Source organism: Aquidulcibacter sp. (assembly GCF_044346625.1).
Lineage (GTDB): Bacteria > Pseudomonadota > Alphaproteobacteria > Caulobacterales > Aquidulcibacteraceae > Aquidulcibacter.
In genome coordinates, this window is sequence record NZ_JBIIYV010000014.1 from 1 (window position 1) to 56,796 (window position 56,796).

Annotated in this window: 48 protein-coding genes; 22 read left to right on the forward strand and 26 right to left on the reverse strand. The window is 56.9% G+C overall.

The features are described 5' to 3' along the window. The 4 genes from ACIQ20_RS05595 to ogt all read right to left on the reverse strand — a co-directional run. On the reverse strand, positions 1-1,251 hold a 1,251-nt coding region (locus ACIQ20_RS05595; protein ID WP_395778208.1), incomplete at its 3' end, for a UvrD-helicase domain-containing protein. After that, positions 1,248-4,301 carry a double-strand break repair protein AddB gene (gene addB / locus ACIQ20_RS05600; protein ID WP_395778210.1) on the reverse strand — a complete coding sequence of 1,018 codons (3,054 nt, stop codon included), beginning with the start codon at positions 4,299-4,301 and terminating at the stop codon, positions 1,248-1,250. The genes addB and ACIQ20_RS05595, both read right to left, overlap by 4 nt. Positions 4,302-4,344: 43 nt before the next feature. Continuing rightward, positions 4,345-5,247 carry an orotidine-5'-phosphate decarboxylase gene (pyrF, locus tag ACIQ20_RS05605; RefSeq protein ID WP_395778212.1) on the reverse strand — a complete coding sequence of 301 codons (903 nt, stop codon included), beginning with the start codon at positions 5,245-5,247 and terminating at the stop codon, positions 4,345-4,347. Between the two features lie 50 nt (positions 5,248-5,297). After that, entirely contained in the window at positions 5,298-5,819 is a 522-nt protein-coding gene (gene ogt, locus ACIQ20_RS05610; protein ID WP_395778214.1) for a methylated-DNA--[protein]-cysteine S-methyltransferase, read from the reverse strand. 161 nt (positions 5,820-5,980) lie between these two features. Here ogt and ACIQ20_RS05615 point away from each other — a divergent pair, with 161 nt between their 5' ends. Further along, positions 5,981-7,441: a DNA-3-methyladenine glycosylase 2 family protein gene (locus ACIQ20_RS05615; RefSeq protein WP_395778217.1), complete on the forward strand. Its 1,461-nt coding sequence runs from the start codon at positions 5,981-5,983 to the stop codon at positions 7,439-7,441. Positions 7,442-7,450: 9 nt separating this feature from the next. Here ACIQ20_RS05615 and cpdR read toward each other — a convergent pair whose 3' ends face one another. Beyond that, the gene (gene cpdR / locus ACIQ20_RS05620; RefSeq protein WP_395778218.1) at positions 7,451-7,810 is read right to left on the reverse strand and encodes a cell cycle two-component system response regulator CpdR; all 360 of its coding nucleotides are present in this window, start codon (positions 7,808-7,810) and stop codon (positions 7,451-7,453) included. 174 nt (positions 7,811-7,984) lie between these two features. Here cpdR and ACIQ20_RS05625 point away from each other — a divergent pair, with 174 nt between their 5' ends. The 3 genes from ACIQ20_RS05625 to ACIQ20_RS05635 all read left to right on the forward strand — a co-directional run bounded on the left by ACIQ20_RS05625 (position 7,985) and on the right by ACIQ20_RS05635 (position 10,630). Then, a complete protein-coding gene (locus ACIQ20_RS05625) occupies positions 7,985-8,896 on the forward strand; it encodes an N-formylglutamate amidohydrolase (protein WP_395778219.1) in 912 nt (303 codons plus the stop codon). 356 nt (positions 8,897-9,252) lie between these two features. Beyond that, on the forward strand, positions 9,253-9,972 hold the full coding sequence (gpmA, locus tag ACIQ20_RS05630; RefSeq protein ID WP_395778221.1) for a 2,3-diphosphoglycerate-dependent phosphoglycerate mutase: 720 nt from the start codon (positions 9,253-9,255) through the stop codon (positions 9,970-9,972). Between the two features lie 49 nt (positions 9,973-10,021). After that, positions 10,022-10,630 carry a bifunctional diaminohydroxyphosphoribosylaminopyrimidine deaminase/5-amino-6-(5-phosphoribosylamino)uracil reductase RibD gene (locus ACIQ20_RS05635; protein WP_395778223.1) on the forward strand — a complete coding sequence of 203 codons (609 nt, stop codon included), beginning with the start codon at positions 10,022-10,024 and terminating at the stop codon, positions 10,628-10,630. A gap of 3 nt (positions 10,631-10,633) precedes the next feature. Here ACIQ20_RS05635 and ACIQ20_RS05640 read toward each other — a convergent pair whose 3' ends face one another. From ACIQ20_RS05640 to ACIQ20_RS05665, 6 genes are all read right to left on the reverse strand, one after another. Beyond that, complete coding sequence (locus ACIQ20_RS05640; protein WP_395778225.1) at positions 10,634-11,563, reverse strand: ParB/RepB/Spo0J family partition protein; 930 nt, start codon at positions 11,561-11,563, stop codon at positions 10,634-10,636. Then, on the reverse strand, positions 11,560-12,369 hold the full coding sequence (locus tag ACIQ20_RS05645) for a ParA family protein (protein WP_395778227.1): 810 nt from the start codon (positions 12,367-12,369) through the stop codon (positions 11,560-11,562). The genes ACIQ20_RS05640 and ACIQ20_RS05645 overlap by 4 nt, the downstream gene beginning before the upstream one ends. After that, positions 12,366-13,040: a 16S rRNA (guanine(527)-N(7))-methyltransferase RsmG gene (gene rsmG, locus ACIQ20_RS05650; RefSeq protein ID WP_395778229.1), complete on the reverse strand. Its 675-nt coding sequence runs from the start codon at positions 13,038-13,040 to the stop codon at positions 12,366-12,368. The genes ACIQ20_RS05645 and rsmG overlap by 4 nt, the downstream gene beginning before the upstream one ends. Further along, positions 13,027-14,898, reverse strand: coding sequence for a tRNA uridine-5-carboxymethylaminomethyl(34) synthesis enzyme MnmG (gene mnmG, locus ACIQ20_RS05655; protein ID WP_395778231.1), 1,872 nt, complete (start codon positions 14,896-14,898; stop codon positions 13,027-13,029). The genes rsmG and mnmG overlap by 14 nt, the downstream gene beginning before the upstream one ends. A gap of 103 nt (positions 14,899-15,001) precedes the next feature. Continuing rightward, positions 15,002-16,315, reverse strand: coding sequence for a tRNA uridine-5-carboxymethylaminomethyl(34) synthesis GTPase MnmE (mnmE, locus tag ACIQ20_RS05660; protein WP_395778233.1), 1,314 nt, complete (start codon positions 16,313-16,315; stop codon positions 15,002-15,004). Next, positions 16,312-16,605, reverse strand: coding sequence for a DUF6489 family protein (locus ACIQ20_RS05665; RefSeq protein ID WP_395778235.1), 294 nt, complete (start codon positions 16,603-16,605; stop codon positions 16,312-16,314). The genes mnmE and ACIQ20_RS05665 overlap by 4 nt, the downstream gene beginning before the upstream one ends. Before the next feature lie 201 nt (positions 16,606-16,806). On the opposite strand from ACIQ20_RS05665, the gene ACIQ20_RS05670 reads away from it, so the two are divergent. After that, positions 16,807-17,493, forward strand: coding sequence for a dienelactone hydrolase family protein (locus ACIQ20_RS05670; RefSeq protein ID WP_395778237.1), 687 nt, complete (start codon positions 16,807-16,809; stop codon positions 17,491-17,493). Next, entirely contained in the window at positions 17,493-18,470 is a 978-nt protein-coding gene (locus ACIQ20_RS05675) for a quinone oxidoreductase family protein (protein ID WP_395778303.1), read from the forward strand. The genes ACIQ20_RS05670 and ACIQ20_RS05675 overlap by 1 nt, the downstream gene beginning before the upstream one ends. A 20-nt stretch (positions 18,471-18,490) precedes the next feature. Here the strand turns inward: ACIQ20_RS05675 and ACIQ20_RS05680 are convergent, their stop codons facing one another. From ACIQ20_RS05680 to ACIQ20_RS05690, 3 genes are all read right to left on the reverse strand, one after another. Then, complete coding sequence (locus ACIQ20_RS05680) at positions 18,491-19,039, reverse strand: hypothetical protein (RefSeq protein WP_395778239.1); 549 nt, start codon at positions 19,037-19,039, stop codon at positions 18,491-18,493. A 106-nt stretch (positions 19,040-19,145) separates the two neighbouring features. Beyond that, on the reverse strand, positions 19,146-19,568 hold the full coding sequence (locus ACIQ20_RS05685; protein WP_395778241.1) for a helix-turn-helix domain-containing protein: 423 nt from the start codon (positions 19,566-19,568) through the stop codon (positions 19,146-19,148). 24 nt (positions 19,569-19,592) lie between these two features. Next, complete coding sequence (locus ACIQ20_RS05690; protein ID WP_395778243.1) at positions 19,593-20,642, reverse strand: LysR family transcriptional regulator; 1,050 nt, start codon at positions 20,640-20,642, stop codon at positions 19,593-19,595. A gap of 187 nt (positions 20,643-20,829) precedes the next feature. Here ACIQ20_RS05690 and ACIQ20_RS05695 point away from each other — a divergent pair, with 187 nt between their 5' ends. Genes ACIQ20_RS05695 through ACIQ20_RS05710 form a run of 4 tightly spaced genes read left to right on the forward strand, consistent with a single transcriptional unit; the run spans position 20,830 to position 22,970 of the window. Next, positions 20,830-21,486 carry a hypothetical protein gene (locus tag ACIQ20_RS05695; RefSeq protein WP_395778245.1) on the forward strand — a complete coding sequence of 219 codons (657 nt, stop codon included), beginning with the start codon at positions 20,830-20,832 and terminating at the stop codon, positions 21,484-21,486. After that, entirely contained in the window at positions 21,483-22,106 is a 624-nt protein-coding gene (locus ACIQ20_RS05700) for a GNAT family N-acetyltransferase (RefSeq protein WP_395778247.1), read from the forward strand. The genes ACIQ20_RS05695 and ACIQ20_RS05700 overlap by 4 nt, the downstream gene beginning before the upstream one ends. A 2-nt stretch (positions 22,107-22,108) precedes the next feature. Further along, positions 22,109-22,675: an isochorismatase family protein gene (locus tag ACIQ20_RS05705; protein ID WP_395778249.1), complete on the forward strand. Its 567-nt coding sequence runs from the start codon at positions 22,109-22,111 to the stop codon at positions 22,673-22,675. Between the two features lies 1 nt (position 22,676). Next, a complete protein-coding gene (locus ACIQ20_RS05710; RefSeq protein ID WP_395778251.1) occupies positions 22,677-22,970 on the forward strand; it encodes a hypothetical protein in 294 nt (97 codons plus the stop codon). 10 nt (positions 22,971-22,980) lie between these two features. On the opposite strand, the gene ggt is transcribed toward ACIQ20_RS05710, so the two are convergent. Then, positions 22,981-24,681 (reverse strand): gamma-glutamyltransferase, encoded by a 1,701-nt coding sequence (gene ggt / locus ACIQ20_RS05715; protein WP_395778253.1) that lies wholly within the window; start codon positions 24,679-24,681, stop codon positions 22,981-22,983. Between the two features lie 140 nt (positions 24,682-24,821). On the opposite strand from ggt, the gene phbB reads away from it, so the two are divergent. After that, positions 24,822-25,544, forward strand: coding sequence for an acetoacetyl-CoA reductase (gene phbB / locus ACIQ20_RS05720; protein ID WP_395778255.1), 723 nt, complete (start codon positions 24,822-24,824; stop codon positions 25,542-25,544). Positions 25,545-25,616: 72 nt separating this feature from the next. On the opposite strand, the gene metK is transcribed toward phbB, so the two are convergent. Beyond that, entirely contained in the window at positions 25,617-26,813 is a 1,197-nt protein-coding gene (metK, locus tag ACIQ20_RS05725) for a methionine adenosyltransferase (RefSeq protein ID WP_395778257.1), read from the reverse strand. Positions 26,814-26,926: 113 nt separating this feature from the next. Here metK and argE point away from each other — a divergent pair, with 113 nt between their 5' ends. Further along, positions 26,927-28,096 (forward strand): acetylornithine deacetylase, encoded by a 1,170-nt coding sequence (gene argE / locus ACIQ20_RS05730; RefSeq protein ID WP_395778259.1) that lies wholly within the window; start codon positions 26,927-26,929, stop codon positions 28,094-28,096. An 8-nt stretch (positions 28,097-28,104) separates the two neighbouring features. Here the strand turns inward: argE and ACIQ20_RS05735 are convergent, their stop codons facing one another. After that, a complete protein-coding gene (locus tag ACIQ20_RS05735; protein WP_395778261.1) occupies positions 28,105-29,562 on the reverse strand; it encodes an efflux transporter outer membrane subunit in 1,458 nt (485 codons plus the stop codon). A gap of 123 nt (positions 29,563-29,685) precedes the next feature. Between ACIQ20_RS05735 and ACIQ20_RS05740 the strand changes: the two genes are divergently transcribed. The 3 genes from ACIQ20_RS05740 to ACIQ20_RS05750 are packed head-to-tail and all read left to right on the forward strand — an operon-like array spanning position 29,686 to position 34,986. Then, positions 29,686-30,357, forward strand: coding sequence for a TetR/AcrR family transcriptional regulator (locus tag ACIQ20_RS05740; protein ID WP_395778263.1), 672 nt, complete (start codon positions 29,686-29,688; stop codon positions 30,355-30,357). Further along, entirely contained in the window at positions 30,347-31,723 is a 1,377-nt protein-coding gene (locus ACIQ20_RS05745; protein WP_395778265.1) for an efflux RND transporter periplasmic adaptor subunit, read from the forward strand. The genes ACIQ20_RS05740 and ACIQ20_RS05745 overlap by 11 nt, the downstream gene beginning before the upstream one ends. Positions 31,724-31,734: 11 nt before the next feature. Next, entirely contained in the window at positions 31,735-34,986 is a 3,252-nt protein-coding gene (locus ACIQ20_RS05750) for an efflux RND transporter permease subunit (protein WP_395778267.1), read from the forward strand. A 69-nt stretch (positions 34,987-35,055) separates the two neighbouring features. Here the strand turns inward: ACIQ20_RS05750 and ACIQ20_RS05755 are convergent, their stop codons facing one another. Then, on the reverse strand, positions 35,056-36,507 hold the full coding sequence (locus ACIQ20_RS05755) for an AMP nucleosidase (protein ID WP_395778269.1): 1,452 nt from the start codon (positions 36,505-36,507) through the stop codon (positions 35,056-35,058). A gap of 97 nt (positions 36,508-36,604) precedes the next feature. Further along, entirely contained in the window at positions 36,605-37,579 is a 975-nt protein-coding gene (gene cysK, locus ACIQ20_RS05760; protein WP_395778272.1) for a cysteine synthase A, read from the reverse strand. A 154-nt stretch (positions 37,580-37,733) separates the two neighbouring features. Here cysK and ACIQ20_RS05765 point away from each other — a divergent pair, with 154 nt between their 5' ends. Further along, positions 37,734-39,239, forward strand: coding sequence for an ATP-dependent RecD-like DNA helicase (locus ACIQ20_RS05765; RefSeq protein ID WP_395778274.1), 1,506 nt, complete (start codon positions 37,734-37,736; stop codon positions 39,237-39,239). A 1-nt stretch (position 39,240) separates the two neighbouring features. Here the strand turns inward: ACIQ20_RS05765 and ppc are convergent, their stop codons facing one another. Continuing rightward, on the reverse strand, positions 39,241-41,922 hold the full coding sequence (gene ppc / locus ACIQ20_RS05770) for a phosphoenolpyruvate carboxylase (protein ID WP_395778276.1): 2,682 nt from the start codon (positions 41,920-41,922) through the stop codon (positions 39,241-39,243). Positions 41,923-42,038: 116 nt separating this feature from the next. Beyond that, a complete protein-coding gene (locus tag ACIQ20_RS05775; protein WP_395778278.1) occupies positions 42,039-43,088 on the reverse strand; it encodes an HpcH/HpaI aldolase/citrate lyase family protein in 1,050 nt (349 codons plus the stop codon). A gap of 109 nt (positions 43,089-43,197) precedes the next feature. On the opposite strand from ACIQ20_RS05775, the gene truA reads away from it, so the two are divergent. Then, positions 43,198-43,968, forward strand: coding sequence for a tRNA pseudouridine(38-40) synthase TruA (truA, locus tag ACIQ20_RS05780; RefSeq protein ID WP_395778280.1), 771 nt, complete (start codon positions 43,198-43,200; stop codon positions 43,966-43,968). On the opposite strand, the gene ACIQ20_RS05785 is transcribed toward truA, so the two are convergent. Then, positions 43,960-44,709 (reverse strand): chorismate mutase, encoded by a 750-nt coding sequence (locus tag ACIQ20_RS05785; RefSeq protein ID WP_395778282.1) that lies wholly within the window; start codon positions 44,707-44,709, stop codon positions 43,960-43,962. The genes truA and ACIQ20_RS05785 overlap by 9 nt on opposite strands. A 128-nt stretch (positions 44,710-44,837) precedes the next feature. On the opposite strand from ACIQ20_RS05785, the gene murJ reads away from it, so the two are divergent. Next, positions 44,838-46,442, forward strand: coding sequence for a murein biosynthesis integral membrane protein MurJ (murJ, locus tag ACIQ20_RS05790; RefSeq protein ID WP_395778284.1), 1,605 nt, complete (start codon positions 44,838-44,840; stop codon positions 46,440-46,442). Positions 46,443-46,457: 15 nt separating this feature from the next. Continuing rightward, positions 46,458-47,477, forward strand: a complete 1,020-nt coding sequence (gene trpS / locus ACIQ20_RS05795) for a tryptophan--tRNA ligase (protein ID WP_395778286.1) — start codon at positions 46,458-46,460, stop codon at positions 47,475-47,477. On the opposite strand, the gene ACIQ20_RS05800 is transcribed toward trpS, so the two are convergent. From ACIQ20_RS05800 to ACIQ20_RS05815, 4 genes are all read right to left on the reverse strand, one after another. Beyond that, positions 47,474-49,033, reverse strand: a complete 1,560-nt coding sequence (locus tag ACIQ20_RS05800; protein WP_395778288.1) for a sodium:solute symporter — start codon at positions 49,031-49,033, stop codon at positions 47,474-47,476. The genes trpS and ACIQ20_RS05800 overlap by 4 nt on opposite strands. Positions 49,034-49,103: 70 nt before the next feature. Then, positions 49,104-50,930: a magnesium chelatase subunit D gene (locus ACIQ20_RS05805; protein ID WP_395778290.1), complete on the reverse strand. Its 1,827-nt coding sequence runs from the start codon at positions 50,928-50,930 to the stop codon at positions 49,104-49,106. Beyond that, a complete protein-coding gene (gene bchI, locus ACIQ20_RS05810; RefSeq protein WP_395778293.1) occupies positions 50,927-51,955 on the reverse strand; it encodes a magnesium chelatase ATPase subunit I in 1,029 nt (342 codons plus the stop codon). The genes ACIQ20_RS05805 and bchI overlap by 4 nt, the downstream gene beginning before the upstream one ends. Before the next feature lie 30 nt (positions 51,956-51,985). Then, a complete protein-coding gene (locus tag ACIQ20_RS05815; protein WP_395778295.1) occupies positions 51,986-53,287 on the reverse strand; it encodes a Coenzyme F420 hydrogenase/dehydrogenase, beta subunit C-terminal domain in 1,302 nt (433 codons plus the stop codon). A 395-nt stretch (positions 53,288-53,682) separates the two neighbouring features. On the opposite strand from ACIQ20_RS05815, the gene ACIQ20_RS05820 reads away from it, so the two are divergent. From ACIQ20_RS05820 to ACIQ20_RS05830, 3 genes are all read left to right on the forward strand, one after another. After that, positions 53,683-54,963, forward strand: a complete 1,281-nt coding sequence (locus ACIQ20_RS05820) for a ferredoxin:protochlorophyllide reductase (ATP-dependent) subunit N (protein WP_395778297.1) — start codon at positions 53,683-53,685, stop codon at positions 54,961-54,963. A 4-nt stretch (positions 54,964-54,967) separates the two neighbouring features. Further along, a complete protein-coding gene (gene bchB, locus ACIQ20_RS05825) occupies positions 54,968-56,542 on the forward strand; it encodes a ferredoxin:protochlorophyllide reductase (ATP-dependent) subunit B (RefSeq protein ID WP_395778299.1) in 1,575 nt (524 codons plus the stop codon). Then, a partial coding sequence (locus ACIQ20_RS05830) for a DUF3479 domain-containing protein (RefSeq protein WP_395778301.1) occupies positions 56,517-56,796 on the forward strand: 280 nt, incomplete at its 3' end. The genes bchB and ACIQ20_RS05830, both read left to right, overlap by 26 nt.

Consider the following 56,796-nt stretch of genomic DNA (forward strand, 5'->3'; position numbering starts at 1 on the left):
TAGCACCGTGAAGAGCGGCTCCAAAAGGTCCCATTGCTGCGGATTGGTGTCTTGGGCTTCGTCGATCAGAATATGCGCAAGGCCTGTGTCGAGCTTATAGAGCACCCAGGCCGCTGCCCCCTCCCCTGCCCGCAACAAGGTTGAGGTCCGTACTAAGAGGTCATCAAAGTCCAGCGCACCGATGTCTCGTTTGGCCTTAGTCCAAGTTTTCTTGAAGGTATAAACGGCTTGGGTAAGGGCTATAGAGCGGTGGTAGGTTTGGGCGGCGCGTGTTTTCTCTAGCGCCGCCGTTAGGCCGCCGATCAGCGGGCCGTCCTCTTCAAATAAGCAGGTGATTGCATAATCTGTCTCAAATTTCTTGGTATAAAGGCGTTTACGTTTTTGTCCGGTATTCGTGAGTACGAGGTCTAACCAAGCAGTCCAAGCGTCCTCGAGATCTGCCACATTGGCTAAACGCATGAGCTTTTCCGCCACTTCGACGTCTGACTTCTTTCCCTGCGAAAGGGTTGCGGCGGCGGACTTAAGTTCTTTCGGGTCAAGTGCCTGCAAGGCTGCCACGCGATAAGAATCTTCGCTGCGGTTCGGATCGATGGCGAGGGTATAAGCCAGTGCTTGGGCCACCGCCTTAAAGTCGGGGTCGGCCGCAAGGTCTGGACCTGCTGCAGCCATAGCATCCAAAATCAGTTTCTGATGATCATCTTGGCTCGTGAGGCGCGCCACTTGTAGGAAGGCATCAGGGGCTTTGGCATAGGCTTCTTGAAAAACCCTGGCTTGCAAGGCTTTGGCTGCCGCGTCCTCCAGAACGGTAAAGCCCGGCGGTACCCCGGCTTCGAGCGGGAAGCGCTGGAGAATGGTTTGGCAGAAGCCGTGAATGGTCTGAATTTTTAGGCCGCCGGGCGTCTCCAGTGCTTTTGCAAACAGAGCGCGCGCATTAGCTAGGAAGCTGGCTTCAATCTCGCCCAAATCGGGGTCGAGTTTTTGCAGCGCGCTTGTTAGGTCCTGATCCGGCGAAATCGTCCAAGACCCCAAGAGTTCATAGAGTCTGGTTTGCATTTCTGCCGCGGCGGCCTTGGTATAGGTGACGGCCAGAATCTTGGCGGGATCAGAGCCGCGCAGCAACAGGCGGGCAATGCGGTCGATCAAGACCTTTGTTTTCCCGGCCCCTGCATTTGCACTGGCCCAGACAGAAAGTTCAGGCGTCGCGGCAATCGCTTGGTTTTGGCTGGTGCGTGTAACGATGTCGCGGGTCATTCGCTGTCCTCGGCATTGGCCCACTCGGCCCGTCGCGCCAGCCGGTCGATGGGGTCATCATAGGTCGCCTTCTTGATCAGGCTGACGCGCGGCTTGGGCAAATAGGCGCGCATTGGATCATGATAGAGGGTCGAGAGTTTTCTCAGCGTATTCTCAGCCCGTTCGACAAGCTCTTCGACACTGGTTTTGGCATGAACCGCCGGTTCGACTTTTGGGTTCCGACCGCCAACATGGATGTGGCGTAAATCATGGGGCAAACCGATGGCGGGGTCGTCAAAGCCACCCCTTGCTGCAATGAGCGCGATGATGGGTAATTGTGCGCCGAACATGGCATAGACTTCATTCGGGGAGGGGGGCTTACCGCTTTTGAAGTCGAGGATTTCGGTGCCTTCAGGTCCAACATCGACCCGGTCCGCCCGCGCGGTCACGGCAAAATCCCCTTGGAGTGTGTCGAGCGTGAGGGTCCCGGACTTTTCCACCATCGGGCACCAGCCTGCGCGCAGGCGTTCGATCTCGAGAGTGGCAGCAAAAGCAATCGTTGGCTCTAAGCGTGCCATCTCCACGGCAAGACTTGTAGCATCATAGCCAGCTTCGCACAGGGCTGTTTCAAACGCCTGATGAAGGGCTTTGCGCGCGTCTAAAGGTGGGTGATTGTACCAGTCAGCGATGACTTCAAAGCCTTTGTGGATCGCACTACCGCGCACACCAGCGCTGATCGGCCCACCTAGAGGGTCAAGGGCGCGTAGATTGAGGATTTTTTCAACATAGGTTCGATAGGGGTCCCGGATCCAAACCTCGACTTGCGTCGCGTGAAAGCTGCGCGGGCGGGCGTCCACAGGTGGTCGTGGGCTTGGAATGGCTCTGGTCGGTTCGAAGACGCGGTTAGGCGCGTGCGCCCGCAAGAGCGACTGCCAAGGCGAGCCCTCCGTCAGAACCCTAAGTGCGTTTGTTTGTCCTAAGGCCCCTGCTGCAAGGGTCTTCAACCGCCAGAGCCACCGGGAGGGAACAGCAGGCGCATCTTTTCGCCGGGCAGAGCGCGTCAAAACGACATTAGGCGCGGCGGCAAATTGGGCGAAGTCATGCGCAGATAGGCCGATCCGTGTGTCAGGGGAAGGCAGACCTAAATGCCGGCGCATAGGGCGAGACAAGAATGGGTCCGGCGCTGCAGGTTGTGGCCAGACGCCTTCATCAAGGCCTGCCAAGACCACTTTATTGAACTGTAGAAGCCGTGCTTCGAGGGGCCCCAAAATGGCGATGCGGGGATGCGTCCCCCGCGGGCGAACGACCAAGTCTACCATTAAGTGATCGAGGGTGCGGCCGATTGCTTGGGGCTGGATTGGCGGAAAGAGATGGCCATGTTCCATCAAAGCGGCAAGGAATCGCGCGGCGGATTCCCCGGCCTCCCCGCGCCAAACAATGTCGGCGCCTTTTTGGGTTGGTGTGGCGGCGAGCACTTCGGCTAACGCAGCGATACTCTGGGCGCACTCCGGCAAGGCTCCGCTGAGTGGTCCTGCTTGGGTAAGGTGCTGATCAAGTTTCTTGAGTAAGTTGATGCCATCGTGCTTCTGCACAGACTGGCCATCGGCCTTTATGGTGCGCCAGTAGTCGGGTTTGAGGGCTTCAAGTTGCCCAATCAATTGGGGAAGGGTTCTGGCCTTTCGTGGCCCCCGCAAGATGCCAATCTCGATAGCCGCTGCACAGGCAACAACATGATCGCGCGCATGACCAACTGACGTCAGAGGATGTCCGAGCAATGCGCACAAGACCACAGGGTCGCTAGGGTCTTGGCTCCACTGCATCACATGACGTAGGAAGCTGCCTACGCTGGTATCGCTGATCGGGCGACCAGATGAGACATCTACCTGAATGTCCCAGCGCTGCATTTTTGCGGCAACCCGGCGGGCGATCTCTGCGCTGGGTGTAACGAGGGCAACGGTTTGATCTGGCGTTTCAAGTGTTTCGCGCAACTCATGGGCGATCAAACTTGCTTCTTCTTCTTCGCTGGCCGCCTCAATTAGGGTTAAGCCTTCAAGGCCAGCGATGATATTTTCCTGTCCAAGTTCCTCGATCCGCGATGGCCAGTCAGCGGTCGATGCTTGCGGCGTCAAAGCTTCATTGATCACAAGGCGTCGCTGCGCCAGTCCAAACGGCTCTGCAACACCGGGCAAAACTTGGACGTCATGGCGCTCGATCCCGATGGCTTCAATGGCTTCCGACAGGGCACGCTGGGGATGTTGATCATCGTGCCGTGCGGCCATCCACGCGTCGCTTGAAATGTGCGTATCGAGACCTGGCAGGACGACCATGCCCTTTGGGAGGCGTGCGATCAGATGCATCAATTTGCGTGTTACCGGCATGGAGCCGGTGGAACCTGCCAGTACGATTGTCTGTTCAGGTGGGGCGGCGCGCCATTTATCCACCATCGCCTCGATATTGCGCCGCTGCTGCACGCCGGGATCAACTTTGTTAACGCTGGCCAGATAGGCAGGCCAAGCTTCGGTGACAATGGATAGGAAAGTGGTCGATTGTTCCCAATGTTTGGCTAACTCATGCTCGCTGACCATGGTCGACAATTTGGACCAATCAAACATGTCTGCACCGCTGGCCATCATCGCGGCGGAGTCCAGCAAATCCGCGAGTGCGTCGGCAGCAAGGAGGGCAGAGACCGGATCGTTTGACCAGTCAGACTCGAGGCCGCGTGCTTGGATGAGGCGGGCGAGAATCAGGCGCCGCGCGAGTGGGTCTATCGCTGGGGTCTGGTCTAAATCGTCGCCAAACTCACCAAGGCCTGCGTCGTCAGGGGCAAGGTCGCCCAAAGTGCGGATGCGCGGCAAAAGCGTAGCGGCCTGTGGGCTACAGTTTAAAAAGGCTTGAGCAAGCCCACGTGCCGCCCGGCGGGTTGGAAGCACAATGACAGCATCAGACAGCGCAAACGGGGTCTCATCGTGCGACAGGGCGTCGACTAAAGTACGAGCGAGTAGGTCAAGAAACGATACTGCTGGCGGAATGGTGAAGACCCGGGGCGTTGGCGTCTCGAATAAGTCGCACATTGTGGTCATTCCATCCTGAAATCGGTGCTCTGATTGATTTAATCTATCGTGCCCCTGCGACATCTACGGACGCAGCCCTGAGTTCGCTAATTGAGGCTTGCAAGTTTTGCTGAAAGGCGGTTCGCCAAGCTGACAGCGATTGGGCTTCTGCGGCAGCTTTACTATACAGAATTGCGCGGGAAGACGAGACTACGCCGCCTTCATGGCCGCTTGGTCCAGGTAAAAGTCCCGCAAGCGCATCCTTGGCCGCCCCGCCTTGTGCGCCATAGCCTGGCACCAGAAAGAGGGTTCCTGGAAGAATAGCGCGCAATCTTACAGCTTCTTCGGGCCAAGTGGCACCGCACACCACCATGAGCGATGAAAAGCCAGATTGTCCCATCAAGTCATCTTGGAGGCCGACAAGTTGTTCTCCGATCCGGACCCAAAGAGGGGCGCCAGAGCAATCGATATCTTGAAAGTCCTTCGCGCCGGGATTGGAGGTTCGGACAAGAACCGCGATACCTTTGTCATTTGTTCTCGCGGCATCGGCAAAGGGCTGGAGCGAGTCGAGGCCCAGATAGGGGTTGACCGTCAAGCAGTCGCAGGGGGTTGGGGCGTTTGCGCCGAGAAAGGCGCGCGCATAACCTTCCGCAGTGGATCCGATGTCGCCGCGTTTGGCATCGATCAGGACCAAAAGGTTTTTGTCTCGGGCGAAACGAGAAAGCTTTCCAGTCAGTGCGACGCCATCGGCGCCCCAAGGTTCAAACAAGCCAATTTGGGGCTTTACGATGGGCACTTGGCCGGCGAGTTCTTCGATGACAGCGCTAAAGAAGCGCTCGAGTGTTTCGAGCTCGCCCTTCGGGCCAAAAATTGACGGGATCAAGTCGGGGAAGGGGTCAAAGCCAACGCAGAGCGGGGTGGCGCGCAAGCGGGTTTGTTCGGTTAGGCGGTCGCCGAAAGTGGTCATGGAATTTGTTTAAGCGATCTCATCTGCTTTGCCCAGCGGGCAGAAGAGCCCTATAAGAGATTTTGTGGCAGCGACCCTTCATGGCGCAAGAGCCAATGTTTTCGCTCCATGCCGCCTCCGTAACCTGTCAGCGTGCCGTTCGCGCCAATGACGCGGTGACAGGGCACAATGAGTGCGATTGGATTGGCACCATTAGCAAGGCCCACCGCCCGCATCCCTTTTGGATTGCCGATCCGGGCGGCCAGCTGGCCATAACTAAGGGTCCGGCCAGCGGGGATGGTCTGTAGCGCTTGCCAAACTGTTCGCTGGAAGACTGTGCCGCCAAAGGCAATCGGCAGGGCATCGAGCGCATTGATCTCGCCTGCAAAATAGGCATGTATGGCCTGGTCATAGCGCTCTGGTGGCGTCTCTTCAGAGACTGAGAAGCTGGTCTTGGGATAGTGGCGCGCAAGTAGGCGATCCATACGAGCCTGATGGTCGACCCATTCAAGCAGGCGTACACGCTTTTCGTCATCCAATAACATCATCATTGGGCCGGTAGGGGTGTCAATGTGGCTGAGCGTGAGCTTCATGAGAGGGGTCCTATGACAAGGGAATAGCACTGGCTTTGGTCTGAAACATTGCTTTGGACTTGGCTAGCGGTTTTCGGACGCACTGATTGGCCGCCGCGTTTGTGTCTAGTCATGTCCGAATTCCGCTAGACCCTAAGCTGGTGTGGTGGCAAGAGGGGCCCATGACCCTCGATCAAGACGCCTGCTATGCGATTATTTCAGCGCGCGATAGCCGCTATGATGGCCGCTTCTTTACCGCCGTTAAAACGACGGGAATCTATTGTCGGCCAATCTGTCCCGCTCGGCTGCCGAAGCGTGAGAATGTCTTTTTTTATCCCTCGGCCGCTGTGGCGCAAGATGAGGGGTTTCGACCTTGTTTACGCTGCCGTCCCGAGACCGCGCCGGATACCCCAGCTTGGCGAGGTACATCAAGTTCGGTAGGGCGGGCTCTACGCTTGATTGAGGAAGGGGCGCTGGATAGCGGAAGTGTGGACCAAATGGCTGCCCGGCTTGGCTTAGGCGAGCGACAAGTGCGTCGGCTGTTTTTGAAGCATGTTGGGGCAAGCCCGGTCAGCGTTGCCCTAACCCGCCGCTTGTTACTCGCGAAACAATTGCTGCATGAAACGGATTTGAGTATCACCCAAATCGCCATGGCTTCGGGATTTGGTTCGATCCGTCGTTTCAATGAGTCGTTCCATCAGGTGTTTAAGACTGCGCCCTCTTTTTTGCTTCGTGAGATTGGCGTTGCAGGGCCTGGTATTCCTGCCGCAGATATTCACCTAAAGCTTCGTTACCGTCCACCTTATGACTGGGGCGCTATGGCAGAGTTTATGAGGGCGCGGCTCTATCCGGGGGTGGAGACTTTTGAAGCGGGCATTTATCGCCGGAGCCTCTGTTTAGACGGCCAGATTGGCTTGGTTGCTGCGGCGCAGGGTAAGGGCGATTGGCTGGATGTGCAGGTGAGGCTGCAGGATCTGACTCTGTTGCCCAAAGTGATAGCACGGTTTCGCGAAGCCTTTGATTTGGCTGCTGATCCCGATGTGATTGGTGCACATTTGGGTCAAGATCTAGCGCTGCAGGCTTTGGTTCTGCGCAGGCCAGGTTTGCGGGTCCCTGGCGCGTTCGACCCTTTTGAGATCGGTGTTCGGGCCATTCTTGGTCAGCAGATCACAGTCAGTGCTGCCATTAAGCTGGGTGCGAGTTTAGTATCTCAATTGGGGGCGGCTTTGCCCAATGAATGGGCGCAAGGATCGGGTGTGTCGCGCCTATTCCCATCGGCAGAATCCATTCTGGCATCATCGTTGGATTTTCTGGGCATGCCACAGGCGCGGGTGTGTTGTCTAAAGGCATATTGCGAGGCGTATCTCGCGGAAGAGGACTTCTTCGGCGGGGATACGCCGGTCGTAGTGGCGCGACTGCTGGGCGTTAAAGGGATCGGCCCATGGACCGCCAGCTATATTGCGCTACGCGCGCTGCGGGACCCAGATGCCTTTCCGGCTGAGGATGTCGCTTTGGCGCGAGGTTTGGTGCAGCCGGGAGGAGAGCGACCGACACGCGACGCGCTTGAGCAGCGGTCACAGGCGTGGCGACCGTGGCGCGCCTACGCGGCGCAGCACATTTGGACGGAGTTGGCGTCGGGTTGAGGGTTTAGCTTAAGCCGCCATGACCTTTTCCACTTCAGCGACCAGTTCTCGCAAATGGAAAGGTTTGGAAAGGACTTTCGCCTTTGAGGGGGCTTGGTTGGCAGGATTGAGTGCTACTGCTGCGAAGCCTGTGATGAAGACGATCTTCATGGCCGGGTCTACTTCGGCTGCCCGTCGCGCAAGTTCGACGCCGTCTACACCTGGCATCACGATGTCTGTCAGAAGCAAATCGAAGCCCATTGCGTTCAGGGCCTCAAGCGCCTGATCCCCATCTGGGAAATCTGCAACAATATGGCCTGCTTTATTAAGCGCAGCAGCAAGGAACGTCCGCAAGGAATCGTCATCTTCCGCTAAGAGAATTTTCGCCATTTTGGCCGTGCTCCGTTTGTTGTTAGGCGTGTTAATCGCTCAATATGGTGAAGGGGAGGTTGACAAGTCTTGTCCTGAAGCAATTTTTGCACAGGTTGCGGTATGTATTTTTTGGCGGTCGAGTTGCTTCGCGACCTTCTTTTATTTTCAACGCCCCGGGGCTAAAGGTTTGCTATGCAGGAATGTAGTACGGCGACAGAGTTTCGGCGGGTTGATCATGGCGGCGCGTCGGAGATGCGGCCGCCTGCTTATCGTTTGCTACGTCCATTGGCTGGTCGTTCTGGCGTGCTTGTTTGTTGCCCACATTCCGGCCGCTTCTATCCTGGTGACCTGTTGCACAGCTCAAAATTAGACAGGCTTGCGTTGAGGCGCTCGGAAGACGCATTTGTAGACGAACTTATGGCGGCTAGCCCGGTCCTAGGCGCATCTTTGCTGGTGGCGGATTTTGCCCGCGCCTATGTGGATTTAAATCGTAGTCCGGATGAACTTGATCCGGACCTTATTCACGATCTTCCATCCGGCGACCGGCGCGTGCCGTCGCCGCGGGTCTTGGCGGGGCTGGGCGTTATTCCCCGCACCGTTGGGGATGGCGTCGAGATTTATGCGAGTCGTTTGTCCTTTGCTGCCGCCCAGGCCCGATTGAATGAGGTTTATGTGCCGTGGCACGCTGCAATTGAGGGTTTGATCGAGGCCGAGAAGCAGGCTGTTGGCCAGTCTTTTGTGTTGGATTGTCATTCTATGCCTGCCTCGGCATCTGGCCTGCCCGAGAATGACATTGTGTTAGGGGATCGTTTTGGTGCCGCCTGCGCGCCTATTTATATGGCTGAGGCTTTTTCATTTCTCAGGTCCAAGGGCCTGCGTGTGGCACGCAATAATCCTTATGCTGGTGGTTATGCGACTGAGCGTTATGGAAAACCTGCTCAAAACCAACATAGTTTGCAGATTGAGATTAATCGGTCTCTTTACATGGTTGAGGGGGCCATGAGCAAACGAAACTCGTTTGCGGACGTGGCGGAAATATTGTCTGGACTTGTTGCGCGCCTCGTTGAGGTGGCTGAAGCAAGAGTGCCGCGCCGCTCTGGTTGAGATAGAGCAGAAAAAAGGGCCGGGCACGAGGCCCGGCCTTAAAGGTGTTTGGGAGGAAACGCCCAAAAAGGGCAGGGACGCCACGGCATCCATAGGCCTGTTTATCTCGCATCTGCAAAATTTTCAACGTTTTTTGCACTGGGCAATTCGGAATTTGAATGATTTCGTGTGAATCCTTGCAGGAACTTTTTGAAATAATTGGCTTTTATAGATATTGCACTGCAGCATTGCAAAATTGAGTAGCTAGGTGATTCGCTTCTGATTTCGCTCTCTTGGCTTGATTAAGCTTCAAGATATCTCTTATGTGGCCCGATCTGAGGCCAAGGTGCCGATTTTCGCGTTTTGAAGGATTAGCAATGCCGTATTTAGCGTTAGTTCGCCATGGACAGTCACAATGGAATCTTGAGAATCGGTTCACTGGGTGGATGGACGTGAACTTAACTGCTGAAGGGGAGGCGCAAGCCCGCAAGGCCGGGCAGCTTTTGAAATCATCCGGTATTGGTTTCTCGCGGGCGTTTACGTCGCTGCAGACCCGTGCGATCCGGACTCTGTGGCTGGCGCTGGAGGAAATGGATTGCTGTTGGCTGCCTGAAGAAAAGAGCTGGTGTCTGAACGAGCGTCACTATGGCGCGCTCACCGGCCTGGATAAAACTGAAACGATGGCCAAGCACGGCGAAGAACAAGTGCGCATTTGGCGGCGCTCCTATGACGTGCCGCCACCGCCGCAACCAAAGTCTGATCCGTTCCATCCTGTCCATGACTTGCGTTATCAGCATGTACCAGCTGGCGCTTTGCCGGACGGTGAGAGTTTGGCGATGACTTTGGCGCGCGTATTGCCTTATTGGTCGGCAAGCATTGCGCCGCATTTGAAGCACGAGAGCCTCGTGATTTCGGCGCATGGAAACTCACTGCGTGCCATAATCAAGCATATATTCGCGCTTGATGAAGACCAGATCATGGAAGTCGAAGTTCCAACAGGCAATCCGTTGTTGATTGAATTGGACAGCACCTTGAAGCCTATTTCGGCCAAATATCTCGATGCCAGCCGGGCACAGCCTTTGCCCGTTATCGGATAAATCCATGCCAGAGCCGGTGATACAGTGGTCGCTGGCTGACATAGGTTTCATGTCCCGTGCGCTGGAGCTTGCACGATTAGGCCTTGGTCATACCGCGCCCAATCCCAGCGTTGGCTGTGTCTTGGTACACGATGGGATCATTGTCGGGGAAGGTCGAACCCAAGCCGGCGGCAGGCCGCATGGTGAAGCCATGGCGTTAGCTATGGCGGGTCCGAAGGCGGCGGGCTCTCATGCCTATGTAACGTTGGAGCCTTGTGCGCATGACAGCAGTCGCGGCCCTGCTTGCAGCAACACTTTGGTGGAAGCCGGCATTGGTGGAGTGACCATCAGTGTGTTGGACCCTGACCTGCGCACGCGGGGTCTAGGGGTGGCGCGGTTGGAATCGGCTGGCGTAGTGGTTCGCCTGGGACTTCTTGCCGAACAAGGACTTCAACAGATCGCAGGCTTTGAGAAGCGTCTGCGTACGGGTTTGCCCTGGGTGCATGTCGGGAGGGATGACGGTACTTTTGATGCAGTTGTAGACAGCCTTCAGGCAGTGGATTTGGCGGCTTGTTTGGCAGAAGCAGCTTCTAAAGGGGTGATGCGTTTATGTTTGTTGTCAGGATCGGCGGCGGCGGACCAAGCAGTGGCGCTGAATTTGGTTGATTCGTCTGATTGATTATTATCGCGCCATAGCGGTGAGTTTCCGGCACAAGTCGTCCAATTGCTCTAGGCTGCGATAATGAATTGTAAGGGCACCACCTTTTTCGCCCTTGTGGGCTAAGCTGACATCCAAACCGAGTGTCGCGGACAAGTCGTGGGCGAGCGCTTTTGAATCTGCGTCACCTGGATCGTCGCGTTTGCCGCCAGAGCCAATCTTAAAACCTTCAGACTTGGTCAAAAGCTTTTCAGCATCGCGGACACTTAAACCCCGATCGATAATCGCGCGAGCTGCGGCGAGTGGGTCGGGCGCACTAATGATTGCGCGCGCGTGACCTGCACTGAGGTCTCCGGACCTGACAAGATCTTTTACCGATTCCGGCAAGGACAGGAGTCGCAAGGTATTTGCGATATGGGCTCGGCTTTTGCCGACAGTGTCTGCAATGGCTTGTTGGGTGCGCCCGAAACGCTCGGCCAATTGTTGAAAGGCAAGGGCTTCTTCGATCGGGTTCAAGTCGGCGCGTTGCACGTTCTCAACAATGGAGACTTCCAACGTGGCGAGGTCATCAAAGCTACGTACCAAGGCAGGCACAACATGCAGGCCTGCTAATTGCGCAGCGCGCCAACGTCGCTCACCAGCCACAATCTCATAACGGCCGGACGCATCAGGAAGCACGCGCAGTAGCAACGGCTGCAAGATGCCATGCTGTCGGATGGAATCGGCCAAGGTCTGCAGGTCATGTTCGTCAAATTGACGACGTGGCTGTTGGGGGTTGCGGACAATGAGGTCGAGACCAATCTCACGTGTCCCGCCGTCTGCGCCGCGCTCTTCGGTGGGGCGCGTTGTTTCGGTGTCGCCCAGCAGCGCAGAAAGTCCGCGTCCTAAGCCGCGTGCGGGGCGGTTGTCGCTCTTGCTTGGGGCTTTTATGCCCAGTTCTGTTTCGTCGCTCATGCTACTAACCTTGTGCGTTCGCGTTGCAGGACTTCGCTCGCCAAGCGCATATAGGCTTGGCTGCCAGAGCATTTGTAGTCGTAGAGGAGGGCGGGCTTGCCAAAGGAAGGGGCTTCAGAAACCCGGACATTGCGGGGTATAACGGTCGCATAGACCTTGTCACCCAAATGGGTGCGAACATCTAGCGCAACCTGGTCGGACAGATTGTTGCGCTGGTCATACATCGTCAGCACGATCCCTTGGATTTCCAGCGCTGGATTGAGCGAGCCTTTGACGAGATCGACGGTGCGCATCAATTGCGTGAGGCCTTCCAGCGCAAAAAACTCGCATTGGAGCGGAACCAGCACTGCATCAGCCGCCGTCATCGCATTGATGGTGACGACATTAAGGGAAGGCGGGCAGTCGATCAGAATAAAATCATAATGCACCCCATCGCCACGGCTGATGTCAACTCGGTGGCGGGCGAGGGCATCGCGCAGGCGGAATGCCCGGTTGGGTGCTTGCGCCAATTCCATCTCGACTCCGGCTAGATCGACGCTGGCCGGTATGACCGCAAGATTGGGAATGCGAGTCGGGATGGCTGCCTCTGCAAACGAGGCCTCCCCCATAATGACATCGTAGGAGGTAAGCTTACGTGCTGCCGCTGAGACACCCAAACCTGTTGAGGCATTACCCTGCGCATCAATGTCTAAGATCAGAACTGCTTCCCCGACGGCGGCAAGCGCTGTTGCAAGGTTGATTGCGGTTGTGGTTTTGCCAACGCCACCCTTTTGGTTTGCCACGGCAATGACGCGTGTCTTCTTCATGTTTGCGTGGACCCTGTTCTGACTTGGCATTCGGTGATCTCAACGATGCAGCCCCGGGCATCGCTGACCGAGGGATGGATTGTCGACTTAAACAGCCAGTTTGTCGAGGCCTGTGCAAGCTCGGCCGACACTTCTTCCCCCTTTGGAAACAGTGCTTGCGTCCTGGGCCCTTGCCAAGGTTCCGCATAGGCGAGGAGGCGATCTAGGGCCGTAAAGGCCCGCGCGGTAATGATGTCGACCGGGCGGGGCATGACGTTTTCGAGTTTGTCGTTGATGATATCGACTTGCACCTGCATGGCACGGGCTGCCTCCCTTAAAAAGCCGCAGCGCTTGGTGCTGGCTTCAATGAGCGTAACCCGTGCTCCGTCGACTGGCTGTACAAGTGCTGCAATGACCAATCCCGGGAAGCCAGCGCCTGAACCGAAGTCGACCCAGCTCTTGGCCTCGGGACGCGCGAGTGGCAGAATTTGTGCAGAATCGAGGATGTGGCGATCCCAGAAGGAGCCGAGGGTCGATGCGCCAACGAGATTGATCCGTGGTGCCCATTTGGCAAGTATGGCTTGATAGGCCAGAAATTGTTCGATGGTTTCACGTGAAACACCATAGTCCGACATAAGTAGTGCTTGCACGGCCTCGGGTGTCCGGCCCCCGTTTAAGTCAGGCGGACGCACGCGCGCTTACCCCTCGGCGAACAAAAGCCAGCAGGGCAGTAAGTGCCCCGGCCGTCATGCCCTCAATACGTGAGGCCTGACCCAATGTTGTCGGGCGCACCGCCAAAAGCTTCTCTCGGGCCTCATTAGAAAGACCGCCGATCGCGCTATAGTCGAGATCTTGTGGCAGTACCAAGTCCTCATCTCGACGGAAGGCGACGATATCGGCTTGCTGGCGATCCAAATAGCCTGAGTAAACCGCTTCGGTCTCAAGCTGTGTCAGGGCCCGCTGGCTCATCTCTGTTAGGCCCGGGAAAAAGTCCATCAAACGCGGCAAGCCGATTTGGGGGTGGGCAATCAGCTCCAACACGCTGCGTTTCCGGCCATCTTGGTTGACGGGCAGGCCTAGCTTTGCGGCCTCGGTCGGTGTGATCGTGGTCTCAGTCGCATAGGAACGCGCCGACGAAATTTCACTCAGCTTTTGTGCGAATGCTTGTGTCCGATGCGCGCCGACCAAACCGAGCGAGATCCCGATTGGCGTGAGGCGCTGGTCTGCATTGTCGGCACGGAGCGTCAAGCGGTACTCAGCACGCGATGTAAACATCCGATAGGGCTCTGAAACCCCGCGCGTGATCAGATCGTCAATCAGCACGCCAATATAGGCCTCGTCGCGACGGAAACTAAAGGGCGGGAGCCCGCTCACCCGTCGCGCGGCATTTAGGCCGGCCATGAGACCCTGTGCTGCAGCTTCCTCATAGCCAGTCGTCCCGTTAATCTGCCCGGCCAGATACAGCCCTGGGACGGATTGAACGGACAGGTCTGAACCCAATGCACGAGGGTCTACATAATCATACTCAATCGCATAGGCGTAACGCAGGATCTCCACCTGCTCCAGACCCGGGATCGTGCGCATGAAGGCCGCTTGGACTTCTTCCGGGAAGGACGTCGAAATACCATTGGGGTAAATGGTTGGATCATCCAGACCTTCCGGCTCTAAGAATATCTGGTGGCGATCCTTATCTGAGAACCGCACAATCTTGTCCTCGATCGAAGGGCAATAGCGTGGGCCGCGGCCTTCAATCGCACCACCATAAACAGCCGATAGATGGAGATTGTCGCGAATGATTTGATGGGTTGCCTCGTTCGTCCACGTGATCCAGCATGGCACCTGAGGTGTGGTGATCTGTTCGTTCAGGAAAGAAAAGGGGGTTGGGGGCTCATCCCCCGGCTGCATTTCACAGACACTATAGTCAATGGTGCGACCATCCAGTCGTGCCGGTGTGCCAGTCTTAAGTCGTCCCATCGGCAAGCCGAGCCGATAAAGGGTTTGGGCCAGCCCAATAGCCGGGGCTTCATCAATACGCCCGGCCGGCCAAGTCTTTTGGCCCAAATGGATCATCCCATTCAAAAAGGTGCCAGTTGTGAGCACAACCGCGCCTGCATCAATCCGGTCGCCATTCCCCAGCACAATGCCGCGACAACTCCCGTCCTCGAGGATCAAGTCTTCAACTGCGGCACTGAGGATGTCTAGATTGTCCTGCCCGGCCAGAAGTGACTGGATGGCTTCCCGATAAAGTTTGCGATCCGCCTGCGCCCGTGGTCCGCGAACGGCAGGTCCCTTGGAGCGGTTAAGCATTCGGAACTGGATGCCTGCAGCATCAGCGGCTTTGCCCATGAACCCGTCTAAAGCGTCGATCTCTCGGACCAAGTGGCCCTTGCCAAGGCCGCCAATCGCAGGGTTGCACGACATCTCGCCGATCGTGGCGGCGTTATGGGTGACAAGGAGTGTCTTGGCACCAACGCGCGCACTAGCAGCCGCTGCCTCACAGCCAGCGTGACCGCCGCCAATGATGATAATGTCGTAAACGCTCTGTGCCAAAGTCTTGCCTCTTAATGGGGCGGTCTCCATAGCCAAATTTCGAGCCTAGGTCGACTCATCGGTTCAGGGCTGTTTCACGTGAAACCAGATGTGTTCTAAAGCCCTACTTGCCGATGCAAAACTGGGAGAAAAGCCGGTCAAGCACATCTTCCATGTCTACGCGCCCCGTTACACGACCTAAAGCCCGCGCAGCCAAGCGCAAGTCTTCTGCAACCAGTTCCGGCGCATGGACCGAAGCTGTCAGCGCCCGATCCAGTGCCGCGACACCTTCGCGAACCGCTTCCTGATGGCGCAGCCTCGTTAAAGGCGCGGCCTCAAACTTACCAAGGTCTGCTTGCGCCCGTTGTGTAAGAAGGGCTTCCAGTTCGTCCAGCCCAAGTCGGGTCACGCTTGAAACACAGAGCTCCCCGGCGCGCGCGTCCGCCCACGTTACACGATCCGCCTGACCAAGAAGCCAAAGATCTCCATCGTTCATCAAATCTTCGAATTCTGATTTATCGTCATGGCTTGTCACAAGGGCCAGACGCAAATCAGCCTCCTTGGCGCGTTGACGGGCCCGACGCACCCCCTCTGCCTCAATCAAGTCCTCAGAATCCCGCAGGCCCGCCGTGTCAGAAATCAGGATCACCATCCCGCCCAAGATCAGACGTACCTCAACAATATCGCGAGTTGTGCCTGGAATCGGGGACACGATCGCCGCATCTCGACGCGCTAATTGATTGATTAAACTAGATTTACCAGCATTTGGCTTGCCAATAATTGCAACCTGAAAGCCAGTGCGAACCCGCTCCGCACGCTGGGACTCGCTCAAGAAGCCTTCTAAGCGTTCTTTAAGGGCGTGAATGCGGCTACGCGCCCGATCACTCAAGCCTGGAGGCAAATCCTCATCCGGGAAATCGATGTCGCCCTCGGCGTCGGCAAGGCAATCAATCACCGCGTCGCGCCAGCGACCCATTTCATCTGCCAGCTCTCCGTCCATCTGCCGGAGCGCTTGGCGACGTTGCGCGGCTGTTTCGGCCTCGACCAAATCGGCTAAGCCTTCGGCCGCGGTCAGATCCATCTTCCCATTCATAAATGCGCGGCGACTAAACTCGCCCGCTTCGGCAAGCCGCACATCCGAAACGCCCAGACAAGCCTCAATGGTATCGCGCACGACGGCACGTCCGCCGTGGACCTGCAGTTCTAAGACGTCTTCGCCCGTAAAGCTGTTCGGCTTTGGAAAGAACAAAACCAAAGCATGATCAATAGGTTCGCTGTTCAGATCGACCACGCGTACCAGTTTTGCGCGGCGCGGCTGGGGTATGACACCGGTCAAGCGCTGCGCGACCGTCGTACAAGCGGGCCCAGACAAACGGATGATGCTGACCCCGGCCGGCCCCGGCCCTGAGGCCAGAGCTACAATTGTAGAAAGTGTCACGAGGTCGTGTCACTCGTGCCTTTGTCCGTTGTCGGTGCGGGCTTTGAAGGCATATCACTGGTCGCTACCTTTAAGGCCGCGCCGACAAGCGCGCCGAAGGCTTCCGTGGCCGCGCCACCAAGCCCTGTCCAGGTTCGTAGCATGGGCTCAACATCGACCATATTGCCGGTCTTCTCGATTTTGTCTTTCGCGATCCCAACAAACGCTTCTTGAATGGATGTCAGGTTAGGCATGCCCAAAAGCTCGCGCGCCTCGGTCGGTGTCAAATCCACTTCAATGCTGACTTTCATGCTACCTATCTCCAGATTTGCGGACAAACAATCTTGGCCGCGCGCCTCACCCATCGTGGTCTTTCCGAAAGACAACAAAACCGATTGTCATCCTGTGGTCTTGCGACTAGGTCATAGCCGTTACACCCCCTCACTTGGGGCGCGACTTTCGTCAGGTCAAGCAAGGCGACGATCAATTTTGATTTTGCGGAGGATACACATATGGGCGAGCATGTCACGATCAACGGACCAGATGGCGCATTCACAGCTTATATTGCCAAGCCAGCGCAGGCCAACGGCCGAGCTTTGGTGGTGATTCAAGAAATCTTTGGCGTCAACAAGGTCATGCGCGACTTGGCCGATACCTATGCAGCCCAAGGCTATTTTGCCGTGGTTCCAGATCTTTTCTGGCGTATCCAGCCCGGTATCGATATCACCGACCAAACGCCCGAAGAATGGCAGCAAGCATTTGACTATTTTGGGAAGTTTGACGTGGACAAAGGCGTCGTCGATATTCAGGCCACCATTGATTATGTCCGGCAAACTCACGCGACAATCGGCGCAGTTGGTTATTGCCTGGGTGGATTGTTGGCCTATCTGACGGCAACCCGCACCACCATCAATGCCAGCGTCAGCTATTATGGTGTTGGTATTCAGGATCGTTTGGCCGAAGCCACTGCAGAGACCAAACCATTGCTTCTACACGTTGCTTCTGAAGACTCATTTGTAAACAAGGATGCACAGGCCGCCATGAAAGCTGGGCTCTCTGGCCATCCCCAAATCCAGATGCATACCTATGAGGGTCTCGACCACGCCTTTGCTCGGGTTGGTGGCGAGCATTATGATGCGAAGGGGGCCATGCTGGCGAATGAGCGGACGATGGCCTTCTTCGCGGAAGCCTTGTCATGATGCGTCAAGTCGGCCTTTCTCGGCTTGGCGGACCAGAAGTCCTCGAATTGCGCGAGGTCCCAATCCCCACGCCAAAGCCTGATGAAATTTTGATTGAGATGGCCGCGTGTGGTCTCAATTTCATCGATACCTATCAACGTACAGGCCTTTACCCGATTCCCTTGCCCTCAGGGCTTGGCCTTGAAGGTGCGGGTCTCGTGACGGCTCTTGGCGAAAAAGTAACTCGCTTTGCAATTGGCGACCGTGTGGCTTTTTCATCGGGTCCGTTGGGTGCCTATGCCGACTATGCTGCTGTGCCAGAAGGCAGGGCGGTAAGAGTTCCAGACAGTATCGGGCTCGATGTTGCCGCGGGCATCCTCTTGAAGGGCTTGACCGCCGAATTCCTGATCCAGCGCTTGCGACCCATAAAAGCTGGTGACACCGTTCTTTTTCATGCCGCAGCTGGCGGAGTTGGCCTAATTGCCTGCTCCTGGCTCGCATATTTAGGCGTTCGTGTGATCGGAACGGTCGGGAGCGAAGCCAAAGCAGAGCTGGCACGTGAGCATGGCTGCTCAGAAATTATCCTGTATCGCTCAGAGCCGATTGCCGAACGGGTGAAGGCGCTTACACATGGTAAGGGCTGTGACATCGTCTACGACTCCGTTGGCGCCGATACCCTGGTGGCTTCGCTCGACAGCGCCGCACGACGGGGATTGGTCGTCAGTTTTGGCAATGCATCCGGTCCGCCCGCACCGGTTGCTCCGCTCGACTTGTCCCGTCGTGGCTCCCTCTTTCTAACTCGGCCAACCTTGTTTGATTATGTGGCAACCACTGAAGAATTGGATCAAGCCGCCAAAGACCTGTTCGCCTTAGTCGAAAAAGGCGTAATCCGACCCGTCATTGGTGCGCGATACTCACTGGAGCAGGCGGCCGACGCGCATCGCGCCTTGGAGGGGCGACAAACAACGGGTGCGACCATTCTTATTCCACGCGGCTAGTCCCAACAGGGAAGGCCGCTTCATTCGAATGCGGCTTCCAGCTCCTCACGCAGCACATATCCAACGCCCTTTTCTTTATAGCGCGTGATTTCGGCCCAGTTCCCCGACGGTGTCGCGGTATAACCCCAGACTTGCACCATGGTTTTCGCAGGGATCTGATCGACTTGCGCTGTCACGGGATTGGGCTCCTCCCGCAGCGAGATAGCTTTCTGGAGTGCTTTGGCTTTGTAGGCCCCGGTAAGAACGGGCCGGCGGTCCGTGTCAATCTCAGACAAGGGAAGGAAACCGCCGCTTGACGGCTGAATCGTGACCATTGCCCAGCCATCTAGCTCCTTAGCCAACATGACGTTGACCTTTGCGCCGCGATCTAATTTCGTCACCACTTTGGAACCCGGCTGCGCCTGATCCAGTATTGTGGTTGCAACCCGCGCATAGCGAACGTCAGGCTTCGGTTTCACAAACCAGAAAGTAAGACCACCTACCGCAATGACCGCGGCGACAACGGGAAGAACACGTCCTATCGAAAATGGCTTCTTGGAAGATACCGACTCTGGAAACGCACTCATCATAATTGCTCCCTATACAATAGGGTTCAATATGATGTCACGCCAAGGTTGTGTCTAGCCCCGCCGTTGGCGCTAGGACACCTGCGTCCTAAACGCCACGGCTACGCACTCAGTCTGCCAGCAACTTTACCAAGTCGATCGCCTTCTGGCGTTGCTTGGAAGATTTGATCGCGGCGAACGCGATGACCAGATCTGTAGCATCTGGGTTCTGTGCGATCAGGCTGAGGATGGAAGACTGTGGACCCTCAGCACGCTCGGACTTAGGAGCTGCGCCATATTGAGAAGAGTCAACGCCTTCGTAAAAATACTCAGGTCCGACACCCAGAACACACGAAATCTGGAACAAACGCGACGCGGAAATCCGGTTGACGCCACGCTCGTACTTCTGAAGCTGCTGGAACGAAATGCCCAGTGCTTGGGCAAGTTGGTCTTGAGTCATATCGACGGCATCACGTTGCCGGCGAACCCGCTGCGCAACAAAATGATCGAGGTCATCGGCCTTACGGGGGTTTACGTTCTCTTTTCCGGACACTTCACATACTCCATTACTACAAACTTAAGCACCAGATGTGGCGATACGACGTTTTGGCACCTGGGTTTGTGCAGGTGCCCTCTCGGTAACTTTACCTGCCCCGAGCGGCAGACTAGGCGCTTGCCCCCCCAGAAACGGTGCAAACTCGTTGGGCGGTACAAATTCCCTGCGGTACCAAGGCTTGGTTTTCTGGTCGAAAACCGCCTCCAACCACTTCAGAACAACCTTGATCCGAGGAATTCGTTCAATGTCGCGATGATAAACGAGGCTTAACTCTACCGGTTCTATGGCCTCACCCACCATGACCAATTCCGGGTAGATAGAAGCCAGAACGCTTGGCATGCCAGCTAGCCCGATACCTGCTAAAACGCCCTCAACAACGGCGGCGCTGGAATTGGTTTCGACCCGTCTGCGCGCCAAATCCTGAAACGCAGGAATCTTCCGCGGCATGTTTGCTGTCAGGTTCTGTGCCGTATGGTGCAAAAAAGGATGCCGAAGCGCATCCTCAAGGCTGTCGGGTGTGCCATATAGTTCAAAGAAAGCCTGCGTTCCAAATAGGGCATAGTGGAAATAGGCCACTGGCTTTGATACATAGCCTGGTACGGGCTCAGCATTGAAAACAAGGGCAATTTCTGCGTCCGCTTCCATTGGGTTATTGGGCCAAAGTCCACAATCCAACCGCACGTCCAACTTTGGATTTTCCCGCAATAAGTGGGTCAGCGCCGGCGTCAAAAGATAGGCACCGACCCCGTCTGAGCAAGACAATGTCACCGCGCCAACGGGAGATGTTGCTTCGGAATCATAGACTTCCCGCTCCATCTCCTCAATCTGGTTCTCGATGGTACGCACCCGGGCTAAAGCCGTTTCCCCCGCCTTAGTCAGCACGACACCTTGCGCGGTACGCCGTACCAATCGGGTATTCAGCCGGGCCTCCAATTGATCGAGCGCGCGAGACACAGTTGAAGGGTCGACCCGAAGGCTGCGAGCGGCCGCGTTTAGTCCGCCGCAGACAGCGACCGCATAAAAGACGTGAAGATCAGATAGGTCTGATCGGTGGCGGACAACTTCTTTCAAGTAGGGTCCCCTCAAGTAAGCAGTCACTCTATTGCAATTATTCTGGCTCCCCAAGCTATTTTTGCTGAGTAAGTCTATTTTTGCGACCAATAGGTAGCCAAAGTCGTTGATCGGGGCTGAAAATGGCCATTTACGAGGCGATGGGGTTGGCAAAAGGCTCGCTAGAAGGGCCGTTAGTAAAGATTCTATGTCGCAGCGCTTCACTCGCACCAATCTCGAAGTTCGAAGTCCGATGCAGGGCCGCACGACACTTGAGCGTATCGCGCGCGCGGCCGCCGACTTCAACGTCCATGCCCTTTCCGGTTCGCGTTTAATTGAGGCACGTTCGTTGGCTGTGGGCTTGGTTGGAGAGCCGCTGGCTAGCCTTGGAACCATGGCTTTGGTCTATGATCGCACGAAACTTGGCCTTCTGGGTGTGACCTATGCCGGGCTTAACGGTGAGCCCGATGTTGAGGATTCAAGTCCACTTTGCGGCCTTTTGGGTGTGGTGCCGCTCACGATTGCTGGCAATCAAGCCGTCCTGGATGATGCTTTCAATGCAATAAGCCCCAACCCAGCCCATATTTGTTCCTACGAAGAAGAGCCGGCCGGGATATTTGGTTGGGGGATTGCCGTCTCGCGGCACGAGGCGGCCCGCCTACTGGTGAACCTCGGCATGTTCATTTCCGAACATATCATCCCGACAGCAGACTGGTACATGCGCGCTGTCACCGATGATGGCGCAAGACTTCTTAAGGGGCGCATGAACTTGACCGTGGTGGAGGGGAGCAAAATTGGCACTCTCAGGATGCCCTCCCATCAGGAAGCTGAAGCTTTCTTCTTGCAAAACAGAGGTGCCGCATGATTCCGACAACACGTGTGCCAGAGCGGCTTGTGCCGAGTAATGGGCCCAAATGGGAAATTCGGGTTGCCCATCGCCTCGATGAAATCATGCAAGTGATTTCGTTGCGAGCGATTGCCTATATGCATGAACAATCTTGCCCGTATCACGAAGAGATAGACGGAAATGATTTTGCAGGCGCTACGCACCTGATTGCTCGACTAAATGGAGAGCCTGTTGGCTGTGTCCGGCTGCGCTGGTTTGCGCAATTCTTCAAAGTTGAGCGGGTGGCCGTGCTTCCACGCTATCGCAAGTCAGGCTTAGGTGCTGCTCTCTTAGATGCGTCGTTCGAACTGGGTGCCCAAAAGGGATATAGCCACGCCCTTGGCCATGTTGAGCCGTCAATCGCTGGTCTGTGGCAGCGCGCTTGCGGTGTGACCCCAAGACCTGAACGCGCGACCCTGGCCTTTTCAGACCATGAATATGTTGAAGTCGAAAAATTCATTCCGAAACATGAAGCGGCCATCCATGTGGATACCGACCCTATGATCCTTTTGCGGCCAGAAGGCGAATGGGACCAGCCCGGTATCCTGGACCATTCCAACAACAGATTGATTCCATTACGAACAGCAAGGCAAGCCTAAAAATGTATTCCCACAGTTTCGCGTATCCGGGCCCCAAAAACCAAGCACCACCGCTTCTAATCTGTAGCGATCTCGTTGTTGACGGACATTTGTCGGAGGAGCCGGCCTCTTGGCGTACCTGCATTCACAACAGCGTCCTGATCCTGAACGCTGCTCGCAAGCAGGGCTGGCAAATTGTCCACGTGTATCGCCAAGATCGCGCCCCAAATCCAATTGCCAGTCTGCGGCCCGAGCCTGACGAGCCGGTCTTTCAATGCCGGGGCCCCTCCGCACTCTCTTCCTCTGCGCTGCGCGATTATCTGGTCATGAGTGAGACAGAGGACATAATTTTGATTGGCCGCTCGCTGGTGCCGTGTTGTCTGTCAACCGCGGTCGCGGCAGCCGACTTGGGTGTCGCTGTAACTTTGGTTGCAGATGCCGTGTCGCACGCCACCGTCGAACCTCATGACACATCGCTCTCGGTGGCACATGCGGCTATGCGCCTCGTCCCTCAATTTGCAACCATGACCACCACGGCGAAGCTCTTGCAGCTTCACTCTAGCCTTAGTCTTTTTGTTTCTGGAACTTGATATGACCATCTTTTCGCTTGTTACCACGGTCAATGATAACCACCGCACGAAGTCCAGCTCTGGCCCAGGCGCGCCAGATGGCACCGCGCCGCAACTTCCAAGTGAGCCAGTCTTGCGCGTCATGCGCATCGCCCTGCAATTCTTGGGCCCGCTCGCCCCCGGCGATGCGATGGTATTGTCGCGGATGCTAAGACGTCTGTTTGAAATTGAAACTGATGATGGGGTCGTCGTTGCAATCGACCATGCCAAAGAACTGGCCGAGCTGCTCCAACTTCAAAAGCGTGCGGCCCGATAGGCCAATTATTCTAGCTTCGCGTGATCCGTGCGGCACCACGTGCACGTGGATCAGGCGCAACAAGGGGTTGACCATTCATGACCTGAATGGCCGCAATGTCCCCATTATAGCTTTGCGCCTCAATCCGATAATTACGGCGCTCAAGCTCTTGCTTCAGGTCTAAGGGTGCTGGCGCGTAGGGTTCGGTGTAAATGGTGTTTTCTGGCAGAAGCTGGTGGTGATAACGCGGGGCATCCACGGCAGCTTTCAAGGGCATCTTATAGTCCAGCGCATTCAGCAGAACTTGGAAAACGGTCGTAATGATGCGCGACCCTCCAGGCGAGCCCAATACCATCGCAGGCACGCCATTCTTCATTAGGATGGTTGGCGTCATCGATGAAAGAGGTCGTTTGAAAGGCTGGATCGCATTGGCATCACCTCCCACCACGCCAAACTGATTGGCAATTCCGGGCTTTGCTGAAAAGTCATCCATCTCATTATTGAGCAGGAAGCCCGCACCTTCGACCACGACGCCTGAGCCATACCAACCATTGATCGTGTAGGTGTTGGAAACCGCATTGCCGTCTGCATCAACGACCGAGTAATGCGTGGTCTGTGGTTTCTCGAGGCCCGGGCGAACTTGCTCAGTTGGCGATGGAAACTCTGCCTGCACACCCTTTGCCCGCGTCTTGATATAGTCTGCCGCCAACAATCGCGCGACGGGCACCTCGACAAAGTCAGGGTCACCCAGATAAACGGCGCGATCGGCGAACACGCGCTTTTCCAATTCCGCCAGTAAATGGATGTATTGAGCGGAATTGTGCGCAACGCCTGCAAACAAATCCGATCGTGCCTCCTTCATGCCCAGTAGCTGCAGGAGAGCAATGCCACCTGAGCTGGGCGGCGGCGCACTAACAACGTCATAGCCACGCCATTTGGAGGTTAGCGCGGTACGCCAAGCCGGACGATAGGCTTCAAGGTCTGAAAGGCTGATCAGCCCTTTCTCGACGCCCCGGCTCATTTGTGCCACGATTTGGCTGGCGACGCGGCCTTGATAGAAGGCAGCAGGGCCGCGTTGGGCAATCGCTTCAAGCGTGTTGGCAAGGTCTGGTTGGGTAAAGATCTTACCCTCTGCCATAGTACCAAAATAGCTGCCCAGGTTCGTATCGCGCCCCAGTTCCGCGAAGGCTTCTTGATAGATACGGATCATTTGAGCTTGCGGGGTGAACCCCTCCCGCGCCAAGCCAATGGCGGGCCCAACAACGCGAGCCCAGGGCAGTCTTCCAAACCGGCGATGGGCGGCAAAAAGGCCGGCTACCGTCCCGGGCGTTCCCGCTGCCAAATTGCCAATCACCGTGCTGCCGGGCCGAACATCGCCTTCTGCGTTCAAATACATATCGGCCCTGGCTTTGGCAGGTGCTGTCTCGCGATAGTCGAGGAAATAGGGCTTGCCTTGGATGACGAGGGTCATGAAGCCGCCGCCGCCAATATTACCCGCTTCGGGATAGCTGACGGCAAGTGCAAAGCCGATGGCGACGGCGGCATCGACCGCATTGCCGCCGGCCTCAAGAATTTGAATGCCAATTTCTGCCGAAGGGGTATCTGCCGTTGCCACGGCCCCAGCCTTCAAGACACGTCCGCCCTTGGCCTTGCTCGCTTCGGGTAGGCACAGCGTACCTGTCAGACCAAGGCCCAAGCCCCATAAAGTTTCACGACGGGAGGTCTTGAGCATGGCTTCTACTTTCTCGCAAAAATCCGAAAGGTGGTGGCCCGTCACATTAGACTGCAGTGCGACATAAAAACAACTTCCAAGCGGATGGAGTTTGGTTAGGGTGCCAGCAAAACAAACACATCAAGGTGGGTGAGGAAGACATGACTAAAGTTGCAGTTGTTACAGGCGGATCGCGCGGCATTGGCGCGGCAATTTCAATCGCTTTACGCGATGCAGGATATGCAGTGGCTGCCAATTATGGCGGCAATGATGAGGCCGCCGCAGCATTTTCAGCGGAAACAGGAATTGCTACCTATAAATTTGATGTTGGTGATTATGAAGCCTGTGCAGCTGCCATGGCAAAAGTTGAAGCCGATCTCGGCCCGGTCGACGTGCTCGTTAACAACGCCGGTATCACCAAAGACGGCTTCTTCCACAAAATGTCACCCGAGCAATGGCGCGGTGTGATCAATGTCGACCTCGACAGCTTGTTCAATTGCACCCGTCCAGTAATCAATGGCATGCGGGAGCGTGGCTATGGCCGTATCATCAATATCTCTTCCATCAACGGCCAGAAGGGCCAAGTTGGTCAGGTCAATTACTCCGCTGCCAAGGCTGGCGTGATCGGCTTCACCAAGGCCTTGGCGCAGGAAGGTGCCGCCAAGGGCGTGACCGTCAATTGCGTCGCACCGGGCTATATTGCGACGGAAATGGTTTCCGCCATGCACCCAGATGCACTGGCCAAAGTGAAGGCAGGCATTCCTTGCGGCCGCTTGGGCGAAAGCGAGGAGATTGCGCGCGCTGTTTTGTTCCTGGTAGAAGATCCTGGCTTCATCAATGGCTCAACGCTGACCATCAATGGCGCGCAATATATCGCGGGCTAAAGCGACACATCGAACATAAAAAAGGCTGTCAGGTTCGTCCTGACAGCCTTTTTTCATTTATGGAAGTGTGACTTACGAGAGCAAGTCTTTCAAGCCGTCGATCAGATCGGTTTTCTCCCACGAGAAACCGCCATCGGCTTCAGGTGCACGGCCGAAATGTCCATAGGCAGACGTGCGGGCATAGATTGGTTTGTTTAGGTCCAAGTGGCCGCGAATGCCGCGCGGTGTCAGCTTCATCAGCTGCGGCAAACGGGCTTCCAGCTTGTCGAGATCGCAACGTTCCGTCCCATCGCAATTGGCGTAAATCGACAAAGGCTCTGCCACGCCAATGGCATAGGAAAGCTGCAGCGTGCAGCGGTCAGCCAGACCGGCTGCGACGATGTTCTTTGCCAAATAGCGAGCTGCATAGGCGGCAGAACGGTCCACTTTCGTCGGGTCTTTGCCCGAGAACGCGCCACCACCATGGGGAGCCGCGCCACCATAAGTGTCGACGATGATCTTACGACCGGTCAGGCCGCAATCGCCATCAGGTCCGCCAACGACGAACTTGCCAGTTGGGTTGATATGCCAGACGCAATCGCGGTCGATTGGCAGAATATCGCCCAATGCATTGCGGATGTATGGTTCCACAATTGCGCGAATATCTTCGCTAGTCAGGCTTTCGTCGAGGTGCTGGGTCGATAGAACGATCGAGGTTGCAGCCACTGGCTTGCCATTCTCATAGCGCGCAGTGACTTGGCTTTTCGCATCGGGGCCCAGCATGGCCAGCACGCCACTTTTGCGCGCATCGGCCAGGTCTTTCAGAATCTTATGGCTGAATTGAATAGGGGCTGGCATGAGTTCTGGGGTTTCATTGGTGGCATAGCCAAACATGATGCCCTGATCGCCTGCGCCTTCTTCCTTATTGCCGCTGGCGTCTACGCCCATTGCAATATGTTCGGACTGGCCATGCAACAGCACTTCAATGTCGGCATATTGCCAATGGAAGCCGTCTTGGGCGTAGCCAATGTCCTTGATCGCCATACGCGCTGTATGCGCAATCAAGTCTTCGGTAACGGTGTCGGTGCCACGGAACTCGCCCGCGATAACCACCCGATTGGTGGTCGCCAAGGTCTCTGCCGCGCAGCGCAAGGCCCAAGGGTCTAGCCCTTCGGCGATGGTGTGACGGAAATACAGGTCAACAACTTCGTCTGAAATCCTGTCACAGACTTTGTCCGGATGGCCTTCAGAAACGCTTTCAGATGTAAAAAGATATGACGCTCGGGCCAATGGTCTACTCCAGGATGCGATTTCGGGGATATAAATACATGTTTATATCTTGAAATCAACTTAATGAGCGAAAGAATTGGCCTAAACGCTGCGACCGTGGCACACTGTTGCCCATGACCCGAACTGAAAACCTGACGAACACGATCGAGATTTTGACCAGACTGGTTGCTTTTGACACCACTTCGCGGAACTCAAATCTGCAGCTAATTGAATGGGTTGAGGCCCATGTTGCACCTTTAAAGCCGCATCTGCGACGGGTTCCTAATGCCGATGGCACCAAGACGAATCTGATCATCAGCTTTGGGCCGCTTGATGCACAGGGCGGGGTTGTTTTGTCAGGGCATACCGATGTTGTCCCCGTAGACGGGCAGGATTGGAGCACCGATCCATGGGTTCTGACCGAGCGCGACGGTCGATTATATGGCCGCGGGACTTGCGACATGAAGGGATTTGCCGCCTGTGCACTCGCATTTGCCCCTGCTATGGCCCGGGCAAGCCTAACCGCTCCCATTCATATTGCCCTGTCCTATGATGAGGAAATTGGCTGTCTGGGTGCACCCTCCTTGGTTGAAGTACTCAATCAGCATTATGCCAAGCCTGAAGCCGTAATCATTGGCGAACCTAGTGATATGGGTGTGGTGTCTGGCCAAAAAGGCCTGTCGACCTTTCAGATTGAAATAACCGGACGCGCTGCCCACTCAAGCCAAGTTCAGCAAGGCGTCTCGGCCATAATGGAGGCGGTGCCCTTGTTGGCAAATCTTCGCGCATTAGCTGAGGAAGTCCGTGCCAATGCACCGAAAGATAGTCCGTTTGAGCCGCCGGGGACCACCCTCACGATCGGTCTGATTGACGGCGGCACCGCTTCCAACATCCTCGCCCAGTCGTGCAATATAACATGGGACATGCGCTTTGAAGTGGGCGATGATCCCTATATCCATGAAGCCCGGGTGGCAGCATGGGTGGCAGAAATTGATACCTCTATTAAGGCACGCGCCCCTGAAGGCGGGGCACGCATGATGCGCCGATCCCTTTCTCCGGCTATGGCCCCAGAGACACAAGGCGCAGCGGAAGCTTTGGCGCGGGCCTTGACCGGCGATAATACGACCCGCGCCGTCGCCTATGCGACCGAAGGCGGCATTTTCCAGGGCGGCGGCCTGTCGACCGTCATCTGTGGTCCAGGCTCCATCCTACAAGCCCATCAACCCGATGAATTCATCGAAATTTCACAGCTGGCAGACAGTTGTGCGTTCATGGAGCGACTGGTGAAGCGGCTGTCCGCCTAGCAGCCAGCCTAAATGCCGGGAGAGCCTGCAAATGTGCGATAAAGGCCAATTGCCGCATCACTCAATTGGGCCTGATTGGCGAGGCGTGCCTGTCGCGCACTGGCTAGGGCACTTTCGGCTTCTAAGCGGTCCTTAAACGAAGCAAGCCCGACGTTGAAACTTGCCTGTGTCGCATCAAACCGGACCTGAGCCGCACGCTCCCCATCGACCCCAGCTTTCGCCCGAGCTTGCGCCTGCCCATAGGCAGACAGGGCATTTTGCCCTTCCGCGATCGCGTTCAACGTGGTGGAGCGATAAGACAATAAAGCTTGCTGGAAGCGTGCGTCGGCGGTTTTAAGGCTGGCGCGTCTTTGTCCGAAGTCGAACAAGGGGATTGAAATCGCAGGGCTTGTGTTGCCGCGCTGAATGGTTTGCGCCAGCGGGTTACCGGCCAAGGAGGAGAGACTGGTGATAGTCCCCACGATGGAAAGGCTGGGATAAAGATCGGCACGCGCAATCCCAACGCCAGCAGCTTGCAACACGGCATCTTGCTCGGCACGGGCCACATCCAGCCTGCGGCGCACGAAATTGGCCGGGACAGCATCGACTAAGGGTGCCTCAGAGCGGAAGGCAAAATTCTGTACTGGAGCCAATGTCTGATCAAGGGAGCCCGGTACCACGCCGCGCAAAATCGCAATCCGGTCCAGCGCACCACGAACCCGCAATTGCGCATCAGGCACGCGTTGACGAATCTGGGCTGCTTGGCCTTGGGAAAGACCCTTATCAGCCAAGGAAATCAGGCCAGCGGATTCCCGGGCGTCCGCAATTGCTGCCAATGAGTCGGCGCGGGCCAAATCTTCTTGCAAGTAGGCCAAGCTTTGTTGGGCGTTGCGCAGATCAATATAGGCCGCCGCCAGATCGGCAATAATCGCAATCTTGGCGGCTTCTAGTGAGGCCCTTGCCCCGGCTTCATTTGCCTTTGCGCCAGAAACGGCCGACCCAAAGCGCCCAAACAGGGGGACCTCCCACGTTGCACGCAAGGCAGCGGTGCCAGTTGTCTGCTGATCCACAGCCGCGCCGGTTGCTGAGGTCAGCTTGGTATCACCCATCGCATAATCGGTGTCGGCCACACCAGAAGCTGTCAGGCGTGGGGCAAAGCCTGCGATGGTGGCGCGTCCATTATTGCGGGCTTCAATTAAGCGTTGGTTGGCCAATTGGACCGAGATGCCTTCGCTAAGCGCCTCGCGCACCAGCTTATCCAGAACCGGGTCTGCAAACTGCGACCACCAAGCCGCACTTTCGCCCGCAGGGGCAGGAGGCATATCGCGAAATGCATCCGGTAGAGCGGTGACGGGATTCTTAACCTTGGGCGCGCCCATGCCTGGAAACCCGACTGATCCGCCAGTTGCGCAACCGCCTAGCAGAATCAGGACTGACAAGCTGCTGCTCAAGCCAAGTCTGCGAAGAATCTTCTTGCGAGATGACATCTGAAATCCAAGTGCCGACGTAGACATGCTGTCTCCACATAATGATGTTTTTTCGCTCGACCGCTTGACCTCGGGAGCAAGGCCGCATAATGCGAACGAACGTTCGCTATCGGAATAGGACTTATGTCGCGCACCGTCAACCCGTTGAAAGCTGAGATTAGACGTCGGGAGATCTTGGATGCAGCTCAAGCATGCTTTGAGCGCCGAGGGTTTCATGCGACGTCGATGGATCAGATTTGTACGGAAGCCAACATCAGCCCCGGCGGCCTCTATCGCTATTTTCCTTCTAAAGAGGCGATCATTGCCGCGATGGCCGACGATGAACGGCGCACGGCAACCTTGGCTTTTGATGAAGTGCGTGCGTCTGACAATTTCCTCATTGCCTTGTCCGAGCTGTGCGAGAAATTCACCGAAGCTTATTCCGAACCCAATCGGGCCGCGTTTGCTGCCGAACTGATGGCCGAGGCGGTCCGTAATCCCAAGTTTGCCGCGGTTGCGCGCGAAGCCGAAAGCAAAATCCGCACGGAAATCACGGCTTTGCTGCGGGCGGGCCAGGAATTGGGTCATGTGGAGCCGACCTTGGACCCCGCAGAGGCGTCAGCGGTTCTGATGGCCGCAGCTGATGGTCTGGGATTGCGCATGACCTTTATGAATGACTTTACCGCCGAAGAAGCCGGCCAAGCGCTGAAGAACTTAGTTCTGCGCTACCTCAATCCCGCTTCGACCCCAATCCAGATTCCCTCCCCTACCAAAAACTCGGCGAAAAAGCCGATTGGAGCTTCTAATGACGCGTAAAATCCAAGCCATATCCTTGGCGCTTATCCTTGCCACCACGCTGGGCCTGTCTGCGTGCGGTAATTCAGGTGACGCAAAAAAGGCCGAAGAAGTTAAAAAGACAGGCCCTGATGGGAAGGCGAAAGAGGGCGGTCGCATGCCACAAGCGGTTTCGGTCGCGCCGGTGGAAGTCAAAAACTTCACTGGCCGTCTGGTGGTCGCAGGTCAGGTTCAGGCCGTCCAAGAAGCCCGCGTCTTCCCAACCTCTTCTGGCGCGCGCGTCATTCAAATTATGGCCGACGCTGGCGACCGTGTGGTCGCAGGCCAGGCTTTGGCCCGCCTCGATGGGCGCCAAGTCAATGCGGATAGCGAGCTTCTGGCCGCGCAAGTCCGACGCGCCCGCACCTCGTTGGCGGAAGCCGAAGTTGGCCTGACCGCAGCCCGGCAGAATCTGACCCGGGCCGAGATTGGCCCTCGTGAAAGTGCGCTCGACACCGCGTCCGCGCAAATTGCCTTTGATCAAGCCGAGGCTGAATATCAGCGCGCTCTGTCGATCAAGGGCGAAGGCGCTTTATCGGTTGAGCAATTGGAAGGACGCCGCGCGGCCGCGCGTGCTGCTGAAGCCCGGCTGCGCACGCAAAAAGGCGACATCAATGCGCTTCTGGATGGCCGCCGTCAGGCCGTTGCCCAAGCCGCAGCCCGTGTTGGCGCCGCCCGCGCCGATCTTGATGTGGCAATCGCCCAGCAATCGCAATCCAATTCACGGCAGAATAATGGTGTGATTAGTGCGCCAGTCGGCGGTCAAGTCATCTCGCGCTCGGTCAATGTCGGCGAAATCGCCGGATCCACCGGCCAGCCCATGTTCGTCATTGTTGCCAATGATGCTTTGGAAGTCGCGGCTGAAGTACCAGAGTCCGAGATCAGCCGTTTAAGCCTTGGCATGGCCGCGGAATTCACCGCGCCAGATGGCTCGATGGTGACGGGTTCCTTGCGTCGCTTGCCAGCCCAAATCGACCCTCAACGCCGCACAGGTCTGGCGCGCTTTACGCTTGCACCCAATCCGGCTGTGAAGTCCGGTGTCTTTTTGACTGGCAACGCTTCGTCGCAGCCGCGCGCTGTTGCCGCCGTACCAGCTGCCGCGCTGGTTTATGGACGTGAAGGGGCTTCGGTCTTCGTGCTTCGCAATGACAATTCGGTCACGAAAGTCAAAGTCACGCTCGGTGCCCGCGAAGGTTCGTCGGTTGAATTGGTCAGCGGCCCACCTGCTGGCTCGATGGTGGTCACCGCTGGTTCTGCCTTCTTGGCAGAAGGCGAGAAGATCAATCCAATCAAGCCTAATGCTAAAGCTGCCGCTCCCGCCCAACCTGCAACTCCACCCAAGAAGTGAGGTAAGTCGTCATGCGCAATATTTCCTCTTGGGCCATCAAAAACCCGATCGCGCCCATCCTCTTGTTCTTCATGCTCACGATCATGGGCATTGGGGCGTTCTTTAAGCTGCCGATCAACTCAAACCCGGATATTGAATTCCCGGCCTTTACGGTTTCGGTTGGTCTTCAGGGCGCTGCACCAAGCGAGCTGGAAAATCAGATTGCGACCAAGGTCGAAGGGGCTTTGGCCTCAATCGAGGGCGTCAAGAGAATGACGACCACCTTGGTCACAGGCGGTTCGACAACTTTCGTCGAGCTACAAATCGGCACCGATATCTCCAAAGCAGTTGATGATGCACGTGCAGCCGTATCGCAAATCCGCTCAGACCTTCCCGATGGCATTAATGAGCCGCAAGTCGCTCGGATCGACTTTAACGATCAGGAGCCCTTGGCAATTTATTCTGTGCGCGGCCCCGATATGCCCGCCGAAGACATTTCCTGGCTGATTGACCGCGAATTTAACCGTCAATTGCTGGGTGTAAAAGGTGTTGGCCGCGTTGAGCGTTGGGGCGGTGCTAGCCGTCAAATCACCGTCGATTTGGACCCCGCACGCTTGACTGCCTTTGGCGCAACCGCCTCGCAGGTCAGCCGCGCTTTGCGTAGCCAGAATATCGATTTGCCAGCCGGCAAATCAGAGTCTGGTGCAGGCGAGCAAACAATCCGGGCCTTGGGCTCTGCCAAGACGGTAGATGAGCTCCGAAACACACCGATTGTGTTAAATGGTGGCCGCGTCGTCCGCCTCTCTGATATCGCTGATGTCCGCGACGGGTCGAGCGAAGTGCGTGGCATTGGCCGCTTTAACGATCAACCTGTTGTCATGTTTCAAGTCCTGCGCTCCAAGACTGCCAGTTCCTTGAAGGCCTATGAAGCCGTCAAAATCAAGATCGAAGAATTACGCAAAGCCTATCCGAACTTGGTCATTGAGCCCGTCTTTACGCCAACCGACTATGTCCAAGAGAGCTTCGACATGTCGATGGAGACTTTGTTTGAAGGTGCACTTTTGGCAACCTTGGTGGTGGCCGTGTTCCTCGGTGGCTGGCGGCCCGTTATTGCCGCGGCAGCGATCATTGGCGTCAGCTTGGTTGGCCTTGCTTGGGTGCTTCAGAAGACGACAGGCATCCACATTTCAAAGACGGTGCTATTGTCCATTGGAACGGTTATTCTGGGGATAGTCACCTTTGTGATCAAGGATGGTCGAGCGACCTTCCTGGCCGCCATCGCGATCCCCTTGTCGACCATTCCCACTTTCTGGGTCATGAGCCTATTGGGCTTTACCTTGAACGATGTAACCCTTCTGGCGCTGGCGCTTGTGGCCGGTATCTTGGTCGACGATGCGATTGTGGAAATCGAGAACATCATTCGCCACATCCGGATGGGCAAATCACCTTATTCGGCAGCCTTAGAAGCGGCTGACGAAATTGGTCTGGCTGTTGTTGCGACAACGGCGACGATTGTTGCCGTGTTTGCGCCCGTGTCCTTTATGACAGGCATCGTCGGGCAATTTTTCAAAAGCTTCGGCTTGACCGTTGCTGTTGCGGTGTTGTTCTCTCTCTTGGTTGCACGCTTGATTACGCCACTCCTTGCAGCCTTCATTCTCACGCGTTCCCCACCAGAGCATGAAGGGGAGGCGGGCAAACGCTATATCGCCTTCCTTGAAATGGCGTTGCGCAACCGTTGGAAAACCGTCGGCGTCGGCCTTGCCGTGATGGCCGTGTCGGTTCTGATGTTGGGCTTGGCACCCAAGACCTTCACACCAACGATTGACCAAGGCTTTGTGCAAATGCGGATCGACTTGCCGCCGGGCCTCTCGCCTGACGAAGCCGACGCGCGTGCCCGCGAGGTTGCAGGCATCGTTATGGATCGTCCTGAAACCAAATCCGTCGTGCAAAGCGTCAATGGTGATTTGACCGGTGCCACCTACTTCATCTCGCTGGTAGAGCGCAAAGAGCGCGAGATCTCCCAACAAGATTACGAAGGAGAGCTTCGCAAGTCCGTTGGCAAAGTTCCCGGCATTCGCGCACGCTTTGGCGGCGGCTGGGGCTCTGGTGGTCTGTCTATCAATCTGACCTCGGATGATCCAGACGCACTGGCGGCTGCAACGCAACGTGTCATGAACGAGATGCGGAAAAAGCCCTGGGCCGTTGACCTGCGTTCTTCCGCAGATTTGACGCGCCCTGAATTGCACATCCTGCCAAAGCGGGAAGAGGCTGCGCGACTTGGAGTCTCCATTGCTGAAATCGCAAACGCGTCACGCTTGGCAACGACTGGCGATATTGAGCTTAACCTCGCGAAGTTCAATGCCGGTGAGCGTCAGATCGCCATTCTGGTTCGGTTGGCACGTGAAAACCGGGCCGATATTGAAGCCATTGGTGCGCTGCGGGTGAATACAGCCACCGGTGAAACCGTGCCTTTAAGTGCCGTTGCCGACATTCAATTCGGCGGGGGTGAAGCCCGCATTACCCGCGAAGACCGTCAGCGCGTGGTGACCATCTCTTCCGGTTTGGCAGCTGGTAAGCAACTTGGCCCCGCCTTGGAAGAATTGCAGAAGGAAGACTTCTACAAAAATCCAGGTCCTGGCGTGAAAGTGAAACCGGATGGTGACGCCGAAGAATTGGGTGACATGTTCGGCCAGTTTGCCGGAGCCATCGGCCTTGGCATCTTGTTGATCTATTGTGTGCTGGTTCTTTTGTTCAAAGACTTCCTGCACCCCATCACCATTTTGTCCGTCATTCTCTTGGCTCCAGCGGGTGCATTTATTGCGCTAGGTCTCGTGCAGGAGCCGCTGTCACTACCGGTGATGATTGGTCTGTTGATGCTGATCGGGATTGTGATCAAGAACTCGATCCTCTTGGTCGATTTTGTGATCGAAGCCCAACATCGCGGTGTGCCCCGTCACGAGGCGCTGATCGATGCTGCCCGCAAGCGGTCGCGACCCATCATCATGACCACGATTGCCATGATCGCAGGCATGATACCTGCCGCCATGACCACCGCCGGTGCAGGTGCGTTCCGGCACGGGATGGCGATTGCGGTGATCGGTGGCTTGACGCTGTCGACGGTCTTGAGCCTGATCTTCGTGCCTGCAGTTTACACGTTGATCGATGACCTCGATCAGATGGTGAAGCGCTTCTTCGCCAAGGTCCCTACGGTGACCAATGAAGACAAGGCGATTGCCTTGAAAGAAGAAGTCGAACGTCGCGCCAGCCAAGCTGCTGCCGAGTAAACCGCACTGCGACGACAAAGCAAAAGGGGCCCCAATCGGGGCCCCTTTTTTTCGTTTTGGATTTTGCGCTTAGCGGAAAGGCGGCTCGTCAAAGCTGCGCAGCTTGCGCGAGTGCAGCACGACCCCATCAAGACGCATCTTTTCAATCGCTGCGATGCCAATCTTCAAATGCTCGCCAATGGCGCGCTCATAGAAGATGTTGGCGGTACCGGGTAATTTGATCTCGCCATGCAGCGGTTTGTCAGACACACACAGCAAAGTGCCATAAGGGACACGGTGGCGGAAGCCTTGCGCGGCGATCATGCAGCTTTCCATATCGACGCCAATGGAGCGCGAGATATTGATCAAGCGACGTTCACGGCCCCAATAAAGCTCCCAGTTTCGGTCCGAAAAGCTCACCACGGTGCCGGTTCGAAGACGACGCTTGAGGGCTTCGCCGCTTTCACCTGTTACTTCCATCGCGGCCTGCTGGATCGACATTTGCACTTCCGCGATCGGTGGAATGGGAACATCGGCTGGCAAAATTCGGTCGAGGACTTCGTCTTTGCGCAAATAGGCGTGCGCCAGAACATAGTCCCCAATGCGCTGGCTTTGCCGCAGGCCACCGCAATGGCCAACCATCAACCAGCAGTGCGGGCGCAGAACGGCCAAGTGGTCGGTGATATTCTTGGCGTTAGATGGCCCCACACCAATATTGACCAAGGTGATGCCCTGGCCGTCCTTGGTAGTAAGGTGATAGGCCGGCATTTGATACTTCCGCCATGGGCTAGCCGCGACGCGCCCTTCTGGATCATCGTCCAGATTAGAGGCGTCAATCGTCACCCCGCCCGAGCAGATCAAGGAATCATAGCGCCCGCCTTGGCGGATCTGGTCAATCGCCCAACGCACGAACTCGTCGACATAGCGCGCATAGTTGGTAAACAGGATCCAAGGCTGGAAAGAACGCCATTCCGTCCCTGAATAATGGGTCAAACGCTTCAGCGAGTAATCCACCCGCAATCCATCATATAATGCAAGCGGTCTGGGCTGGCCTTGGAGGATCTCAAACTCTCCATCGACAATTTCGTCGCCAACGGCGGTCAGTTGCGGGGTTGGGAACCAGCGCGCCAATTCCTGTGGCGGTACATCGCCAACGCCCAGGTCGCTTATGCCATCGATGACATAGGAATAAGGCATCTCCGCATCTGAAAGGCCAACTTCAACTGTCGCGCCATACTCGTCGACCAGTGGCCCAAGGTTTTCTAGCAGATATTCAGTGAACAGTTCTGGATGGGTGACTGTAGTCGTATAAACGCCCGGTGCATTGAATTTTGCATAAGCGCGCTGGGATACCGGCGGTGGGCCATCCGGCGCATAGGTTACGCGGATTTCGGGATAGCGGAACCGTGCCCGCTCTTCTGGTGTGGGAGGGACCCGGGTTTGAACAAACCGGGCGAGGGCATCATGCAGGGCCTGAACGGATGCTGCGTGGATGTCTTGAAGCCTATCAATCGCTTCTTGTGGAGATTTGCATGGAAACATGGCCACATCTGGCCGTTCGGGGTCGCCTTGTCAATCTCAAGTGTGTGACACTGGCGGTCCGCGACACTAAATCTAGGTTACGGACCGCCAATCTCGATTAGCCAATACTGTCAAACAAGGCCGATGAGATATAGCGCTCCGCAAAGCTTGGCACGATGAAGACAATGCGCTTGCCGGCATATTCGGGACGCTGACCCAGCTTAATCGCCGCGGCCAGATTGGCCCCGGTCGAAATCCCGCCGGGAACACCTTCGGTTCGGGCCAGATCGCGGCTGAACTCAAAGGCTTCTTCGTTAGTGACCGTAATCACTTCATCAATCACCGACCGGTCCAGCACTTCAGGAATAAAGCCTGCGCCAATGCCCTGGATCTTGTGGGGGCCGGGCGCGCCACCAGACAAGACAGGGCTGCCTGCTGGCTCAACCGCGACAATCTGAATGCCCGGATGACGCTGCTTCAGGACTTGGCCGACGCCCGTAATGGTGCCGCCGGTCCCCACGCCTGCCACAAAGGCGTCCACTTTACCTTCTGTATCAATCCAAATTTCTTCTGCCGTCGTGCGACGGTGAACAGCTGGGTTGGCGGGGTTCACAAATTGTCCGGGGATCAAGGCATTTGGCGTTTCCTCAACCACTTGTTTCGCCCGCGCGACCGCACCCTTCATGCCTTCCGCGCCCGGCGTCAGAACAAGTTCAGCGCCAAGGAATGCCAGCATTTTGCGGCGCTCTAAGGACATGGTCTCTGGCATAACCAGAATCAGACGATAGCCCCGTTGGGCGGCCACAAAGGCCAAAGCGATGCCGGTATTGCCAGAGGTCGGCTCAACCAAGACAGAGCCTTCCTTAATCAGGCCGCGGCTCTCCAATTCTTCAATCATGGACACGCCGATGCGATCCTTGACCGATGCGATGGGGTTGAAGAATTCCAGCTTACCCAAAAGCTCTGCCTTCATATTGTACTTGGCAGCGATCTTGTCTAGGCGCACCAATGGGGTTGCGCCGATCGTCTCAGTAATGTTCGAAAAAATCCGGCCTTGGGCGCGAATGGCGGGGCCTTGGGCGTCTTGAGTCATGTTTATTCCTCGCTCTTATCCGTGCGTATAACACATCAGGTGCGACTTCGGCTCGCGACATACAAGATAGAATTTCTAATCGATACATATTGGCGCAGCCGCTGCTTGACGCAAGCGGCGCACCCTCCGAAGGAAGAGGTTGAAAAGGTCTCACGTGAAAACAGTGCGAGAAATGGCATTGCGGGGCGGTATTGCGCGTCTGGTGAACACTGGAAGCGGCTTTTCGGCTGTTCTAATCCGCAATGGGACCGTCGTGGCGAAAGTCGATGATGCCGATGGTGCGATGGCTATGGCGCGCCTGCAAGGTGGGCATGGGCGGATCGAAGGCCCTGCGAAAGCGGCTGTCCTATCGCTTGATGACGGGCCTTACCGGGAAGTGGCTGAGAGGATTGAGAAGGCAGAAGGTGGCGTATTCCTCACCGGGCGCGCCGGGACCGGCAAAACCACCTTTCTCAAAGCTTTTATGGATGAAACCGACCTGAAAGCCGCCATTGTCGCCCCTTCGGGCATTGCCGCGTTAAATGCCGGTGGCCAGACTATCCATTCCCTCTTCAAGCTGCCTCCGGCTATGATCCAGCCGCAGGATGTCCGCCGCGTCCGCGAGGGCCGCATGTTGAAAACGCTCGATTTGCTGGTGATCGACGAGATTTCCATGGTCCGTTCTGATTTGATGGACGCGATAGATCGGTCCATGCGCCTGCATCGCGGCGTACCAAGACCTTTCGGCGGGGTGCGCCTCTTGTGCGTGGGCGACAGTGCGCAATTGCCGCCAGTTGTCAGCCGGGAGGATGAACCGGTCCTAGAACAATGGTTTGGTGGGCCGTATTTCTTTGATGCGCCGTCAGTAAAGTCTCTATCCTGGACGTCGATTGAACTATGTCAGGTATTTCGCCAATCCGACGCGGCCTTCTTGGGGCTCTTGGATCGTATGCGGCGCGGGCGACCCTCGATGGAGGACGCGGAGCTGTTGGATTCCCGCGTGGTGGGTGAACCCCCGCCTTTTTCCGACAAGGATGGCGATGGGGCCATCGTGCTGACCACCACCAATGAGGCCGCGCGCCGCATCAATGATTTAGAGATGGCGCGCCTATCCGGGCCTGAAGCATCCTATGGCGCAAAAGTCGAAGGCCAGTTTGATGAGCGCATCTTCCCAACCGACAGCGATCTTCTGCTCCGGGTCGGCGCACGCGTCATGCTCTTGCGCAATGATGCCGACAAACGCTGGGTGAATGGCACGTTGGCCACGGTGGTTGATCTGGGCAAAACATCCGTCTTCGTCCGTATTGGTGGCCGGGTGCATGAAATCGAACCAGCCGATTGGGAGCGTTATGTCTATGAGCCCGATCCAGAAGGCGTGCCCCAGCGCAAGGCTGTGGGCGTTTTCCGGCAAGTACCTTTAAGACCAGCTTGGGCGTTGACGGTCCATAAAGCACAAGGCCTGACCTTTGATGCGGTCCATGTCGACTTTGGGCGCGGGGCATTTGCCCATGGCCAGACCTATGTCGCGCTGTCGCGTTGTCGCACCTTGGAAGGATTAACGCTGTCGCGCCACTTGCGCCGGACCGATGTTCGCGTCGATGATGCGGCCTTCGCCTTTGCGGATAAGGCGGTTTATGCCGATCTTGGGGCATTCCGGGTTGGCCGGATTGAGCACGACTAACTCAGCCCGTGTTACGCAGGCCGGCTGAAATCCCATTGATGGTCAATTGTATCCCCTTTTTGACCGTCTCTGCTTGCGCTTCGTCTTGGCCTGCGCGCAACTGCTTGATTAACTTCACCTGCAACAGGTTTAGCGGGTCGAGATAGGGCATACGGAGGCTAATCGAATGGGCCAGAGCTGGATTATTGCCCACCAATTCAGACCTCCCGGTGACAAGCTTTAAAGCTTCAAGTGTTTTGTGCCATTCGGCTTCGATACGGGCAAAGATGGCTTTCGCCATCTCTTGGTCATCTACCAGTTCGCTATAGCGGCGCGCAATGTCGAGATTGGCTTTCGCCATCACCATTTCGATGTTGGAAACAAGATTGGCAAAGTAGGGACTGGATTCATACAGCGCCTTTAACTCGCCTGCCGCAGACGTCCGCAACTCAGCTTGATAGCCAGAAATGGCACTACCGAAGCCATACCAGCCCGGCAGATTGACGCGCGCTTGCGACCAGCTGAACACCCAGGGAATAGCACGCAAATCCTCAATCCGGCCCGAAGCCGTGCGGGCGGCAGGACGGCTACCGATCTTGAGGTCCACAATCTCTTTCAAGGGGGTTGATTGGTGGAAATAGCGCGCAAAATCAGGGGTATCGTACACAAGGCTGCGGTAGGCTCTAAAGGCCAGTTCGCTTAAACGCGGCATGATCCGTTGCAGTATTTCTTCTTGCGCCTGATCGGCTGGGTGCAAGGCCGCTTCAAGGCTCGCGCCTACCAAAGTTTCCAACGAGACGCGCGCGCTGTCAGGATGGCCATACTTTGACGAGATGACTTCGCCTTGTTCGGTAACCGAGAGCCCCGATTCCATACTGCCAGCAGGCAGGGCTGCGATGGCATCGCGGGACGATCCCCCGCCCCGACCAATTGAGCCGCCCCGACCGTGGAAGAAGCGTATGGTCACGCCTAACTCTTTGCCCAACGCGACCAATCGCCCAATTGCGCCGCGCACTTCCCAATTGGCCGTCAGATAACCGCCATCCTTATTGCTGTCGGAATAGCCAATCATCACTTCTTGCACGGGATTGGTCGCGGCACGCGCCTGGGCCACTTCGGGCAGGGTTAGCCACGTGCGCATGATCGCTTCACTGGCTTTTAAGTCCGCGATGGTCTCAAACAAAGGTGCAATCGCAATTTGCGGGCTTGGGTCCGGCGATAAAGCGAACAGACCGCCTTCTTTCAGAAGTAAAGCCACTTCCAAAAGGTCTGAAACACTATCGGTCTTGGAAACGATCACCCGGCGTAACACCTCCCCGCCGACCGCGGTTCGAATCGCGCCCGCCTGCCAAAACACCTCCAACTCTTTAAGCGTTTCAGCGCCATAGTTTGCATAAGGCGTGGTCAGATTACGCGGTGTGCGCCACTGCGCACGCAAAATCTCGATGCGGGCCTCTTCTGTCAGGCTGGCATAATTGGCCTCAATGCCTGCAGCGGCCAATAACTCTCCAATCGTTCGCTCATGCACGTCAGAGTTTTGGCGCAATTCCATCTGGGCAAAGTGAAAGCCGAAAACCTTCACCCCTGTAATCAGCCGCGCCAGACGGCCGTCGGCCACATCGCCAGCCGCATGGGTGCGCAGCGACACGCCAACAATTTCCAAATCCGCAACCAGTTCGCCCGGTCCTTGATAGGCTAAGGCCTCCAGATCGGTCGGTCGGGAAGGGGCCTTTTTCGTGATCGCCTGATAGGTCGCCGCCAGGCGCGCATAAATGCCACGGATCGCCTGCCGATAAGGTTCATCGGCGCGGTGGGGAGAGGTATCGTGCCCGGCTTCTGCTAAGCGCGCCAAATCGGCTGAAACGGATGTTAGCTCGGTTGAAATGGATAACTCACTGCCCAATTGGTGCAATTCTTCAAGGAAGGAGCCGATCAATAGGCTGGCATGGGACATCACCGCATGGGTTAAGGTTTGGGCGTTGACAAAGGGATTGCCGTCACGGTCGCCACCGACCCAAGAGCCGACACGCAAAATGCCCGGCAATTCCTTACCCAAGCGCCGCTCGAGCCGCCGAATGAGGTTAGGCATTTCTTTGAGGAAGGACCGGCCGAGTACGCTGGCGACATTGGCAATTTCATCGGCGACTTCGATGCGTTCACCGCGTAGCACCCGGGTCTGCCACAAGAGCCTGATTTCCCGCCGTAGCCGCTCTGTGCGCAGATCGCGACCATCCACCTGATCAATCCGAGACTCGAGCGTGTCTGAAATCGCGGCCTCCCGGTCCAGCACGCTTTTGCGGCGCACTTCGGTCGGGTGAGCGGTCAGGATGGGGGCAATTACCATTTTGGCCAACACGTCAGAAACATGCTCGGGCGTCAGGTCTGGCCGTGTGTTTAACAGCGCCAACGGGTCTTGGCGGACAGTCTGGGTTCGGCTGACATAATCATCGGCCAGATTGGCTAGTTGCGAAAACACGCAAAAGCCGTGGATGAAAACCAAGGTTTCATCGAGTTCGAGCCCGTCCAGCAAGCTTACGGTCGCACCGCGGGGGGCTTGCCCACGATACTCCCGCACGGATTCTGAGCGTATGGACTCAATCGCATCAAACAGGGCATCGCCATGTTGATCCTTGATCACTTCCCCTAAAAGGGCACCTAAGTCTTTGATTAAGTCGCGCGCAGAGGCGGGGTTGGTATCGGGCATGCCGCCATTTGACGGCAAGTTTCCTTTAGGGCAAGTGGCTGGCTGTGTTGCCTTAGGGTAGGACTGCGCACGCCCGTGTGGCGGGCAAGGTCTGCCCGCCACACAGGCATTGGAGATTAGAAGCCGTAAGCGGCTGCCATATCTGGGTCTTTGGCGGCAACCAGTTTGGCACTATCGACCATAACTTTCGCCTGCTTCCACGTGGCATCATCCTGCATTTTGCCGTCCAGCATGGCCACGCCGCTTCCGTCTGGCATGGCTTCTAGGATGCGCTTGGCGAAAGCCACTTCAGCTGGATCAGGGCTGAACACTTTTTTGGCAATGGCGATCTGGTCTGGGTGCAGCGACCAAGCCCCGGCACAGCCCATAATGAACGCATTGCGGAATTGCTGCTCGCAAGCCTCAAGGTCCTTAATGTCACCAAAAGGGCCATAAAACGGCTTAATGCCAGCAGTTTGGCAGGCATCGACCATTTTTGCGAACGTATAATGCCACAAATCCTGTTGAACGCTGACCCGTGCGCGTCCATCAGCATGGGGGTCTTCGACCACGCGATAGCCTGGGTGCCCACCACCAACACGGGTTGTCTTCATGGCCCGGCTCGCCGCCAGATCGGCAGGCCCAAGGCTGATCCCCTGCATACGCGGACTGGCTAGGGCAATCGCGTCCACATTGGCCACACCTTCAGCGGTTTCTAAAATGGCGTGCAACTGGATTGGACGGCTAACACCTGCTTTGGCTTCAAGTTGCGCCAGTAATTGGTCGAGGTAGTAAATGTCCCAAGGCCCTTCGACCTTTGGCACCATGATGACGTCGAGTTTGTTGCCGACAGCGGCAACGATTTCCATCACATCGTCCAACATCCAAGGACTGTTGAGGCAATTGATCCGGGTCCATAGGCCTGTGCCAAGGGCTGCAAAATCAGTCTCGCTGGCCATTTCGATAAAGCCAGCGCGTGCAGCCTCTTTCTCGTCTGCAGGAATGGCGTCTTCCAGATTGCCCAGAATAACGTCGACGCCCTTGGCGATCTCCGGCACCTTGGCGCGCACTTTTTCGAGGTGTGGCGGCACAAAGTGGATCATCCGCTCCACCTTAACCGGCAGATCACGGTAAGGAGCGGGCGCACCAATGGCGAGGGGTTTGAAGAAAGCGCGGGGAGTTTTCATGAGCATCGGTTCCGTATTATTGTTTTTCTCTGCGCTAGGCTGACCAAGCCAAAAGGTCAACGCAGCAAGGGGGTTCGCAAGCGGCTAAATGCTGCGCTAAACGCTTCTGATGCAGCGTTGGAAACTGACCTTAGAATATGACGGCACCAATTTCGCCGGTTGGCAAAGCCAATCGGATGGCAAAGGCGTGCAAGACACGGTGGAGCGCGCCATCGTCGCGTTGGAGGGCGAATTGCGCCGAACCCATGCCGCTGGGCGCACCGATCGTGGTGTGCATGCAACGGGTCAAGTGATCCATGTCGACTTGGCAAAGAATTGGGAACCGTTTCGGTTACAAGAAGCCTTGAATGCGTGGATGCGTGACTATGGCCCGGTGGCGATACGGGCCGCAGAGGCTGTTCCCGACAGTTTTCATGCGCGGTTTTCCGCGCAAGCCCGCGGTTATATGTTCCGCATGGTCGATCGTCGTCCGCCCTTGACGTTGGAGCTTGGGCGGGTGTGGCGCGTCTCGCAGCACCATGACGTGGGTGCCATGCAAGAAGCAGCCAATCATTTTCTTGGGACCCATGACTTCACCACGTTCCGCGATGCCGATTGTCAGGCGAAAAGTCCGATCAAGACGCTGAGCCGGTTTGAGCTCTATCGGGTTGAGGGCGTCTTCGGGCCAGAGATACAAGCGCGCGTTCAGGCCCGTTCGTTTTTGCACCGCCAAGTTCGTTCGATGATGGGGACGTTGTCGGAAGTGGGTCGCGGGAAATGGAGCCCGGACGATGTTCGCGATGCGCTGGAAGCCCGCGACCGCAAACGCTGTGGCCCTGTCGCCCCCAGTGACGGCCTGTATCTAACCGACGTCTTCTATGAAACCGGACCTTTAGGCTAAGGCAAAGCAGCCAATCAGGCGGACACCTACTTCTAAAGGCTCGTCGAGGTCCAAAAAGCCCGGCAATTGAATAAGGGCGAGGTCTCCCTGTTCGCTCAAACGCGTGCCGCCATAACCTGCCAATGCGGCTTTGCTTCCGGCCAGCAGACTGATGTCACCGCCCGAAGCTTCCGGGGCGCGATGGGCGAGCAAGAGGGAGGCCGGCGCACCATCGGCAACAATTTGGGGACTCGCCGCGCAGACATGTACCCCTGCAAGGCTCACATCCATTAGATCCACCCACCAATTCTGCGCGGCTGCTGGCCAGGGCAGGCAGGCAATGGTTCTGGGCCCTTGCTTTGCAGCCATCAAAGCATCGGTAGCCGGCAGGATGCGGGTCTCGCTGGCCGAGCCAAAGGCAAGTTTGGCCCAGGGGGCCGCTTCCAGCGTGGTGACAACATCTAGACCACCTTGGGCGGCCAGATTGGCCGCAATCAGAGCCCGCCACACGGCAGCGGCTAAGGCCGGGTCGAGGTCTGGCTCGCGCACAATAAGCCCGCGCAAAATGTCGATCTCGCGCGCCGGGCGCCAGCCAAAGCCTGAATCCCCTGCCGACTTTTTAGCTTCAGCAATCGCCCGCGCCAGTCCGGAACGTTGCGCAATCAAGCGTGCCAGTTGCCCGTCAATGGCATCAATCGCCTCGCGCAGCGCCGTCATATCGGTGGGGAGGGAAGCAGACGAACTTGGTGTGGGCATATTCATGCCTCAACCATGGTGAAAAAACCTTGTTTGCGCAAGATAATTGCCTGAATTTGGTCAATGTCAGCAGCCACCCTCCCGCAATTCAACCGCACAGGTTAGTGGTGCACGCAACTGGAGCTAATCTGTCGATGTCGCTTGCCCGCAATACCCTTGTTCAAGCCGGTTTCACCTTATTGAGCCGCCTTTTGGGCTATGCCCGCGACCGCGCGATCTCTAACCTTTTGGGCGCTGGTTGGGTGGGCGATGCTTTCGCGACGGCGCAAACCTTCCCGAACCTTTTCCGGCGGATCCTTGCAGAAGGGGCCTTTAGTCAGGCGTTTGTGCCGCTCTATGCCAAGACGCAGGCCGAGATTGGCAAGGATAAAGCCGCCGAAGTGGCAAGCCAAGCTTTCTCGGTGCTGACCTTGGTCGCGGCATTGGTGACCATTTTGGCGCAACTGACGATGCCCTGGATCATGCTGGTGATTCACGGTGGCTACGCCGATAAGCCACAGGCTTTCCAATTCGCCATCCTCTTGACCCAAATCACCATGCCCTACCTTGTTGGCATGGCGATGAGCTCCCTATTCTCAGGCGTGCTCAACACGGCTGGCAAGTTCGCCTTATCTGCCGCCGCACCGACACTTTTAAACCTGACCATTCTGGCAGCAGTGGTCTTTGTCAGAGACCCCAACCAAGCGGCCATTAATGCAGCCGTGGCCATTACGATCGCGGGTTTCCTGCAGGCCACCGCCCTTTACATCGGCTGCCGACGGCTTGGGGTCCAGATCGGCTTTCGCCTCCCGCGTCTCACGCCAGAAGTGAAAGCCATTGTTACGGTGATGATACCGTCTGTGATTGCAGGAAGTGCGACCCACCTCAATGTCTTGGTGAGCCAGTCGCTGTCCAGTTTTGAGGTTGGTGCCAAATCCTGGCTTTATGCGGCAGACCGTTTGTTTCAACTGCCTTTGGGTCTTATCGGCGTGGCTATCGGAGTGGCTTTATTGCCGCGGCTTGCACGCGCGGTTGCAAGTCCTGAAACTGGCGACGATACCAAAGCTCTGGACGAAGCCTTTGTTCTGTCGATGGCCTTTACCCTGCCTGCTGCCGCTGCCTTGGTTGTCGCACCCTTCTTCCTGATGCAGGGCTTCTGGGCTGGTGGTCAGTTTAGCGAAGACGATGCCCGGGCCACGGCAGACGCCTTGTTTCACTATGGTTGGGGTGTGCCCGCCTTTGTGTTGATCCGCATTTTGGCTCCACCCTTCTTCGCGCGGGGCGACACCAAAAGGCCGATGAATTTCGCGCTAGTCAGCGTATTAGTGAACATCGGATTGGGGGCTTCCTTGTTTTTTGGACTTCGGACCATGGACTTGCCGGGCTATGTTGGCCTCGCCATCGCGGCGAGCGTTTCGGGCTGGGTCAATGCGCTTTTGCTGGCGGCGACTTTGTTACGCGAGCGAAATTGGCGACCAGAACCTTGGGTGCTTGGCAAGTTTCTCCGTATCGTTGTCGCCACAGCCGTCATGGCCGCCGTGTTAGGCTTTGCCGCCTTGAACCGGGTGCCCATCGAGGGCTGGTTTGAAGCCAGACTGGTATTTGGTAAGGAAGTGGCGACTTTATTGGTTTGCTTGGTGGGTATGATCGTTTATGCGGCAGTCGCCTTCCTTGTGCGGGCCGTCACGATGGCAGACATTAAGTTGGCTTTGCAAAAGCCAGCAGGCTCTTCTGCCGTTTCAACGCAAGATGAGTTTTAGAGTAAGAAGACGGACATGACCGACATACAGAAAAAGCGGGTTTTCTCCGGCGTTCAACCGACCGCAAATTTGCATTTGGGCAATTATCTGGGCGCGATCAAGCGCTTCGTTGAATTGCAGAACGAGCCCGGTTCAGATTGCATCTATTGTGTGGTTGACTTGCATGCCATCACGGTACCGCAAGACCCAGAAAAGCTGCGCGCTCAGACCCGCGAAGTGGCCGCTGCCTATCTGGCTGCGGGCGTTGATCCCGTTCGCTCGGTGATTTTCGTGCAGTCGAACGTCTCTGCCCATGCAGAACTGGCTTGGATCCTCAATTGCGTTGCGCGCATGGGCTGGTTGGAGCGCATGACCCAGTTCAAGGACAAAGCTGGCAAGAATGCCGAGCGCAGCTCAGTCGGCCTGTTTGACTATCCCGTTTTGATGGCAGCGGACATTCTGACTTATAAGGCGACCCATGTGCCGGTGGGCGATGACCAGAAGCAGCATCTTGAATTGTCGCGCGATATTGCTGCCCGTTTTAATTCGGACTTCAAGGTCGATGGCTTCTTCCCCTTGCCAGAGCCCATCATTGGCGGCCCGGCCGCGCGCGTGATGAATTTGCAAGACGGGTCGAAGAAAATGTCCAAGTCTGATCCGGCCGATAATTCCCGGATTAATATGACGGACTCGGTCGATCTGATGGTCAAGAAGATCAAAAAGGCAAAAACCGATACCCTGCCCATGCCGTCCCATGTCGATGAATTGAAGGGTCGGCCAGAGGTTGATAATCTGGTCAGCATCTATGCCGCCCTTTCCGGCCAAACCAAAGAACAGGTCGTGGCGGAATTTGTCGGCGCAGGCTTTGGCGCCTTCAAGCCACGCCTGGCCGATCTGGCGGTGGAAGCCCTTGGGCCCACGATGACCTCGATGGCCAATTTCTTGGCAGACCCTGCCCAGATTGATGCGATCCTGCGCGCAGGCGCGGACCGGGCCAATGCGATTGCCCAGCCGATCTTGAAAGACACCAAAGCTGCGGTCGGCTTCTGGTCTTAAACCGCCACACTCGGGGCAGGCTTCTTGGTCTGCCCCACTTGGCACACCAAAAATGCAACCGTGGTGCCAATGCACAATTGCCACGGGAAGGCGAGGCTCTTCCAAGCGGGCGGGAGGCCGAAAAAGTCGACGATATAGGCCTGCTGCAGCAGGATGGTGACGAAGCCTGCCACCAAGGCGGCAATGACACTGGGGGTAGAACCGCGCTTGGTGAAGACTGCCGTGATATAGACGCCCGACAGGCCCGAATAGGCAAAGGTCATGACCGACAGCACAAAGGTCAAGAGCGGGGTGTCGGTATATTGCTGCCAATAGAAACACAGGATCGACATGGCAAACAAGGCTAGGCCCAGCACTACCATGCCCAATTGGCCTGCGCGTACATAATGCGCCTCAGGTTTTGGCCCGCGCTTATCGCGCCAAGGTCGATAAAAATCCTGCACCAAAACCGATGACATGGAGATCAGACCCGAATTGACGGCGGCCGCAGCAATCACGCCTACGGTCACAAAGCCGCGCAGACCCGGCGGCATTTGGGTCAGGATAAAGGTCATGAAGACCGTGATGTCTTGCCCATCAAACTTGGTCATCACGGCTTGGCTGCCTTCTTGGATCATCAAGTCGGGGCGCTGGTAAAAGACATAGAGCAAAGACCCGATGGTCATGAAGATCAGCACGACCGGGATCGTGGCGAACACCGAGACAAACATGGCTCGATTGCCTTGCTTGGCATCCTTGCAGGCCAATAAGCGCTGGGAGGTATCTTGGTCGAGGCCAAAGTTACAGGCGTTCAGGATCGCCACCCCGGTAATCAGGGCCCAGAAAGAAAAGGGTGCGCTGAAATCCAGGCTGAAATCGATCAGGCGCAATTTATTCGTGCCCTCTGGCGTCTGTACCAGGCCTTGCCAAATCTCGACCCCCGAAGCGGGGATTTTCATCAGAAGGAACACCACTACAGTCAGCGCAGCGGTCACATAGATCGCGACTTGGACCAGATCACTCCAGATGATGGCGTTCAGGCCGCCGATAAAGGTGAAAATCAGGCCAAATACCAGGAGCAGAAGCGAGGCTTGGACGATATGGTCGGGCGCAATGTCGCCAAACATGATCATGGAGACGGCGATGGCGGCGAGATAAAGGCGCGAACCGCTGGCAAGCACGCGGCCTACCAGATACATGCCCGCTGCCGCTTGTCGGGCCGTTCGGTCATAGCGCTTTTCGAGAAGTTCATAGACGGTTGTTGCCTGCATGGCATAAAAGCGCGGCATCAGGACAAGGGCGACGATGATCGCGCCCAAGGCCGCACCAATATTGCTGCCCAAATAGGTAAAGTCACCGCGATAACTGGAATCTGGCGCACCCAAAAAGGTTGCAGCGGATTGGCTGGTGGAGAGGACGGAGATGGCAACCAGCCAGATCGGCATGGTGTTGCCGGCCAAAAAATAATCATTGGCCTTGGCCATTTTGCTATTGGTCGCCAAAATACCTGCAATGGCGATGATAGCGACATAGCCACCCAAAATCGCCCAGTCTAACGCGGTAAATCCAACAGCCATGGCTCAGCTTTCCCCAAAAGCTTAGAAGAGAACCCTATGACATAGGGTTTGGCCTAACGTCCACTGCGCTTCAAATGGCGCTAATGGCTTGCGCGTTCAAATAGGGCAAGGGCGCATAAATCGCCCGCATTGCCTCGGCCAATTCGCGTGCGCCGGGGCGCGGGAAGGGCGAGGTATCAATATGTACCGCCGCAATCTCTGCCAGCCCTACGGCGCGCGCCGCCAATAGTGCATCGGCCATTGCGGCCGAGCGGCCAGCCCTGCCTTCGCGCCCGATATTGCCGCGCCCGTCGGTCAAAAACAAAAGGCGCGGCGTGCGGCCCTTGGCCTTCTCTGCCAGCGCCAGCAACAGGGCCGTATCTATGCCCGCTGCCAAGGGCGTGCCGCCCCCGCCTGCCAAATCGGATAATTGTCGACGCGCCCGTGCCAGGGACCGTGTAGGCGGCAACAGGATCTCAGCCGCCTCATTGCGGAAAGCGACCAAGGCTACCCGGCTGCGGTCGACATAGGCCTGGGCTAACAACAGCTCCACCGCCCCTTTGGCTTCGGCAAGGCGCTGAAAGGCCGAAGAGCCAGACGCATCGACGACCAGAATTGTGGTCGCCTCTTTGGGCTGGGCAAAGCAACGGATGCGGAAGTCGCTTTTGCGCACTTCAATGCGCTTTTTGCCTGTTTCCAGCGCCGCGTCGGCTTGCGGACGACGGCGCAGCTTCTGCCAAGGTGCTGCGGCGCGCAGGGTTTCGATGATGTTGAGGCGTTCACCGGGCTTTAAGGTACCGCTGCGAGAGCGAATGGGCCTGCCACGCAGCGGTGACTTTTGCAGGGCGCCGCCGCCACTGCCGCTCGCCCGTCCTTGGCGATTGGGTTTTGCTTGGCTCCCCAGTGCTGCGATGAGTTCAGCTGGCAGGGCAGATTTGACGGCATCCACCAGAACTTCGCTGGGATTGGGTGGGCTTTTGTGCTCTGCTTCAGTTTGAGAGTCCGGTGGAGTTTCGGCAGGCGGCGTTGGGTCCGCCTCTGCCTCAGTTTGTTCTGCTTCGTCCTGGGTTTCAGGTTGTTGGTCAGAATCGTCGGGCTGAGGCTCTTCAGGCGGTGGCGGTAATTGCAGGGCTTGGGGTGCTAGTACCAGCTGTGCAGCTAAAGTGACATCACCCAAATTGGCGACTTTCCTGCCGTCTAGAGCCGCAACCATGCGAGCGACGCGCAGACACAAAAGCGCTGGCCGGGCAGAGTTCAAGCCAAAAGCTTGGGCGGCCTCACAAATGGCCTCGAGGAGCGACTCTGACGCAAGCCCAATCTCTGGCAACGCGTTCTTGGCGCGCTCGATATCTTCAAGGCTTGCCCCGTCCCCTGCCAGATCACCAAGGCCCAGACCATTGCCGTCGAGGCGGAAGCTACACCGCTCTAAAAGTGCAAACGGTGGGGATTCTTCTGGGCCCATGCTTTCATCCAGCAGGATCAAGCCAAAGCGCGCCGGCAGAAGCGATGTCAGCCCATCGCGCTCCAGCTGGAACTGGCCTTCATCCAACGCGGCAGCGATCCTTGCGGCGGTGGCAGAACTCAAGCGCTCTGCCATGGGCAGTACCAGCACCCCACCATCAACTTCGCTTAACAGGCCGCGCTGGACAACGGGTTGGCCCATGGCCAAGCTGGTTGCGAGATCGAGGCCACCCAATAGCCGGTCGTCACCCGTCTGCACCGGGCAACGGCGCAAGGGTGCCCCTTCTGGCAAAAGCTCTTTTAACAGATCGAGCCAAGCATCAAAGAATGGGCTGCCTCGACCCTTGATCGAGATGCCGCCCAATCCATGGGGGTCCATCGCAAACAAGGTGGCGATCAACAAGGCTTCCGGCCAGGCTGCGCAGGGCACAGTTTCGGCTTGCGCCTCGGCGGTCATGATCCAAACAGGTCTGACATGGCGCGTTCAATCCGGGTGGACGAGCCGGTTTCATCGAGGGGGTTGCGGCGCAGGCGGTGGCGCAGGGCCATCACCGCAATCCCGCGCAAATGATGGTCTTCCACCCGTGTATCGCCTTCAAGGGCAGCAACGGCGCGTGCGGCGCGGATCAAAGTCAGCTCGCCGCGCAACCCATCCACGCCAACGGCCATACACAGGCGCGACGCCCATTCCAGAGAAGCATCAGGGGTTTCAATGTCGCTTAAGCGACCACGTGCCGCGACAATCTTCTCCCGCACAGCTGCCTCGCCTTCAGCCTGACGGGCTGCAAAGCCCGCACTATCGCGGTCAAAGGAATCGCGGCGGCGCACCACTTCGACGCGCATAGCCAAGTCGTCTGGTGTTTTCACATCCACCGATAGGCCAAACCGATCCAATAATTGCGGGCGCAGCTCGCCCTCTTCCGGGTTGCCGCTTCCGATCAGGACAAAGCGGGCCGGGTGGCGCACACTAAGGCCTTCCCGCTCGACAACATTTTCGCCTGAGGCGGCCACGTCCAAAAGCAGGTCGACCAAATGGTCATCGAGCAAATTGACTTCGTCGATATAAAGAAAGCCACGATTAGCGCGGGCCAAGAGGCCCGGCTCAAAGTGCTTTTCGCCTTGGGTTAACGCGCGCTCTAGGTCGAGTGCACCGACGACGCGGTCTTCGGTTGCGCCCAAGGGGAAGTCGACCACAGGCGTCGCCATCTCGCCCACGTCGGGTATCTCGCCTTCCAGACGATGGATACAGCCCGTGGCACAAGAGGATTTGTCCGCGCGTGGGTCGCAATGATACTGACAGGCCTTGACCATTTTAATCGGCGGCAAAAGGGCGGCCAAGCCCCTGACTGCGGTCGACTTGCCCGTGCCGCGATCGCCAAACACCATAACCCCGCCAATGCCAGGATCTGTGGCTGCGATCAGCATGGCCAGCTTCATGTCATCTTGGCCGACAATGGCTGTGAAAGGGAAAGCGATACGCATCAAAAAGGCTCCAAAAGGAAGGGGTTGGCTTTAGGCATCTGCCTCCGCCGCAGATTGAACCTTAGCACCTGACTCATCAACTGGCTTGCGCTCTTGGCTGTCAGAGGTGAGGCCATAGGGTGCGGTCAATTGCCAGACATGGTCAGGGATCATGTTTTTCATGCGTTGCGGCTCTTCGCGGCGTAGGTGAAGCACTGTTTCAATGGCCTTCATTTCTACCCGCGTCCGGGCGAATTCCAACCCGCGAGGCCCTATTCTCGGCATCAGCCAGCCCACCAAGGGCCTGACCCAATCTGGCATGCCGCGCAGGGGCAGCCCACCAGCTGCGCGCTCAACATTGGCTTTAAAGCCCCTTACCGCGCTGGCGCGTTTGCCATGGCTGGTCGGTGCCGTCAGGGCGATTTCATCGCCTAACAGCGAGAGCAATTCCTCACCGCGTTCGTTGCGAACCAGCAACCACTGCTCGCCTTGGCCACCCATATAGCCAATTGTGATGTCGGCCAGCGAATTGGTGTAGTCGACACAGGTCCGGCAGGTCAGCGGGAAAAAGTCCGGGGGTAGTTTTGAGATTGGCAGCTGCAGGAAGGGAATGACCTGCTTGTGACCGTCATCAAACCGCAATTCGACATGGTAATCCGCCCGGAACTCCAAATAACTGATGGTCTTGGGCTGATCCGACAACAGGTCCAGAAATTGATGGAAGCTTTCGGTGGTCGTATTGTCTGAGCAGGGCGTGCCGATCACATAGAGACGCTCAAACCCAAGTTCGGCTTCCAGTGCACGCAAAGCATAGACTTGGCAGGGAATGCCAATCACCGCGAGGCGCTTATAGCCCAACTCAAGTGCAGGCTCTAGCAAAGCCAATAAAGGCGCATAGCCCATGCGCATACCTCGACAATGGGCAAGCTCTGAAGCTTCTGTCACCAAAGTGGGCACAGGTCGCCAACGATCTTCCGGATCGGGCTTCATGGTCAGAACCGCGTCGACCGCGCCGGTTTCCAGCAAGCGCTCGGCGAGGCGGGTGGTGATCCCGGTCCATTGCGCGCCAGGCAAAGGGGCGTTCAGCTTGGCTTGATACATCGCCTTCACAGGGCCAAAGAATAATTCGTCGCCAGCGGCCGTATCGCGGGCGCGCCCATGCACTCGGGTTTCCAGCTCTGGATAGGTTGGGCTGATGAATTGGCATGCCCGCCCACAGCGTTTGGGGTCTGACGTCCGCGAGATCCCACAATCGGTGCAGAGCGTGCGTGCGGGGGCTGGGGTGTTTAGCGCTTGACTAATCCTCGGATCGTCTGACCCAACGCCCGGTGCACGACTTGTCGAAGATTCCACCCTAACCTCATCTGCTACCCGCATCAATTATGACTGTCTCACCACGGGAACAAATTGCAAGGGTTTGTTCGTTTTGTGACTGTCAAAAGTTTTGGACGTCTATTTCTATTGACAAGATGCAGGAGGGAGGCATACCTTGCCGGATGACCTTAACTGAGGTCCGTTTTCTGCTGGAGAATTCCGATGTTGATGCAGCCTTCTAACTCACACGAATGGCGTGTTTCTGAGACCTCCGTCAGTAGAGCCTCCGAGCGGAAAAAGGCCTCCACTCCCATTCTAGTCCGTTGGCTTGAGGGTCTTTTGCAATTCGCCAATCCTTGGCCCGCCCATGCGGGCTCTAGCTCGGTCACCCATACGAAGCACGCCCAAAGCGACACAGATCGGGCGTCTTGAGCATGAGCGACGCGGTCACGTTGATAAGCCCCACTACCGAGGCGCGCCCTGTTCTGCGGGAGCGGGGCCAACGGGAAGTGTTTTGCGGGCTTACTGGCATTGTTTGGCTGCATCGCAAGATTCAAGACGCGTTTTTCCTCGTCGTTGGCTCGCGGACCTGCGCGCACTTGATCCAATCCGCCGCTGGCGTGATGGTTTTTGCTGAGCCTCGCTTTGCCACAGCCATCATGGAAGAGCGGGATTTAGCCGGTCTGGTCGATGCCAACGAGGAGCTTGACCGAGTGGTGGACAGGCTTCTGTCGCGTCGTCCCGACATCAAATTGCTGTTCTTGGTCGGCTCCTGCCCTTCAGAAGTCATTAAACTGGATTTATCGCGCGCCGCAGAGCGGTTGACCCAAAAGCACAGCCCTTCGGTTCGGGTCCTGAATTATTCGGGTAGCGGCATCGAGACGACTTTCACCCAAGGTGAAGATGCGTGCTTGGTTGCGATGATTCCAGCAGCACCGGTCGCCTCCGAAGAAGCGCCTGCCTCACTCTTGGTCGTCGGCACCTTGCCCGATATCGTGGAAGATCAATTTGCCCGGCTGTTTAATCAGTTGGGCATTGGTCCTGTTGCTTTCTTTCCACCACGCAATTCGCAATCCATTCCTGCGATTGGGCCAAACACGAAATTTCTGCTGGCGCAGCCCTTTTTGGGTGAGACGGCCCGTGCCCTGATCGAACGCGGCGCGCAACACCTGCCTGCGCTATTTCCGTTCGGCGCAGAAGGCACAACCCATTGGCTGAAAGCTGCTGCCGATGCCTTTGGCATTCCAGAGCTTCATTTCTTGGCGGTTGTGGCACCAGGGCGTGAGCGGGCCAAGCGTGCGCTGGAAGCGCAAAAAGTGCATTTGGCTGGCAAAAGCATCTTCTTCTTCCCAGACTCGCAAATGGAGCCCAGCCTCGCGCGCTTCCTGTCGCGGGAACTGGATATGAAGCTGATCGAAGTCGGCACGCCCTACCTCAATCGCCAGCTCCTTAGCGCTGAGATGGATTATCTGCCCGAGACCGTCACCTTGAGTGAAGGCCAAGATGTTGATCGTCAGCTCGATCGGTGTCGCGCGGCAAAGCCGGACTTGGTTGTCTGCGGCATGGGCCTCGCCAACCCACTCGAAATGGAAGGCATTTCGACCAAATGGTCGATCGAACTCGTCTTCTCACCGGTTCATGGATTTGATTGCGCCGGCGATTTGGCTGGCCTGTTTGCACGCCCCTTGTATCGCCGCTCTGTGTTGAAAGTTTAGTCCCATGCAGTTGACGGTTTGGACATATGAAGGACCACCTCATGTCGGGGCGATGCGCATCGCGACTGCCATGAAGGGTGTCCACTTTGTCTTGCATGCACCCCAAGGCGACACTTATGCCGACCTTCTGTTCACGATGATCGAACGCCGTGGAGCGCGTCCACCGGTGACCTACACGACCTTCCAAGCACGTGACCTTGGCACCGATACCGCTGAAATCTTCAAAACAGCCGCGCGCGACGCTTTTGAGCGCTTCGATCCCGATCTTATGCTCGTGGGTGCCTCGTGCACCGCCGAATTGATCCAAGACGATCCAGGCGGCTTGGCGCGCGCCTTGAACCTGCCGGTCCCAACCATCACGCTTGAACTGCCTTCCTATCAAAAAAAGGAAAATTGGGGCGCTTCAGAGACTTTCTATCAAATCGTCCGCGGTTTGGCGACACAAGCTCCGGCCCCAAAGCCTGAAGGCGCTAAGCCGAGCTGTAACATCTTGGGCGCGACGGCTCTGGGCTTCCGGCACCGCGATGACGTGATTGAGATCACCCGATTGCTCAATCAACTAGGAATTGATGTGAACGTCGCCGCCCCGATGGGTGCCACAGCCGACGATATCCGCCGTTTGCCCCAAGCCGACTTTAACGTCGTCCTCTATCCTGAAATTGCCGACACTGCCGCGCGCTGGTTAGAGCGCCAGTATGGTCAAAAGGCCGTTCGCACGATACCAATGGGCTTCCAAGCGACGTGCGAATTTGTTCGTGAAGTGGCCGCACTGGCTGGCGTCGACCCTGAGCCGGTGCTGTCTCAGCATGGCTCCCACATGCCGTGGTGGGCGCGTTCGGTTGATTCCAATTATCTCACCGGCAAGCGCGTCTTTGTGTTTGGCGATGCCACCCATGCCATGGCTGCAGCCCGCGTGGCCAAAGAAGAACTTGGCTTCGAAGTTGTTGGCCTTGGCTGCTATAATCGTGAATTCGCACGCGACGTGCGGGCTTGCGCGGCGGAGCTCGGCGTCGAAGCCCTGATTACCGACGATTATTTACTGGTCGAAGAAACCATTGCCGCCCTGCAGCCAGAACTGGTTCTGGGCACGCAGATGGAACGCCACATCGCCAAGCGCCTCGGCGTTCCCTGCGCGGTCATTTCAGCACCCGTCCATGTGCAGGACTTCCCCGCCCGCTATGCGCCGGTGATGGGCTTTGAAGGCGCGAATGTCTTGTTCGACACCTGGGTCCACCCTCTCGTGATGGGTTTGGAAGAGCATTTGCTGACCATGTTCCGTGAGGACTTCGAGTTCAATGATGCAGCCGGGCCTTCCCATCTCGGTGGTCATGCCAAGGTCGAGGCAGCGGCCAAGCCAATGCCAGAGCCTGAAGCCGCTCCCGTGGCGGCACAGGTCGCAATCCAAGAAACCATCAGCGTTCTCAATTGGAGCCCAGAAGCCACCAAAGAATTGTCGAAAATCCCCTTCTTCGTCCGGGGCAAAGCCAAACGTAACACAGAACGTTACGCGGCCGAGCAGGGCTTAGAGACCATCTCCATTGAAGCGCTTTACGATGCCAAAAGCCACTTCGCCCGCTAGCGCCAGCCATGGCCTGCGCGCCAAGGGCGAGGGCGAGACTGTGCGCGTTGTCATCGTCACGCTCGACAACCATTTGCGTACTTTGGTTCAGCGTGCATCTGATACCTTAGCGATTGAAACGCCCGGTGTTGAACTTGTCATGCATGCCGCCACCGACTGGGCTGACAAGGCCGGGTCGCTTGAAGCGTGTCATCGCGACATCGCGAAAGGCGATATTATCCTCGTCTCCATGATGTTTATCGACGAGCATATCC

Bases quoted from the DNA above. Each gene is read 5' to 3' on its own strand.
- ACIQ20_RS05750 (WP_395778267.1), top strand. From the start codon at position 31,735: ATGCGCAATATTTCCTCTTGGGCCATCAAAAACCCGATCGCGCCCATC.
- truA (WP_395778280.1), top strand. From the start codon at position 43,198: ATGCAGCGTTGGAAACTGACCTTAGAATATGACGGCACCAATTTCGCC.
- phbB (WP_395778255.1), top strand. From the start codon at position 24,822: ATGACTAAAGTTGCAGTTGTTACAGGCGGATCGCGCGGCATTGGCGCG.
- ogt (WP_395778214.1), bottom strand. From the start codon at position 5,819: ATGAAGCTCACGCTCAGCCACATTGACACCCCTACCGGCCCAATGATG.
- ACIQ20_RS05635 (WP_395778223.1), top strand. From the start codon at position 10,022: ATGTCCCGTGCGCTGGAGCTTGCACGATTAGGCCTTGGTCATACCGCG.
- ACIQ20_RS05665 (WP_395778235.1), bottom strand. From the start codon at position 16,605: ATGAAAGTCAGCATTGAAGTGGATTTGACACCGACCGAGGCGCGCGAG.
- ACIQ20_RS05775 (WP_395778278.1), bottom strand. From the start codon at position 43,088: ATGAAAACTCCCCGCGCTTTCTTCAAACCCCTCGCCATTGGTGCGCCC.
- ACIQ20_RS05755 (WP_395778269.1), bottom strand. From the start codon at position 36,507: ATGTTTCCATGCAAATCTCCACAAGAAGCGATTGATAGGCTTCAAGAC.
- ACIQ20_RS05800 (WP_395778288.1), bottom strand. From the start codon at position 49,033: ATGGCTGTTGGATTTACCGCGTTAGACTGGGCGATTTTGGGTGGCTAT.
- ACIQ20_RS05615 (WP_395778217.1), top strand. From the start codon at position 5,981: ATGACCCTCGATCAAGACGCCTGCTATGCGATTATTTCAGCGCGCGAT.
- ACIQ20_RS05745 (WP_395778265.1), top strand. From the start codon at position 30,347: ATGACGCGTAAAATCCAAGCCATATCCTTGGCGCTTATCCTTGCCACC.
- ggt (WP_395778253.1), bottom strand. From the start codon at position 24,681: ATGCTCAAGACCTCCCGTCGTGAAACTTTATGGGGCTTGGGCCTTGGT.
- ACIQ20_RS05640 (WP_395778225.1), bottom strand. From the start codon at position 11,563: ATGAGCGACGAAACAGAACTGGGCATAAAAGCCCCAAGCAAGAGCGAC.
- gpmA (WP_395778221.1), top strand. From the start codon at position 9,253: ATGCCGTATTTAGCGTTAGTTCGCCATGGACAGTCACAATGGAATCTT.
- ACIQ20_RS05735 (WP_395778261.1), bottom strand. From the start codon at position 29,562: ATGTCATCTCGCAAGAAGATTCTTCGCAGACTTGGCTTGAGCAGCAGC.
- trpS (WP_395778286.1), top strand. From the start codon at position 46,458: ATGACCGACATACAGAAAAAGCGGGTTTTCTCCGGCGTTCAACCGACC.
- ACIQ20_RS05740 (WP_395778263.1), top strand. From the start codon at position 29,686: ATGTCGCGCACCGTCAACCCGTTGAAAGCTGAGATTAGACGTCGGGAG.
- bchB (WP_395778299.1), top strand. From the start codon at position 54,968: ATGCAGTTGACGGTTTGGACATATGAAGGACCACCTCATGTCGGGGCG.
- ACIQ20_RS05670 (WP_395778237.1), top strand. From the start codon at position 16,807: ATGGGCGAGCATGTCACGATCAACGGACCAGATGGCGCATTCACAGCT.
- ACIQ20_RS05675 (WP_395778303.1), top strand. From the start codon at position 17,493: ATGCGTCAAGTCGGCCTTTCTCGGCTTGGCGGACCAGAAGTCCTCGAA.
- ACIQ20_RS05820 (WP_395778297.1), top strand. From the start codon at position 53,683: ATGAGCGACGCGGTCACGTTGATAAGCCCCACTACCGAGGCGCGCCCT.
- ACIQ20_RS05710 (WP_395778251.1), top strand. From the start codon at position 22,677: ATGACCATCTTTTCGCTTGTTACCACGGTCAATGATAACCACCGCACG.
- ACIQ20_RS05645 (WP_395778227.1), bottom strand. From the start codon at position 12,369: ATGAAGAAGACACGCGTCATTGCCGTGGCAAACCAAAAGGGTGGCGTT.
- murJ (WP_395778284.1), top strand. From the start codon at position 44,838: ATGTCGCTTGCCCGCAATACCCTTGTTCAAGCCGGTTTCACCTTATTG.
- ACIQ20_RS05680 (WP_395778239.1), bottom strand. From the start codon at position 19,039: ATGATGAGTGCGTTTCCAGAGTCGGTATCTTCCAAGAAGCCATTTTCG.
- addB (WP_395778210.1), bottom strand. From the start codon at position 4,301: ATGTGCGACTTATTCGAGACGCCAACGCCCCGGGTCTTCACCATTCCG.
- argE (WP_395778259.1), top strand. From the start codon at position 26,927: ATGACCCGAACTGAAAACCTGACGAACACGATCGAGATTTTGACCAGA.
- bchI (WP_395778293.1), bottom strand. From the start codon at position 51,955: ATGCGTATCGCTTTCCCTTTCACAGCCATTGTCGGCCAAGATGACATG.
- ACIQ20_RS05700 (WP_395778247.1), top strand. From the start codon at position 21,483: ATGATTCCGACAACACGTGTGCCAGAGCGGCTTGTGCCGAGTAATGGG.
- ACIQ20_RS05805 (WP_395778290.1), bottom strand. From the start codon at position 50,930: ATGACCGCCGAGGCGCAAGCCGAAACTGTGCCCTGCGCAGCCTGGCCG.
- ACIQ20_RS05705 (WP_395778249.1), top strand. From the start codon at position 22,109: ATGTATTCCCACAGTTTCGCGTATCCGGGCCCCAAAAACCAAGCACCA.
- ACIQ20_RS05695 (WP_395778245.1), top strand. From the start codon at position 20,830: ATGTCGCAGCGCTTCACTCGCACCAATCTCGAAGTTCGAAGTCCGATG.
- cpdR (WP_395778218.1), bottom strand. From the start codon at position 7,810: ATGGCGAAAATTCTCTTAGCGGAAGATGACGATTCCTTGCGGACGTTC.
- ppc (WP_395778276.1), bottom strand. From the start codon at position 41,922: ATGCCCGATACCAACCCCGCCTCTGCGCGCGACTTAATCAAAGACTTA.
- ACIQ20_RS05785 (WP_395778282.1), bottom strand. From the start codon at position 44,709: ATGAATATGCCCACACCAAGTTCGTCTGCTTCCCTCCCCACCGATATG.
- ACIQ20_RS05625 (WP_395778219.1), top strand. From the start codon at position 7,985: ATGCAGGAATGTAGTACGGCGACAGAGTTTCGGCGGGTTGATCATGGC.
- pyrF (WP_395778212.1), bottom strand. From the start codon at position 5,247: ATGACCACTTTCGGCGACCGCCTAACCGAACAAACCCGCTTGCGCGCC.
- cysK (WP_395778272.1), bottom strand. From the start codon at position 37,579: ATGACTCAAGACGCCCAAGGCCCCGCCATTCGCGCCCAAGGCCGGATT.